Origin of the sequence: Streptococcus sp. 544 (assembly GCF_013277385.1) — a bacterium.
In the GTDB taxonomy this organism is placed as follows: domain Bacteria; phylum Bacillota; class Bacilli; order Lactobacillales; family Streptococcaceae; genus Streptococcus; species Streptococcus mitis_BA.
The window spans coordinates 58,268-115,938 of record NZ_VMMU01000003.1; the positions used below are offsets into that span (position 1 = coordinate 58,268).

The 57,671-nt window shown below is 41.5% G+C and carries 51 protein-coding genes, 2 pseudogenes and 1 riboswitch (1 of these 54 cut by a window edge); of the genes and pseudogenes, 40 read left to right on the forward strand and 13 right to left on the reverse strand.

The window, feature by feature from the left end; all coding sequences use genetic code 11:
• Nucleotides 1-92 precede the first annotated feature (92 nt).
• The 13 genes from HT728_RS01890 (at nt 93) to HT728_RS01950 (ending at nt 10,653) form a co-directional block, all read left to right on the forward strand.
• On the forward strand, nt 93-878 hold the full coding sequence (locus HT728_RS01890; RefSeq protein ID WP_164227001.1) for an enoyl-CoA hydratase: 786 nt from the start codon (nt 93-95) through the stop codon (nt 876-878).
• Between the two features lie 93 nt (nt 879-971).
• Nucleotides 972-1,406: a MarR family transcriptional regulator gene (locus HT728_RS01895; protein ID WP_164227000.1), complete on the forward strand. Its 435-nt coding sequence runs from the start codon at nt 972-974 to the stop codon at nt 1,404-1,406.
• A complete protein-coding gene (locus tag HT728_RS01900; protein WP_164226999.1) occupies nt 1,406-2,380 on the forward strand; it encodes a beta-ketoacyl-ACP synthase III in 975 nt (324 codons plus the stop codon). Before HT728_RS01895 ends, HT728_RS01900 begins: the two co-directional genes overlap by 1 nt.
• 58 nt (nt 2,381-2,438) lie before the next feature.
• On the forward strand, nt 2,439-2,663 hold the full coding sequence (locus HT728_RS01905) for an acyl carrier protein (RefSeq protein WP_000257838.1): 225 nt from the start codon (nt 2,439-2,441) through the stop codon (nt 2,661-2,663).
• A gap of 117 nt (nt 2,664-2,780) precedes the next feature.
• Nucleotides 2,781-3,755: an enoyl-[acyl-carrier-protein] reductase FabK gene (gene fabK / locus HT728_RS01910; protein ID WP_112444397.1), complete on the forward strand. Its 975-nt coding sequence runs from the start codon at nt 2,781-2,783 to the stop codon at nt 3,753-3,755.
• Nucleotides 3,748-4,671, forward strand: a complete 924-nt coding sequence (fabD, locus tag HT728_RS01915; RefSeq protein WP_173233481.1) for an ACP S-malonyltransferase — start codon at nt 3,748-3,750, stop codon at nt 4,669-4,671. The genes fabK and fabD overlap by 8 nt, the downstream gene beginning before the upstream one ends.
• A 40-nt stretch (nt 4,672-4,711) precedes the next feature.
• On the forward strand, nt 4,712-5,443 hold the full coding sequence (gene fabG, locus HT728_RS01920) for a 3-oxoacyl-[acyl-carrier-protein] reductase (RefSeq protein ID WP_173233483.1): 732 nt from the start codon (nt 4,712-4,714) through the stop codon (nt 5,441-5,443).
• 21 nt (nt 5,444-5,464) lie between these two features.
• Nucleotides 5,465-6,700: a beta-ketoacyl-ACP synthase II gene (fabF, locus tag HT728_RS01925; protein WP_173233485.1), complete on the forward strand. Its 1,236-nt coding sequence runs from the start codon at nt 5,465-5,467 to the stop codon at nt 6,698-6,700.
• 2 nt (nt 6,701-6,702) lie between these two features.
• Nucleotides 6,703-7,188: an acetyl-CoA carboxylase biotin carboxyl carrier protein gene (gene accB / locus HT728_RS01930; protein WP_173233486.1), complete on the forward strand. Its 486-nt coding sequence runs from the start codon at nt 6,703-6,705 to the stop codon at nt 7,186-7,188.
• Nucleotides 7,185-7,607: a 3-hydroxyacyl-ACP dehydratase FabZ gene (fabZ, locus tag HT728_RS01935; RefSeq protein ID WP_173233487.1), complete on the forward strand. Its 423-nt coding sequence runs from the start codon at nt 7,185-7,187 to the stop codon at nt 7,605-7,607. Before accB ends, fabZ begins: the two co-directional genes overlap by 4 nt.
• An 11-nt stretch (nt 7,608-7,618) precedes the next feature.
• The gene (gene accC / locus HT728_RS01940) at nt 7,619-8,986 is read left to right on the forward strand and encodes an acetyl-CoA carboxylase biotin carboxylase subunit (protein ID WP_173233488.1); all 1,368 of its coding nucleotides are present in this window, start codon (nt 7,619-7,621) and stop codon (nt 8,984-8,986) included.
• Between the two features lie 36 nt (nt 8,987-9,022).
• Nucleotides 9,023-9,889 carry an acetyl-CoA carboxylase, carboxyltransferase subunit beta gene (accD, locus tag HT728_RS01945; RefSeq protein ID WP_173217937.1) on the forward strand — a complete coding sequence of 289 codons (867 nt, stop codon included), beginning with the start codon at nt 9,023-9,025 and terminating at the stop codon, nt 9,887-9,889.
• Nucleotides 9,886-10,653, forward strand: a complete 768-nt coding sequence (locus HT728_RS01950) for an acetyl-CoA carboxylase carboxyl transferase subunit alpha (protein WP_173217935.1) — start codon at nt 9,886-9,888, stop codon at nt 10,651-10,653. The genes accD and HT728_RS01950 overlap by 4 nt, the downstream gene beginning before the upstream one ends.
• Nucleotides 10,654-10,873: 220 nt before the next feature.
• Here HT728_RS01950 and nusB read toward each other — a convergent pair whose 3' ends face one another.
• The 6 genes from nusB to gatC form a co-directional block, all read right to left on the reverse strand.
• On the reverse strand, nt 10,874-11,299 hold the full coding sequence (nusB, locus tag HT728_RS01955) for a transcription antitermination factor NusB (protein WP_173217933.1): 426 nt from the start codon (nt 11,297-11,299) through the stop codon (nt 10,874-10,876).
• Nucleotides 11,292-11,681, reverse strand: a complete 390-nt coding sequence (locus tag HT728_RS01960) for an Asp23/Gls24 family envelope stress response protein (protein ID WP_000510575.1) — start codon at nt 11,679-11,681, stop codon at nt 11,292-11,294. Before HT728_RS01960 ends, nusB begins: the two co-directional genes overlap by 8 nt.
• Nucleotides 11,682-11,702: 21 nt before the next feature.
• Nucleotides 11,703-12,263: an elongation factor P gene (gene efp / locus HT728_RS01965; protein WP_000568643.1), complete on the reverse strand. Its 561-nt coding sequence runs from the start codon at nt 12,261-12,263 to the stop codon at nt 11,703-11,705.
• Nucleotides 12,264-12,394: 131 nt separating this feature from the next.
• Nucleotides 12,395-13,837 carry an Asp-tRNA(Asn)/Glu-tRNA(Gln) amidotransferase subunit GatB gene (gene gatB / locus HT728_RS01970; protein WP_173217931.1) on the reverse strand — a complete coding sequence of 481 codons (1,443 nt, stop codon included), beginning with the start codon at nt 13,835-13,837 and terminating at the stop codon, nt 12,395-12,397.
• A complete protein-coding gene (gene gatA, locus HT728_RS01975) occupies nt 13,837-15,303 on the reverse strand; it encodes an Asp-tRNA(Asn)/Glu-tRNA(Gln) amidotransferase subunit GatA (protein WP_173217929.1) in 1,467 nt (488 codons plus the stop codon). Before gatA ends, gatB begins: the two co-directional genes overlap by 1 nt.
• Nucleotides 15,303-15,605 (reverse strand): Asp-tRNA(Asn)/Glu-tRNA(Gln) amidotransferase subunit GatC, encoded by a 303-nt coding sequence (gene gatC / locus HT728_RS01980; RefSeq protein WP_173233489.1) that lies wholly within the window; start codon nt 15,603-15,605, stop codon nt 15,303-15,305. The genes gatA and gatC overlap by 1 nt, the downstream gene beginning before the upstream one ends.
• Nucleotides 15,606-15,817: 212 nt before the next feature.
• Here gatC and HT728_RS01985 point away from each other — a divergent pair, with 212 nt between their 5' ends.
• Nucleotides 15,818-17,362, forward strand: coding sequence for a peptide chain release factor 3 (locus HT728_RS01985; protein WP_173218060.1), 1,545 nt, complete (start codon nt 15,818-15,820; stop codon nt 17,360-17,362).
• A gap of 420 nt (nt 17,363-17,782) precedes the next feature.
• The gene (locus tag HT728_RS01990) at nt 17,783-18,208 is read left to right on the forward strand and encodes a glycosyltransferase (protein ID WP_225904793.1); all 426 of its coding nucleotides are present in this window, start codon (nt 17,783-17,785) and stop codon (nt 18,206-18,208) included.
• Between the two features lie 38 nt (nt 18,209-18,246).
• Here HT728_RS01990 and HT728_RS01995 read toward each other — a convergent pair.
• Nucleotides 18,247-18,408, reverse strand: a pseudogene (locus HT728_RS01995) (ISNCY family transposase); the annotation flags it as partial.
• A gap of 204 nt (nt 18,409-18,612) precedes the next feature.
• Between HT728_RS01995 and rpmB the strand changes: the two are divergent.
• The 9 genes and pseudogenes from rpmB to HT728_RS02035 all read left to right on the forward strand — a co-directional run bounded on the left by rpmB (nt 18,613) and on the right by HT728_RS02035 (nt 26,891).
• On the forward strand, nt 18,613-18,801 hold the full coding sequence (gene rpmB, locus HT728_RS02000) for a 50S ribosomal protein L28 (RefSeq protein ID WP_001140948.1): 189 nt from the start codon (nt 18,613-18,615) through the stop codon (nt 18,799-18,801).
• Between the two features lie 154 nt (nt 18,802-18,955).
• The gene (locus HT728_RS02005) at nt 18,956-19,321 is read left to right on the forward strand and encodes an Asp23/Gls24 family envelope stress response protein (protein ID WP_050089938.1); all 366 of its coding nucleotides are present in this window, start codon (nt 18,956-18,958) and stop codon (nt 19,319-19,321) included.
• Nucleotides 19,322-19,323: 2 nt separating this feature from the next.
• On the forward strand, nt 19,324-20,991 hold the full coding sequence (locus HT728_RS02010; RefSeq protein ID WP_173233490.1) for a DAK2 domain-containing protein: 1,668 nt from the start codon (nt 19,324-19,326) through the stop codon (nt 20,989-20,991).
• Nucleotides 20,992-21,192: 201 nt separating this feature from the next.
• The gene (locus HT728_RS02015) at nt 21,193-22,893 is read left to right on the forward strand and encodes an acetolactate synthase large subunit (RefSeq protein ID WP_173233491.1); all 1,701 of its coding nucleotides are present in this window, start codon (nt 21,193-21,195) and stop codon (nt 22,891-22,893) included.
• On the forward strand, nt 22,886-23,362 hold the full coding sequence (gene ilvN, locus HT728_RS02020; RefSeq protein ID WP_001253803.1) for an acetolactate synthase small subunit: 477 nt from the start codon (nt 22,886-22,888) through the stop codon (nt 23,360-23,362). The genes HT728_RS02015 and ilvN overlap by 8 nt, the downstream gene beginning before the upstream one ends.
• 169 nt (nt 23,363-23,531) lie before the next feature.
• Nucleotides 23,532-24,554: a ketol-acid reductoisomerase gene (gene ilvC / locus HT728_RS02025; protein ID WP_173233493.1), complete on the forward strand. Its 1,023-nt coding sequence runs from the start codon at nt 23,532-23,534 to the stop codon at nt 24,552-24,554.
• 114 nt (nt 24,555-24,668) lie between these two features.
• Nucleotides 24,669-25,919, forward strand: a complete 1,251-nt coding sequence (gene ilvA / locus HT728_RS02030; protein ID WP_000952975.1) for a threonine ammonia-lyase IlvA — start codon at nt 24,669-24,671, stop codon at nt 25,917-25,919.
• A 537-nt stretch (nt 25,920-26,456) separates the two neighbouring features.
• Nucleotides 26,457-26,570: pseudogene (locus HT728_RS10565) on the forward strand (SPFH domain-containing protein); the annotation flags it as partial.
• Between the two features lie 105 nt (nt 26,571-26,675).
• Nucleotides 26,676-26,891 carry a hypothetical protein gene (locus tag HT728_RS02035; RefSeq protein WP_001130036.1) on the forward strand — a complete coding sequence of 72 codons (216 nt, stop codon included), beginning with the start codon at nt 26,676-26,678 and terminating at the stop codon, nt 26,889-26,891.
• A gap of 106 nt (nt 26,892-26,997) precedes the next feature.
• On the opposite strand, the gene HT728_RS02040 is transcribed toward HT728_RS02035, so the two are convergent.
• Together HT728_RS02040 and HT728_RS02045 are read right to left on the reverse strand one after the other, a co-directional pair.
• Nucleotides 26,998-27,738 carry an amino acid ABC transporter ATP-binding protein gene (locus tag HT728_RS02040; protein ID WP_000189477.1) on the reverse strand — a complete coding sequence of 247 codons (741 nt, stop codon included), beginning with the start codon at nt 27,736-27,738 and terminating at the stop codon, nt 26,998-27,000.
• Complete coding sequence (locus tag HT728_RS02045) at nt 27,738-29,303, reverse strand: ABC transporter substrate-binding protein/permease (RefSeq protein ID WP_173233494.1); 1,566 nt, start codon at nt 29,301-29,303, stop codon at nt 27,738-27,740. Before HT728_RS02045 ends, HT728_RS02040 begins: the two co-directional genes overlap by 1 nt.
• Before the next feature lie 137 nt (nt 29,304-29,440).
• On the opposite strand from HT728_RS02045, the gene HT728_RS02050 reads away from it, so the two are divergent.
• Together HT728_RS02050 and HT728_RS02055 are read left to right on the forward strand one after the other, a co-directional pair.
• Nucleotides 29,441-31,330, forward strand: a complete 1,890-nt coding sequence (locus tag HT728_RS02050) for a DUF2207 domain-containing protein (protein ID WP_173233496.1) — start codon at nt 29,441-29,443, stop codon at nt 31,328-31,330.
• 61 nt (nt 31,331-31,391) lie between these two features.
• Nucleotides 31,392-32,237 (forward strand): undecaprenyl-diphosphate phosphatase, encoded by an 846-nt coding sequence (locus HT728_RS02055; RefSeq protein ID WP_173233498.1) that lies wholly within the window; start codon nt 31,392-31,394, stop codon nt 32,235-32,237.
• A 116-nt stretch (nt 32,238-32,353) separates the two neighbouring features.
• On the opposite strand, the gene dinB is transcribed toward HT728_RS02055, so the two are convergent.
• Nucleotides 32,354-33,415, reverse strand: coding sequence for a DNA polymerase IV (gene dinB / locus HT728_RS02060; RefSeq protein WP_173233500.1), 1,062 nt, complete (start codon nt 33,413-33,415; stop codon nt 32,354-32,356).
• Nucleotides 33,416-33,652: 237 nt separating this feature from the next.
• Here dinB and pflB point away from each other — a divergent pair, with 237 nt between their 5' ends.
• Nucleotides 33,653-35,977, forward strand: coding sequence for a formate C-acetyltransferase (pflB, locus tag HT728_RS02065; protein WP_000260631.1), 2,325 nt, complete (start codon nt 33,653-33,655; stop codon nt 35,975-35,977).
• Nucleotides 35,978-36,307: 330 nt separating this feature from the next.
• Here pflB and HT728_RS02070 read toward each other — a convergent pair whose 3' ends face one another.
• Nucleotides 36,308-37,747 carry a TrkH family potassium uptake protein gene (locus tag HT728_RS02070; protein WP_173233502.1) on the reverse strand — a complete coding sequence of 480 codons (1,440 nt, stop codon included), beginning with the start codon at nt 37,745-37,747 and terminating at the stop codon, nt 36,308-36,310.
• A gap of 3 nt (nt 37,748-37,750) precedes the next feature.
• Nucleotides 37,751-39,100, reverse strand: a complete 1,350-nt coding sequence (trkA, locus tag HT728_RS02075) for a Trk system potassium transporter TrkA (RefSeq protein ID WP_173233504.1) — start codon at nt 39,098-39,100, stop codon at nt 37,751-37,753.
• Between the two features lie 187 nt (nt 39,101-39,287).
• Between trkA and HT728_RS02080 the strand changes: the two genes are divergently transcribed.
• The 11 genes from HT728_RS02080 (at nt 39,288) to HT728_RS02130 (ending at nt 49,336) form a co-directional block, all read left to right on the forward strand.
• Complete coding sequence (locus HT728_RS02080) at nt 39,288-40,136, forward strand: S-adenosyl-l-methionine hydroxide adenosyltransferase family protein (protein WP_112444429.1); 849 nt, start codon at nt 39,288-39,290, stop codon at nt 40,134-40,136.
• An 18-nt stretch (nt 40,137-40,154) separates the two neighbouring features.
• Entirely contained in the window at nt 40,155-40,703 is a 549-nt protein-coding gene (locus HT728_RS02085) for an ECF-type riboflavin transporter substrate-binding protein (RefSeq protein ID WP_000403160.1), read from the forward strand.
• Between the two features lie 246 nt (nt 40,704-40,949).
• Entirely contained in the window at nt 40,950-42,632 is a 1,683-nt protein-coding gene (locus HT728_RS02090) for an ABC transporter ATP-binding protein (RefSeq protein ID WP_173233506.1), read from the forward strand.
• Nucleotides 42,617-43,447: an energy-coupling factor transporter transmembrane component T gene (locus tag HT728_RS02095; RefSeq protein ID WP_084923254.1), complete on the forward strand. Its 831-nt coding sequence runs from the start codon at nt 42,617-42,619 to the stop codon at nt 43,445-43,447. Before HT728_RS02090 ends, HT728_RS02095 begins: the two co-directional genes overlap by 16 nt.
• A gap of 192 nt (nt 43,448-43,639) precedes the next feature.
• Nucleotides 43,640-44,143 (forward strand): tRNA (cytidine(34)-2'-O)-methyltransferase, encoded by a 504-nt coding sequence (locus HT728_RS02100; RefSeq protein ID WP_000181388.1) that lies wholly within the window; start codon nt 43,640-43,642, stop codon nt 44,141-44,143.
• 59 nt (nt 44,144-44,202) lie between these two features.
• Nucleotides 44,203-44,421, forward strand: a riboswitch (FMN riboswitch).
• Between the two features lie 163 nt (nt 44,422-44,584).
• A complete protein-coding gene (locus HT728_RS02105) occupies nt 44,585-45,148 on the forward strand; it encodes an ECF transporter S component (RefSeq protein ID WP_156012675.1) in 564 nt (187 codons plus the stop codon).
• Nucleotides 45,138-45,788: a phosphatase PAP2 family protein gene (locus HT728_RS02110; RefSeq protein WP_112444438.1), complete on the forward strand. Its 651-nt coding sequence runs from the start codon at nt 45,138-45,140 to the stop codon at nt 45,786-45,788. Before HT728_RS02105 ends, HT728_RS02110 begins: the two co-directional genes overlap by 11 nt.
• Before the next feature lie 27 nt (nt 45,789-45,815).
• The gene (locus tag HT728_RS02115) at nt 45,816-46,235 is read left to right on the forward strand and encodes a chromosome partitioning protein ParB (RefSeq protein WP_173217898.1); all 420 of its coding nucleotides are present in this window, start codon (nt 45,816-45,818) and stop codon (nt 46,233-46,235) included.
• Nucleotides 46,236-46,239: 4 nt separating this feature from the next.
• Complete coding sequence (locus HT728_RS02120; protein WP_173233514.1) at nt 46,240-46,689, forward strand: GNAT family N-acetyltransferase; 450 nt, start codon at nt 46,240-46,242, stop codon at nt 46,687-46,689.
• Between the two features lie 127 nt (nt 46,690-46,816).
• Complete coding sequence (gene rpoE, locus HT728_RS02125; RefSeq protein ID WP_173233508.1) at nt 46,817-47,404, forward strand: DNA-directed RNA polymerase subunit delta; 588 nt, start codon at nt 46,817-46,819, stop codon at nt 47,402-47,404.
• A 324-nt stretch (nt 47,405-47,728) separates the two neighbouring features.
• A complete protein-coding gene (locus HT728_RS02130; protein ID WP_173233510.1) occupies nt 47,729-49,336 on the forward strand; it encodes a CTP synthase in 1,608 nt (535 codons plus the stop codon).
• A 474-nt stretch (nt 49,337-49,810) separates the two neighbouring features.
• On the opposite strand, the gene HT728_RS02135 is transcribed toward HT728_RS02130, so the two are convergent.
• Entirely contained in the window at nt 49,811-51,442 is a 1,632-nt protein-coding gene (locus HT728_RS02135) for a Na/Pi cotransporter family protein (protein ID WP_173233512.1), read from the reverse strand.
• Between the two features lie 303 nt (nt 51,443-51,745).
• On the opposite strand from HT728_RS02135, the gene HT728_RS02140 reads away from it, so the two are divergent.
• Nucleotides 51,746-56,755 carry a bacterial Ig-like domain-containing protein gene (locus tag HT728_RS02140; RefSeq protein WP_112444450.1) on the forward strand — a complete coding sequence of 1,670 codons (5,010 nt, stop codon included), beginning with the start codon at nt 51,746-51,748 and terminating at the stop codon, nt 56,753-56,755.
• 85 nt (nt 56,756-56,840) lie between these two features.
• Nucleotides 56,841-57,671: part of a G5 domain-containing protein coding region (locus HT728_RS02145; RefSeq protein ID WP_173233516.1), annotated on the forward strand (this coding region is incomplete at its 3' end). 81 nt of the annotated region lie beyond the right edge of the window; the window shows 831 of its 912 annotated nt.

Sequence of the window (57,671 nt, forward strand, 5' to 3'; positions counted from 1 at the left end):
TCAGTAACCATACCTACGGCAAGGCGAAGCTGACGTGGTTTGAAGAGATTTTCGAAGAGTATAAACTGCTTATAAAATAAAAAGGAGTCCAGATGGAACACATTATTTATCAGCTTGAAGAGGATTTGGCAATCCTTACCTTGAACCGTCCTGAGGTCGCAAATGGTTTTCATATTCCCATGTGTGAGGAGATTTTAGAAGCGCTGACTTTAGCAGAAGAGGATCCAGCTGTGCATTTTATCTTAATCAATGCCAATGGCAAAGTCTTCTCAGTTGGGGGAGATTTGGTAGAGATGAAGCGGGCAGTGGATGAGGATGATATTCCATCATTGACGAAAATCGCAGAATTGGTCAATACTATTTCCTATAAAATCAAGCAAATAGCTAAACCTGTTTTAATGGAAGTTGACGGTGCTGTTGCAGGTGCCGCAGCGAATATGGCTGTTGCGGCAGATTTCTGTTTGGCGACGGATAAGGCTAAGTTTATCCAAGCCTTTGTTGGCGTCGGCTTGGCTCCAGATGCAGGTGGGATTCATCTCTTGAGCCGCAGTATCGGTGTGACGCGTGCTGCTCAATTAGCTATGACAGGAGAGGCTTTGACCGCAGAAAAAGCTCTGGAGTGGGGGCTAGTTTACCGTGTTTCCGAAGCTGATAAACTTGAAAAGACGAGAGAACAGCTTCTTAAAAAATTAAGACGTGGTTCAAGTAATTCCTATGCTGCCATTAAGAAGTTGGTTTGGGAGAGCCAATTTAAAGACTGGCAGGATTACGCTACTTTAGAACTGAATCTACAGGAATCCTTAGCTCAAACAGAGGATTTCAAAGAGGGAGTTCGGGCTCATTCGGAGAGAAGACGGCCTAAATTTACAGGAAAATAAAAAAATACTTGCATCATTCTTTGAACTTTGATATAATTCTCTTGTCAAATGTTTTGATTGTAAAAGTTTTTTTGAGAAGGAGGGATATGAAAAATGGACTACCAACGAATTAATGAATATTTAACATCTATATTTAACAATGTCCTTGTCATTGAGGAAGTGAGCTTGAGAGGTAGTCGTTTCAAGGATATCTCCATCAAAGAAATGCATACGATTGATGTGATTGGGAAATTCCCAGACGTGACACCAAGTCAAGTGTCAAAAGAGTTGATGGTGACTCTTGGGACCGTTACGACTAGTTTGAATAATCTCGAACGCAAGGGTTACATTGAACGCATTCGCTCAGAGCAGGATCGTCGTGTGGTTCATCTACATTTGACAAAGAAGGGTCGCTTGGTTCATAGGCTGCATAGACGCTTCCACAAGGCCATGGTTGAAAAAATCATTGATGGTATGAGTAAGGAAGAAATTGATGTTATGAGCAAAGGTTTGACCAATCTTTATCAATTTTTGGAGGATTTGAAATAATGGCTTTTGCAAAAATAAGCCAGGTTGCTCATTATGTGCCAGAGCAAGTGGTTACAAATCACGACTTGGCTCAGATTATGGATACCAATGATGAGTGGATTTCAAGTCGGACGGGAATACGACAAAGGCATATTTCAAGAACAGAATCTACCAGTGATTTGGCTACGGAAGTTGCTAAGAAACTGATGGCAAAAGCTGGAATAATAGGAGAGGAACTGGATTTTATCATCCTAGCTACCATTACTCCAGATTCGATGATGCCCTCTACAGCTGCTCGTGTTCAAGCTAATATTAGTGCAAAAAAAGCCTTTGCTTTTGACCTAACCGCGGCCTGCAGTGGATTTGTATTTGCTCTTTCAACTGCTGAAAAGTTTATCGCTTCCGGTCGCTTTCAAAAAGGCTTGGTGATTGGTAGTGAAACCCTCTCTAAGGCAGTCGATTGGTCAGACCGATCAACAGCTGTGTTGTTTGGAGATGGTGCTGGTGGCGTCTTGTTAGAAGCTAGCGATAAGCAACATTTCCTAGCGGAGAGTCTCAATAGCGATGGAAGTCGTAGCGAGTGTCTGACTTACGGACATTCAGGTCTGCATTCTCCATTTTCAGATCAAGAAAATGCAGATTCATTTTTGAAGATGGATGGACGCGCAGTTTTTGATTTTGCCATTCGGGATGTAGCCAAGTCTATCAAGCAGACTATTGATGAATCTCCTATAGAGGCGACAAACTTGGATTATCTGCTACTGCATCAAGCCAATGACCGTATTTTGGATAAGATGGCTAGAAAAATCGGTGTCGACCGAGCTAAACTTCCAGCCAATATGATGGAATATGGCAATACCAGTGCAGCCAGTATCCCGATTTTACTTTCAGAGTGTGTAGAACATGGTCTTATCCATTTAGATGGTAGCCAGACTGTTCTGCTATCAGGCTTCGGTGGAGGCTTGACCTGGGGCACGCTCATTCTTACAATTTAGGTAATCATGTGGTGAACACATTGTTATAAAAAACTATTTATTTTAAAGGAGTCCTATCATGGCAGTATTTGAAAAAGTACAAGAAATTATCGTTGAAGAACTTGGAAAAGACGCATCAGAAGTAACACTTGAATCAACTTTTGATGATTTGGACGCAGATTCATTGGACTTGTTCCAAGTAATCTCAGAAATCGAAGATGCTTTTGATATCCAAATCGAAGCAGAAGATGACTTGAAAACAGTTGGTGACTTGGTTGCCTATGTTGAAGAGCAAACAAAATAAGAAGAATATAAGATAGAAGGAGTAGGGAAACCCGCTCCCTCTTGTTTAGGCAATAGTTTGATTTTCAAATTATGACAGTATCGAACTATTACGTAAGCAAGAAACGATGGAGGCACTATGAAAACGCGTATTACAGAATTATTGAATATTGAGTATCCTATTTTCCAAGGAGGAATGGCTTGGGTTGCTGATGGTGATCTGGCAGGGGCTGTTTCCAAGGCTGGGGGACTAGGCATTATCGGTGGGGGAAATGCCCCGAAAGAAGTTGTCAAGGCTAATATTGATAAGATTAAATCATTGACGGATAAACCCTTTGGTGTCAACATCATGCTCTTGTCTCCCTTTGTGGAAGATATTGTAGATCTCGTTATCGAGGAAGGCGTCAAAGTGGTTACAACAGGGGCAGGAAATCCTGGTAAATACATGGAACGCTTTCACGAAGCAGGGATTACAGTTATTCCTGTTGTACCAAGCGTTGCCCTAGCTAAACGCATGGAAAAAATTGGTGCGGACGCTGTTATCGCAGAAGGAATGGAAGCTGGGGGGCATATCGGTAAATTAACAACCATGACCTTGGTGCGTCAAGTGGCGGCAGCTGTATCTATCCCTGTTATTGCGGCAGGAGGGATTGCGGATGGTGAAGGTGCTGCGGCTGGCTTTATGCTAGGTGCAGAGGCTGTTCAGGTTGGAACTCGTTTTGTCGTTGCAAAAGAGTCTAATGCCCATCCAAATTACAAGGCCAAGATTTTAAAAGCTAGAGATATTGATACTACGATTTCAGCTCAACACTTTGGACATGCTGTTCGTGCAATTAAAAATCAGTTGACTCGTGATTTTGAAAAAGCTGAAAAAGATGCCTTTAAACAAGAAAATCCTGATTTGGAAATTTTTGAACAAATGGGAGCAGGTGCCCTAGCCAAAGCAGTTGTTCACGGTGATGTGGATGGTGGCTCTGTTATGGCAGGTCAAATCGCAGGCCTTGTTTCCAAAGAAGAAACCGTTGAAGAAATCCTAAAAGATTTGTACTATGGAGCAGCTAAGAAAATACAAGAAGAAGCCTCTCGTTGGGCAGGAGTTGTAAGAAATGACTAAAACAGCCTTTTTATTTGCTGGTCAAGGTGCCCAGTATCTAGGGATGGGACGGGATCTCTATGATCAGTATCCGATTGTCAAAGAAACGATTGATCAAGCCAGTCAGGTTCTTGGTTATGATTTGCGTCATCTCATCGATACAGAAGAAGAAAAACTCAATCAGACCCGCTATACGCAACCAGCTATTCTAGCGACTTCGGTTGCTATCTACCGTTTATTGCAAGAAAAGGGCTATCAGCCTGATATGGTTGCTGGTTTGTCCCTTGGAGAATATTCTGCCTTGGTGGCCAGTGGCGCCTTGGATTTTGAAGATGCGGTAGCCTTAATCGCTAAGCGTGGCGCCTATATGGAAGAAGCAGTTCCTGCTGGTTCTGGAAAGATGGTAGCAGTTCTCAATACGCCAGTAGAGGTCATTGAAGAAGCCTGTCAAAAAGCTTCTGAACTTGGAGTGGTTACTCCAGCCAACTATAATACACCTGCACAAATTGTGATTGGTGGAGAAGTGGTTGCAGTTGACCGAGCTGTTGAACTCTTGCAGGAAGCAGGAGCTAAACGCTTGATTCCTCTCAAGGTTTCAGGTCCCTTTCATACCGCTCTCCTTGAGCCTGCTAGTCAGAAACTAGCTGAAACTCTAGCTCAGGTAAGTTTTTCAGATTTCACTTGTCCCCTAGTCGGCAATACAGAAGCTACAGTTATGAAAAAAGAAGACATTGCTCAACTCTTGACGCGTCAGGTCAAGGAACCAGTTCGTTTTTATGAAAGTATTGCAGTTATGCAAGAAGCAGGAGTAACCAACTTTATCGAGATTGGACCGGGGAAAGTCTTGTCAGGCTTTGTCAAAAAAATTGATAAAACGGCTAAACTAGCTAATGTTGAAGATCAGGCGAGTTTGGAAGCCTTGCTAGAAAACGAGTAATCCCTTCTTCCACAAATATAAGAGGAAACAGGAGAAAAGAATGCAACTAAAAAATAAAAATATCTTTATTACAGGTTCGAGTCGTGGTATTGGTCTTGCCATTGCCCACAAGTTTGCTCAAGCAGGAGCCAACATTGTTTTAAACAGTCGTGGTGCCATTTCAGAAGAATTGCTCGCTGAGTTTGCAGACTATGGTGTCAAGGTGGTTCCTATATCAGGAGACGTGTCAGATTTTGCAGACGCTAAGCGTATGGTTGATCAAGCTATTGTAGAGCTGGGTTCAGTAGATGTTTTGGTCAACAATGCAGGGATTACCCAAGATACCCTGATGCTCAAGATGACAGAAGCAGATTTTGAAAAAGTGCTTAAAGTGAATCTGACTGGTGCCTTTAACATGACACAATCAGTCTTGAAACCGATGATAAAAGCCAGAGAAGGTGCTATCATTAATATGTCTAGTGTTGTTGGTTTGATGGGAAATATCGGTCAAGCTAACTATGCTGCTTCTAAGGCTGGCTTGATTGGTTTTACCAAGTCTGTGGCGCGTGAAGTGGCCAATCGCAATATCAGGGTTAATGCTATTGCACCTGGAATGATTGAGTCCGATATGACAGCTGTTCTATCAGACAAGGTAAAAGATGCCATGCTAGCGCAAATTCCTATGAAAGCATTTGGGCAGGCAGAACAGGTTGCAGATTTGACAGTATTTTTAGCAGGCCAAGATTATCTAACTGGTCAAGTGGTTGCCATTGATGGTGGCCTCAGTATGTAGCAGAAGCTAGAGGTAAAAAAGATGAAACTAAATCGTGTAGTAGTAACAGGTTATGGAGTGACATCTCCAATCGGAAATACACCAGAAGAATTTTGGAATAGTTTGACAACTGGAAAAATCGGAATTGGTCAAATTACAAAATTTGATCATAGTGACTTTGATGTGCATAATGCAGCAGAAATCCAAGATTTTCCTTTTGATAAATACTTTGTGAAGAAAGATACCAATCGTTTCGATAACTATTCTTTATATGCCTTGTATGCAGCCCAAGAAGCTGTCAACCATGCTAATTTGGATGTAGAGGCTCTTGACAAGGATCGTTTTGGTGTTATCGTTGCCTCTGGTATTGGTGGAATCAAGGAAATTGAAGATCAAGTGCTTCGTCTCAACGAAAAAGGGCCAAAACGTGTGAAACCATTGACTCTTCCAAAAGCCTTGCCAAATATGGCTTCAGGAAATGTTGCTATGCGTTTTGGAGCAAACGGTGTTTGTAAATCTATCAATACTGCCTGCGCTTCATCAAATGACGCGATTGGGGATGCCTTCCGCTCGATTAAATTTGGTTTCCAAGATGTTATGTTGGTAGGTGGTTCAGAAGCTTCTATTACCCCTTTTGCTATTGCAGGTTTCCAAGCCTTGACAGCTCTCTCTACTACAGAGGATCCAGCTCGTGCTTCTATCCCATTTGATAAGGACAGAAATGGTTTTGTCATGGGAGAAGGTTCAGGGATGTTGGTTCTTGAAAGTCTTGAACATGCTGAAAAACGTGGGGCTACTATCCTTGCTGAAGTGGTTGGTTACGGAAATACCTGTGATGCCTACCATATGACTTCACCACATCCAGAAGGTCAGGGAGCTATCAAGGCCATCAAACTAGCCTTGGAAGAAGCTGAGATTTCTCCAGAACAAGTAGCCTATGTCAATGCTCACGGAACGTCAACTCCTGCTAATGAAAAAGGAGAAAGTGGTGCTATCGTAGCTGTTCTTGGTAAGGAAGTACCTGTATCATCAACCAAGTCTTTCACAGGACATTTGCTGGGGGCTGCGGGTGCAGTAGAAGCTATCGTCACCATCGAGGCTATGCGTCATAACTTTGTACCAATGACAGCTGGAACAAGTGAAGTATCAGATTATATCGAAGCCAATGTTGTTTATGGACAAGGCTTGGAGCAAGAAATTCCATACGCTATTTCAAATACTTTTGGCTTTGGTGGCCACAATGCAGTTCTTGCTTTCAAACGTTGGGAGAATAAATAAGTATGAATTTAAACGATATTAAAGACTTGATGGCTCAATTTGACCAATCAAGTTTGAGAGAATTTTCTTATAAGAATGGGACGGATGAGTTGGAGTTTAGCAAGAATGAAGCGAGACTGGTGTCTGAAGCTGTACCTCAAGTCGTTCCAGCACCCGTTCTAGCAACACCGGGTCCAGTAGCTCCTACATCTGCTCCAGCAGAAACTGTAGTGGAAGAAACTTCGGTGCCAGCTGAAGCAAGTGTAGTTGCTGAGGGAGATCTTGTAGAGAGCCCACTTGTTGGGGTGGCTTACTTGGCTGCTGGTCCAGATAAACCTGCCTTTGTAACAGTTGGTGATAGTGTTAAAAAAGGTCAAACATTGCTCATTATCGAAGCCATGAAAGTCATGAATGAAATCCCAGCTCCTAAGGATGGTGTGGTAACGGAAATTCTCGTTTCTAACGAAGAAATGGTTGAGTTTGGTAAAGGATTGGTACGTATCAAATGATCGATATTCAAGGAATCAAAGAAGCCCTTCCCCACCGTTATCCTATGCTCCTAGTAGACCGTGTCTTGGAAGTGAGCGAGGACACTATTGTTGCCATCAAAAATGTGACCATCAATGAGCTTTTCTTTAACGGCCACTTTCCTCAATACCCAGTTATGCCAGGTGTTCTGATTATGGAAGCCTTGGCGCAAACAGCTGGTGTCTTGGAGTTATCAAAACCTGAAAATAAAGGTAAACTGGTCTTTTATGCTGGTATGGACAAGGTTAAATTTAAGAAGCAAGTTGTGCCAGGCGATCAATTGGTTATGACAGCGACTTTTGTAAAACGTCGCGGTAGCATTGCCGTGGTTGAAGCAAAGGCTGAAGTGGATGGCAAGCTTGCGGCCAGTGGTACTCTTACCTTTGCAATTGGGAACTAAGGAGGTTCTCCATGTTTCGAAAAATTTTAATTGCCAATCGTGGTGAAATTGCAGTTCGTATTATCCGTGCTGCGCGTGAATTGGGGATTGTGACGGTGGCGGTTTATTCAACTGCTGATAAGGAAGCCCTTCATACGCTTTTGGCAGATGAAGCAGTTTGTATCGGTCCGGGCAAGGCAACAGAGTCTTATCTTAATATCAATGCGGTTCTATCAGCTGCAGTCTTGACTGAGGCAGAAGCCATTCACCCAGGTTTCGGATTTCTCAGTGAAAATTCCAAATTTGCAACCATGTGTGAAGAGGTGGGGATTAAGTTTATCGGCCCATCTGGTCATGTCATGGATATGATGGGAGACAAAATCAATGCGCGTGCTCAGATGATAAAAGCAGGTGTGCCTGTCATTCCAGGTTCAGATGGAGAAGTGCATAACTCTGAGGAAGCTTTGATTGTTGCTGAAAAAATCGGCTACCCTGTCATGCTCAAGGCTTCAGCAGGTGGAGGTGGTAAAGGGATTCGTAAGGTTGAAAAACCAGAGGACCTCGTTTCAGCCTTTGAAACTGCCTCTAGTGAGGCCAAGGCCAACTATGGCAATGGTGCCATGTATATAGAACGGGTCATCTATCCAGCTCGTCACATCGAGGTTCAAATCCTAGGAGATGAGCATGGACATGTAATTCACTTGGGGGAACGGGATTGCTCTCTTCAACGGAATAACCAAAAGGTTTTAGAAGAAAGCCCTTCGATTGCAATCGGAAAAACGTTGCGCCATGAAATCGGTGCTGCAGCTGTTCGAGCTGCAGAGTCTGTTGGCTATGAAAATGCAGGGACCATTGAGTTTCTTCTTGATGAAGCCAGTGGCAATTTCTATTTCATGGAAATGAATACACGTGTTCAGGTAGAGCATCCAGTAACAGAGTTTGTTTCAGGTGTTGACATCGTTAAGGAACAGATTCGCATTGCAGCAGGTCAGCCCCTGTCTGTTAAGCAAGAAGATATTGTCCTACGCGGTCATGCCATCGAGTGTCGTATCAATGCAGAAAATCCAGCCTTTAACTTTGCTCCAAGTCCAGGTAAGATCACCAATCTCTATCTTCCAAGTGGAGGAGTTGGCTTGCGCGTGGATTCAGCAGTTTATCCAGGTTATACCATTCCGCCTTATTATGATAGTATGATTGCCAAAATCATCGTTCACGGTGAAAATCGTTTTGATGCCTTGATGAAAATGCAACGTGCCCTCTATGAATTAGAGATTGAAGGGGTGCAGACCAATGCAGATTTCCAGCTTGACCTCATTTCAGATCGCAATGTCATTGCTGGAGATTACGATACTTCCTTCTTGATGGAAACCTTCTTACCCAAATATCAAGAAAAAGAATAAAATGACTTCAAGAGTTTAAACCGAAAAGGGGAATTAATGGCTCTATTTAGTAAAAAAGATAAGTATATTCGAATCAATCCCAATCGTTCGGTTAGGGAAAAACCTCAAGCTAAGCCAGAGGTTCCAGATGAATTATTCTCCCAGTGTCCAGGCTGTAAGTATACCATTTATCAGAAGGATCTGGGAAGTGAGCGTATCTGTCCGCACTGTAGCTACACTTTTCGTATTTCTGCTCAAGAACGCTTGGCTTTGACGATTGATATGGGAACCTTCAAGGAATTGTTTACAGGGATTGAAAGCAAGGATCCCTTGCATTTCCCTGGTTATCAAAAGAAACTAGCAACTATGCGTGAAAAAACAGGGCTGGATGAAGCCGTTGTGACAGGAACTGCTCTTATTAAGGGTCAGACTGTGGCTCTTGGGATTATGGATTCCAACTTTATCATGGCTTCTATGGGTACGGTTGTAGGGGAAAAAATCACTCGCTTGTTTGAGTATGCGACTGTTGAAAAATTGCCAGTTATCCTCTTCACAGCCTCTGGTGGAGCCCGTATGCAGGAAGGAATCATGAGTCTCATGCAGATGGCTAAGATTTCTGCAGCAGTTAAACGCCATTCAAATGCAGGTCTCTTTTACCTGACCATTTTGACAGATCCAACGACAGGTGGTGTGACAGCTTCTTTCGCTATGGAAGGCGATATTATTCTGGCTGAACCACAGAGCTTGGTCGGTTTTGCTGGGCGTCGTGTCATTGAAAATACGGTTCGTGAAAGCTTGCCTGAGGATTTCCAAAAGGCAGAATTCCTATTGGAACATGGCTTTGTGGATGCTATTGTCAAAAGAAGAGACTTGCCAGATACCATTGCTAGCCTAGTCAGATTGCACGGAGGGGGTCCTAGATGAATATTGCAAAAATAGTCAGAGAAGCGCGTGAGCAGAGTCGCTTGACAACCTTGGACTTTGCGACAGGCATTTTTGATGACTTTATCCAATTACACGGTGACCGTTCTTTTCGTGATGATGGTGCAGTTGTTGGTGGTATTGGCTGGCTTGGTGATCAAGCTGTAACAGTGGTTGGTATCCAAAAAGGCAAGAGTTTACAAGATAACCTCAAGCGGAATTTTGGTCAACCGCATCCAGAAGGCTACCGCAAGGCACTACGTTTGATGAAACAGGCTGAAAAGTTTGGTCGTCCAGTTGTGACCTTTATCAATACAGCAGGTGCCTATCCTGGTGTCGGCGCGGAAGAACGTGGACAGGGAGAAGCTATTGCTCGCAATCTCATGGAAATGAGTGACCTGAAAGTTCCTATTATTGCTATCATTATCGGTGAAGGTGGTTCAGGTGGTGCTCTGGCTTTGGCAGTCGCAGACCGTGTCTGGATGCTGGAAAATTCTATCTATGCCATTCTCAGTCCAGAAGGCTTTGCTTCCATTCTATGGAAGGACGGCAGTCGTGCCATGGAAGCGGCAGAACTGATGAAAATCACTTCGCATGAACTGTTAGAAATGGACGTGGTGGACAAGGTGATTTCTGAAGCAGGACTTTCTAGTAAAGAACTGATTAAGAATGTTAAAAAAGAACTCCAAGCTGAGCTAGCTCTACTTTCACAAAAACCGCTAGAAGAGTTGTTGGAAGAGCGCTATCAACGGTTTAGAAAATACTAATACTCTTCGAAAATCAAATTCAAACCACGTCAGCTTCGCCTTGCCGTACTCAAGTACTGCCTACGGCTAGCTTCCTAGTTTGCTCTTTGATTTTCATTGAGTATAATTCTTTAGAATACGCAAAAACTAGAACTGACTGCCAGTTCTAGTTTTTATGTGGTTCTTACTCTGTGCAGAGGGGAAAGTAAAAAAGTGCTTGGAAGACCAAACACCTTTTCGATTATTCATTTTCTTCAGTTACGAATTGACTGAGCAGTCCGTTGATAAAGCGGGCTGATTTTTGATCTGAAAAATTCTTAGCGAGTTCAATGGCTTCATTGACTGCTACTAGCTGAGGTGTATCAAATGATGTGATTTCAAAGATACCTAAGCGTAGTAAGTTTTTTTCGACCAAGGTCAAGCGTTCAACTGTCCAGCCTGACTTGAGGTGCTGGTTGATTTGTTTATCCAACTCGTCTTTCTGAGCTTGAACACCAGAAACCAAGTTTAGAAGAAAGGCAGGGATTTGCACATCTGCATCTTCACGGTCATGCGTGTAGGCAAAGAGACAAGCTGTTTCCATATCTGTACCGAATTCAAGGCTCATAAGAGCTTGAAAAGCACATTTACGAAGTTCACGTCTAGATTCTAATAATGGACTAGTCATTGAGGAAGTCCTCGTTAAATAAATCTTTCAACTCAGGTTTTGGTGTTTTATCTGGAACGATTCCTGCAACATGGATGTTGACAGCAGCAAGTTCCACATCAGCCATATCTCGGACAGCATCTTTGACTGCTTTTTGAATAGCAAGAGCCACTTTTGGTACTTTCACACCGTACTCAAGGTAGAGGTAGATGTCAGCAGTTAGCTCTTCATTGCTTTCTTTTAAGTAGACGCCGCGACCAAGAGAGAGTTTTGATAGGGTATCAGATACGGATTTATTTGAAAATGAGTGGACACCATCAACTTTAGCAGTTGCGATGGCAATGATTTTTTCAAGTACACGTGGAGCGATAACGATTTCGCCAAATTGTTCTTCAATTCCCATAGAATGACCTCTTTCTAGAGATTAGGCACGAGAAACGTAAGTTCCTTCTGCAGTGTTGATGATCAATTTTTGTCCAGCTTCGATGAAGTCAGGAACGTTGACAACAAGTCCAGTTTCCATAGTTGCTGGTTTACCAGAACCTGTAACAGTAGCACCTTTGATAGATGGTTGTGTTTCAGCGACTGTCAATTCAACAGTAGTTGGTACAGTTACACCGATTACTTCAGTTCCGTAGAATTGGATTTTCACATCAGAGTTTTCAAGGATGTAAAGCAATTCATTTTCAACGTTTACGACTGGGATTTCGTATTGGTCGTAAGTTTCAGTGTTCATGAAGTAGGCAGTTTCATCCATTTTATACAAGTATTGAGCTGGAACAGTTTCGATAATAGCTTGTTCGAATTTTTCTTCTGGACGGTAGCTTGTATCAAATGTAGAACCAGTACGGACATCACGCAATTTCATACGCATGATCGTGTTTCCTTTACCTGGTTTGTGGTGGCTAGCTTCCAAAACGCGGATCAATTTTCCGTCTGCAGTTTCAAATGTCATACCAGCTTTCAATTTGCTTGCTTCAATCATGTTTTTACCTCTTTAATAAATATTATTACTCTTCATTTTACCATAAAATCTTCTGGAAATAAAGCCAAAATAGTTATTGGGAGATGGTAGGGGAGAAAAAAACCAACCTCAGGGCTGGTTTCTTTTACATATTAATCTTCTTTCAACTTCGCTAATTCCTGTGCAAGTAGTTTAAGGGCAACTTGTGGGTTGGCTTGGCCTTTGGTTGCTTTCATAAGGAATCCTGTGAAGGCCTTGTCTGCGTTACGTTTGCCTGACTTGAAGTCGGCAACAGCAGCTTCGTTATCGGCAAAGACTTGGTGGATGATTGGGATCAGGATTTCAGAATCTGAGATTTGAACCATGCCTGCTTTTTCCACGTATTCACGCGCGCCACCGCCATTTTTAGCTAGGTGGACAAAGACTTTTTTGGCAATCTTAGATGAGATAGTTCCGTCTTCGATGATGGCAATCATTTCAACCAAGTTTTCTGGTGTCAACTCGATTTGTTCCAGTGTCTTGCCTTCAGCATTCAAGAATTGAGCGACTTCTCCTTGAAGCCAGTTAGAAACTTGTTTAGCATCGCCACCGAGAGCCACAGCTTTTTCAAAGAAATCAGAAGTGACTTTGTTTGCAGTCAACTGGCTAGCATCGTAGTCTGATAAACCAAGGTCAGATACATAACGCGCACGGCGTTCTTTTGGAAACTCTGGCAACTCTGTCCGCATTTCCTCGATCCACTCGTCTGAAATTTCAAAGAGAGGTAGGTCTGGTTCTGGGAAGTAGCGGTAGTCTGCAGCCCCTTCCTTGACACGCATGAGGATGGTTGCTTTGTTAGCTTCATCGTAACGGCGTGTTTCTTGGCGAATTTGACCACCTGAGCGAAGAATTTCAGCCTGGCGTTGAACTTCGTATTCAAGACCTTTACGAACGTTTGAGAAGGAGTTGAGGTTTTTCAACTCTGTCTTGGTACCGAATTTCTCTTGACCATAAGGGCGAAGAGAGATATTGGCATCCACACGCATCGAACCTTCTTCCATCTTAACATCAGAAATACCAGCGTACTGGATAACTTCCTTGAGGGCTGTTAGATAAGCATAGGCTTCTTCAGGAGAACGCATGTCAGCTTCAGATACAATCTCAATCAATGGCACCCCTTGGCGGTTGAGGTCAACGTAAGAGTAGCCGTCTGTACCGTGGGTGTTTTTACCAGCGTCTTCTTCTAGGTGGGCACGTTCGATACCGATTTTCTTAGTCGTACCGTCTTCTAGCTTGACTTCAATCCAGCCGTTATAACCGATTGGCTCATCAAACTGAGAAATTTGGTAGGCTTTAGGATTATCAGGGTAGAAGTAGTTCTTGCGGTCAAAGTGCATCTTTTTATGGATGTCCATGTTGAGGGCAAGAGCAGCCTTGATACCGGCATCGACAACACCTTTATTGAGAACTGGCAGAACTCCTGGGAAAGACCAGTCAATCACATTTGTATTGGCATTTTGGTCATTTCCAAAGTGGGCAGAAGTGGGTGAGAAGATTTTTGAATTGGTGTTGAGCTCTACGTGGACTTCAAGTCCAATGACTGTTTCAAAGTTCATTAGTTATCACCTCCAAAAATCACGGGTTGTTGTTTGTGGTAGTCTGTTGTCGCCTCAAAAGCAGCAGCAGCTTGGTAAATAGTTTCCTCAGAATACTTAGGACCAATCAATTGCAGACCGACAGGTAGACCTTGAGAGAATCCAGCAGGAATCGAAATCCCTGGAAGTCCTGCCAAGTTGACTGGGATGGTCAAGAGGTCAGCCAAGTACATGGCAACTGGGTCGTGGTTGAGTGAATCCAAGTCATAGGCAACACTTGGAGCAGTTGGACCCAAAATCAAGTCGTAATCCGCGAAGACTTTTTCGAAATCTTGAATGATGAGGGTACGGACCTGTCCAGCCTTCTTATAGTAGGCATCGTAGTAACCTGATGAAAGGCTGAAAGTACCTAGCATGATACGGCGTTTCACTTCTTCACCGAAACCTTGGCTACGGCTGTTTACATAGATTTCATCAAGATTAGTCGCATCTTCTGCGCGGTAGCCGTAACGGATACCATCAAAACGTTGCAAGTTTGATGAAGCTTCTGATGAAGCGATGATGTAGTATACGGCAACTCCGTATTTAGAGTGAGGAAGGCTGACTTCTTCGACGATAGCACCCAATTTTTCAAAGTGTTTGGCTGCATTCAGAATGGTTTCCTTAACCTCTGGGTCAATCCCTTCGCCTAGATATTCCTTAGGTAAAGCAATTTTCATGCCCTTGATGTCTTGACCGATTTTTGAAGTAAAGTCGGCGATTCGGACAGGAGCAGAAGTAGAGTCTTTAGCGTCTTCGCTGGCAATAGCGTTGAGCAAGAGGGCATTTTCCTTAACAGTTGGTGCGAAAGGTCCGATTTGGTCTAATGAGCTACCAAAGGCAATGAGACCGAAACGTGAAACTGTTCCGTAGGTTGGTTTGAGACCAACGATTCCGTTGAAGGCAGCAGGTTGGCGGATAGAACCACCAGTATCAGAACCTAGTGACAAGCGGACTTGTCCTGAGGCTACGGCTGAAGCAGAACCACTTGATGAACCACCAGGAACCTTGGTCTGGTCCCAAGCATTTTTAGTGGCACCATAGTGAGAAGTTTCGCCTGAACCACCCATGGCAAATTCGTCCATGTTGGTTTTCCCAACAACAATCATGCCTTTAGCTTTTGCATTGGCAACGGCTGTTGCGTCAAAGATTGGCTCATAGTTGTAGAGCATTTTTGAGGCTGCAGTTGTGAGAATACCGTCTGTAGAGATGTTATCCTTAACAGCCAATGGAATCCCTGAGAGGACATTATCAGCATCAATTCCAGCTTCATCAATAGCCTTAGCTTGCGCAAGGGCTTGCTCCTCAGCGATGGTGACAAAAGCGTTGATAGCTGTCTCTCGAGACTTGATATCTTCAAGCGTTGCTTGGGTTAATTCTGTTGCAGAAATTTCCTTAGAGACAAGGAGATTGTGCAAGTCTTCAATGGTTTTATTGTTGAAAGTCATTAGGCATCTCCTCCATCGTCTAGGATAGCTGGTACCTTGATATAGTAGTTGTCTTTTTCAGGTACGTTTTTAAACAAGCGATCGCGGTCTGTTCCTTCTTCGGCCACATCAGGGCGGAGTACAGTCTTGCGGTTAGCCATGGTTGTAGTAGGTGCAACACCAGTTGTGTCAACTTCGGCCAGTAACTCAACCATGTCAACAATTTTAGACAAGGTAGTCGCAAAGGCAGCAGTTTCTTCTTCGGAGAATCTTAATTTTGAAAGATTGGCAACGTGTGTTACCTCTTCTTGCGTAATTTTCATCTTGCATCCTTTCGTGAAATGATGATTTTTAGTCTGTTCTATTTTACCATATTTTCCTATAAATAAGGGAGGGGGAAGTGAAAAGAAATAGAAATTGAAAAAAATGCTAAAATCCGATATAATGGAGTGTTGAAAGGAATGGTAAAATCCAATGTAAAAATCATTCTTAGCTATCGAAACAAGAAAAATAGAGAATCAAAGAAAGAGAAATTATGAATATTCAAGAAGAAATTAAGAAACGTCGTACCTTTGCCATCATCTCCCACCCAGACGCAGGGAAAACAACCATCACTGAGCAGTTGCTTTACTTTGGGGGTGAGATTCGTGAAGCTGGTACCGTAAAAGGAAAGAAAACAGGGACTTTTGCCAAGTCTGACTGGATGGATATCGAGAAACAACGTGGGATTTCGGTTACTTCATCTGTGATGCAATTTGACTACGATGGCAAGCGTGTGAATATCCTCGACACGCCAGGGCATGAGGACTTTTCAGAAGATACTTATCGTACCTTGATGGCGGTGGATGCTGCGGTCATGGTCGTGGACTCTGCCAAGGGTATCGAGGCCCAAACTAAGAAGTTGTTTGAGGTTGTCAAACACCGTGGTATTCCAGTCTTTACCTTTATGAACAAGCTAGACCGTGACGGTCGTGAGCCACTAGACCTCTTGCAAGAGTTGGAAGAAGTCTTGGGCATTGCTAGCTACCCTATGAATTGGCCGATCGGGATGGGGAAAGCTTTTGAAGGCTTGTATGACCTCTATAACCAACGCTTGGAGCTCTATAAAGGGGATGAACGTTTTGCTAGTCTTGAAGATGGGGACAAGCTTTTTGGTAGCAATCCTTTCTACGAGCAAGTCAAGGATGATATTGAGCTTTTAAATGAAGCTGGAAATGAGTTTTCAGAGGAAGCTATCCTTGCTGGAGAATTGACACCTGTCTTCTTCGGTTCAGCTTTGACAAACTTTGGTGTTCAGACCTTCCTTGAGACTTTCCTTAAGTTTGCTCCAGAACCACATGGACACAAGAAAACAGACGGTGAAGTTGTGGATCCGTACGACAAGGATTTCTCAGGATTTGTCTTTAAAATCCAAGCCAACATGGACCCTCGTCACCGTGACCGTATTGCCTTTGTCCGTATCGTATCAGGTGAATTTGAGCGTGGCATGAGTGTCAACCTGCCTCGTACTGGTAAGGGGGCTAAACTTTCGAATGTCACTCAGTTCATGGCTGAAAGTCGTGAGAATGTAACCAACGCTGTAGCAGGTGATATTATCGGTGTTTACGATACAGGTACTTATCAAGTTGGAGATACCTTGACAGTTGGCAAAAACAAATTTGAATTTGAACCCCTACCAACCTTTACACCTGAAATTTTCATGAAAGTATCTGCTAAGAATGTCATGAAGCAAAAATCTTTCCACAAGGGAATCGAGCAATTGGTGCAAGAAGGTGCCATTCAGCTTTATAAGAATTACCAAACAGGTGAGTATATGCTGGGAGCTGTTGGTCAGCTCCAGTTTGAAGTCTTTAAACACCGCATGGAAGGCGAGTACAATGCAGAAGTTGTCATGAGCCCAATGGGTAAAAAGACCGTTCGTTGGATCAAGCCTGAGGACTTGGATGAACGCATGTCGTCAAGCCGAAATATCTTGGCCAAAGACCGTTTCGACCAACCAGTCTTTCTCTTTGAAAATGACTTTGCCCTCCGTTGGTTTGCAGACAAGTATCCAGATGTAGAGTTGGAAGAGAAAATGTGACTCAGTACCAACAATTGGAACTAAAGTTCCAAATTGTTGGACGCTAGTCGCTATTTGGCGAACTAGCTAACTGCCTCACTAACTGAGTTTTACAAATGGAATCGATTTGTAAAACTCAGTGTCGTAGTGTAAAAGATAGCCTTACCAAAACGCTTTGCCGTCATAATGGGAAGGAAGCTGCCTAGCTAATTGCCTTACTAACTCATCGGCGAAAAAAGATTGTTTTCATCTCTTCGTGTCGTAATGTGAAAATCGTAAACCGTAATGGGACTTCAATTAAAATTTCCACTGGTATGGTTTTACGAACGAATGGGCGAAAATAATGGTTACGTAGAAACATATGATGGGAATAAAAAGAAATGAGATAAAGAGTGAAAGAAGAGAAAAAAGCGATTATCTTAGGCGCAGGTAATGCTCAGTATGAATAAAGTTGAGACTACGATAAAATCTCTTTGTGTTCATCATGATAATCGGAAGTTTTATATTTTTAATGATGATCTTCCACGAGAATGGTTCCAAGTGATGGAGAAAAGACTAGAAACTTTGAACAGTGAGATTGTGAACGTTCAGATTAACAGTAGGATTCTGAAAGGTTATCGTCTCCCTTTTGAGGGACTTTCTTACGCTCCCTTATTTAGGTATTTTATCCCTAAGTATGTAAGTGAGGTTCGTGTACTGTATTTAGACTCGGATATTATCGTAAGAAAACAGATAGATGAGCTGTGGGACTTGGACTTGACAGGCATCTCCTTAGTAGCAGTTAGAGATGATTTTTATACACCTATTTTCAATGCTGGTTTTTTGTTAATTAACAATGACATGTGGAGAGCAGAAAATGTCACGTAAGATCTGATTTAAGACACAAATAAAAAATCTTCCAATTCTCTGTTTCCGTGTCTGAAGGATTCTTTTCCTTTCGGTTGATAGGCCAGTAGCAGACGATTGATTTGTCTTTCAGAAAGATTGAGTTCGACACAGGCTCGTTTCTTTGTTTTTTTTCATTGGGCAATAGCTGTTATCACAAGATATTTTTTCGTTTCATTCATATTTAGTTGGATCCTTTTCATATGACTATTCTATCAAATGAGACATTTTCACGTTCGATTTACTAAAGACATTATCACATTCGAATCACAATAAATAAAAAAATCTTCCAATTCCCTTGCAAAAATGAAGAAAGTGTGATAACATAGTACGGTATGTGGTGCTAGCACATCCGCTATATTAGATCTAATAGGAGGAAAACACAAATGGCTAAAGTATGTTACTTTACAGGTCGTAAGACTGTATCAGGAAACAACCGTTCACACGCGATGAACCAAACAAAACGTGCCGTAAAACCAAACCTTCAAAAAGTTACTGTTCTTATCGATGGTAAACCTAAAAAAGTTTGGGCTTCAGCTCGTGCTTTGAAATCAGGTAAAGTTGAACGCGTTTAATAATAAAAGTAAGGAGACCTCAGGGTCTTTTTCTTTTGTCAGAGTGAAAAAATCATTTTAAAAGCAGAGTAAATATCCGCTGATACACTATTCTGCTTTTACACTCGGGCTGAAATATGATAAAATAGAGTATCAACTAGTTGAGGTAAAAAGGATGACTGTAAAAATCAATACAAAAGATGGTCAAATCGAACTAACAGATGAAGTGATTGCAACTGTCGTAGGCGGTGCAACAACTGAGATTTTTGGTGTGGTCGGTATGGCTAGTAAAAATGCCCTCAAAGATAATTTTCAAGCCCTTCTAGGTAAGGAAAATTATTCCAAAGGTGTCGTCGTAAAGGCAGCCGAAGATGGCAGCATTGCAGTTGATGTGTATACCGTGTTGAGCTACGGAACAAAGATTAGTGAAGTGTCAAAAAACATTCAAGAGCGTGTTGCCTTTAGCTTGGAAAACCAGCTTGGAATTACTGCTCAGACTGTAAATGTCTACATTCAAAATATCAAAGTTGTAGGAGAATAACCGTGTCAAAAATTACTACTAGCTTATTTCAAGAAATGGTGCAGGCTGCATCAACTCGCTTGAATAAGCAAGCTGAATATGTCAATTCATTAAACGTCTTTCCAGTTCCAGATGGAGATACTGGGACAAATATGGGGATGACCATTGAAAATGGAGCCAAAGAAGTTGCAGACAAGCCAGCTTCTACAGTTGGCGAGGTAGCGAGCATTCTTGCCAAAGGTCTTTTGATGGGTGCGCGTGGGAACTCAGGAGTTATTACATCTCAGCTTTTCCGTGGATTTTCACAAGCTATCAAGGATAAAGACGAGTTAACAGGTCAAGACTTGGCCCTTGCCTTCCAATCAGGTGTGGAAGTTGCCTATAAGGCAGTGATGAAGCCAGTTGAAGGAACGATTTTGACAGTTTCTCGTGGTGCTGCTATCGGTGCTAAGAAAAAAGCTGAGCAAACAGATGACGCTGTTGAAGTCATGCGTGCAGCTTTAGAAGGTGCTAAAACAGCTCTAGCTAAAACGCCAGACATGCTTCCAGTCTTGAAGGAAGTTGGCGTTGTGGACTCAGGTGGTCAAGGGTTGGTCTTCATCTACGAAGGTTTCCTTTCAGCCCTTACTGGCGAATATATTGCATCTGAGGACTTTGTAGCGACTCCTGCCAACATGAGTGAGATGATCAATGCAGAGCATCATAAGTCTGTGGCTGGTCATGTAGCGACTGAGGACATCACATTTGGTTATTGTACTGAAATCATGGTAGCTCTTAAACAAGGTCCAACCTATGCTAAAGATTTTGACTACGACGAATTCCGTAACTACTTGAATGAGCTTGGAGACTCTCTCCTCGTTGTCAATGATGATGAAATCGTCAAAGTCCATGTTCATACAGAAGATCCAGGACTTGTTATGCAAGAAGGACTCAAATATGGTAGCTTGGTCAAGGTAAAAGTTGACAATATGCGCAACCAACACGAAGCACAGGTTGAGAAAGAAGCTACTCAAGTTAGCAAGCCTGCTGAAGAAAAAGAGTATGCTTTGATTGCTGTAGTGGCTGGTAAAGGTCTAGCAGATATCTTCCGTTCTCAAGGTGTGGATTATGTTATCGAAGGTGGTCAAACTATGAACCCTTCAACTGAAGACTTTATCAAGGCTGTTGAACAGGTCAACGCTCGTAACATCATCTTCCTGCCAAACAACAAAAATATCTTCATGGCAGCTCAATCTGCAGCAGAAGTTTTGGAGCAACCAGCAGTAGTGGTAGAAGCTCGTACTCTTCCTCAAGGTTTGACAAGTCTTCTTGCTTTTGATCCAAGCAAGTCCATCGAAGAAAACCAAGAGCGTATGACAGCTGCTCTTAGCGATGTCGTTAGCGGAAGCGTCACAACAGCTGTACGTGATACAACCATTGATGGTTTGGAAATCCATGAAAACGATAATCTTGGTATGGTGGATGGGAAAATTCTCGTGTCAAACCCTGACATGCACCAAACCTTGACAGAAACCTTGAAACATATGTTGGATGAAGATAGTGAAATCGTAACCTTCTATGTCGGTGAAGACGGAAGCGAAGAACTTGCCAATGAAATTGCTCAAGAAATCGCAGAAGAATTCGAAGACCTTGAAGTCGAGATTCACCAAGGCCAACAACCTGTTTATCCATACCTATTTAGTGTGGAATAAGATTAATGAAGGACTGAGAAATCGGTTCTTTTTTCTTTTTTAGTAAATGAAATCGGTATCTTTTTTAATAAAAACAAAAATAACATTCATAAATAAACATTAAAATAGAAAATTCAGAAAATTTCTTCTTTTCTCTTGAAAAATCTTGAAAAAATGGTATGATAGTAACAAGTTATTTTTAAGAGGAAAGAAAGGGGAACAATGGAGAAAATCAGTTTAGAATCTCCTAAGACGGGGTCGGATCTAGTTTTGGAAACACTTCGTGATTTAGGAATTGATACCATCTTTGGTTATCCTGGTGGTGCAGTCTTGCCTTTTTATGATGCGATATATAATTTTAAAGGCATTCGCCACATTCTAGGACGTCATGAGCAAGGTTGTTTGCATGAAGCTGAAGGTTATGCCAAATCAACTGGAAAGTTGGGTGTTGCCGTCGTCACTAGCGGACCTGGAGCAACAAATGCCATTACAGGGATTGCGGATGCCATGAGCGATAGTGTTCCTCTTTTGGTCTTTACAGGTCAGGTGGCGCGAGCAGGGATTGGGAAGGATGCCTTTCAGGAGGCAGACATTGTGGGAATTACCATGCCAATCACTAAGTACAATTACCAAGTTCGTGAGACAGCTGATATCCCTCGAATCATTACGGAAGCTGTCCATATCGCAACGACAGGTCGACCAGGGCCAGTTGTTATTGACCTACCTAAAGACGTATCTGCTTTGGAAACAGATTTCATTTATTCACCAGAAGTAAACCTACCAAGCTATCAGCCGACTCTTGAGCCAAATGATATGCAAATCAAGAAAATCTTGAAGCAATTATCCAAGGCTAAAAAGCCAGTCTTGCTAGCTGGTGGTGGAATTAGTTATGCTGAAGCAGCTGCAGAATTAAATGAATTTGCAGAACGCTATCAAATTCCAGTCGTAACAACGCTCTTAGGTCAAGGAACGATTGCAACAAGTCATCCACTCTTCCTTGGAATGGGAGGCATGCACGGATCATTCGCAGCGAATATTGCCATGACAGAGACGGACTTTATGATTAGTATTGGCTCTCGTTTTGATGACCGTTTGACGGGAAATCCTAAGACTTTCGCTAAGAATGCTAAGGTTGCCCACATTGATATTGACCCAGCCGAGATTGGTAAGATTATCAGTGCAGATATTCCTGTGGTTGGAGATGCTAAGAAAGCCTTGCAAATGTTGCTGGCGGAACCAACCGTTCATAACAATACTGAGAAATGGATTGAGAAAGTCACGAAAGACAAGAACCGTGTTCGTTCTTATGACAAGAAAGAGCGTGTGGTTCAGCCACAAGCTGTTATTGAACGAATTGGTGAATTGACAAATGGAGATGCCATCGTGGTAACAGACGTTGGTCAACACCAAATGTGGACAGCCCAGTATTATCCCTACCAAAATGAACGTCAGTTAGTGACTTCAGGTGGTTTAGGAACCATGGGATTTGGAATTCCAGCAGCAATTGGTGCCAAAATTGCCAACCCAGATAAGGAAGTAGTCTTGTTTGTTGGGGATGGCGGTTTCCAAATGACTAACCAGGAATTGGCGATTTTGAACATTTACAAGGTGCCAATCAAGGTGGTTATGTTGAACAACCACTCGCTTGGAATGGTCCGCCAGTGGCAGGAATCCTTCTATGAAGGTAGAACATCAGAGTCAGTCTTCGATACTCTTCCTGATTTTCAACTGATGGCACAAGCTTACGGTATTAAAAACTATAAGTTTGACAATCCTGAGACCTTGGCTCAAGACCTTGAAGTCATTACTGAGAATGTTCCTATGCTAATCGAGGTAGATATTTCTCGTAAGGAACAGGTGTTGCCAATGGTGCCAGCTGGTAAGAGTAATCATGAGATGTTGGGGGTGAAGTTCCATGCGTAGAATGTTAACAGCAAAACTACAAAATCGTTCAGGAGTTCTCAATCGCTTTACCGGCGTTCTGTCTCGTCGTCAGGTTAATATCGAAAGCATCTCTGTTGGAGCAACAGAAGATCCGAATGTATCGCGTATTACCATTATTATTGATGTAGCTTCACATGATGAAGTGGAGCAAATCATCAAGCAACTTAATCGTCAGATTGATGTGATTCGCATTCGAGATATTACAGACAAGCCTCATTTGGAGCGCGAGGTGATTTTGGTTAAGATGTCAGCGCCAGCTGAGAAGCGAGCTGAGATTCTAGCCATTATTCAACCTTTCCGTGCAACAGTGGTAGACGTAGCGCCAAGCTCGATTACCATTCAAATGACAGGAAATGCCGAAAAGAGTGAAGCTCTATTGCGAGTCATTCGACCATACGGTATTCGCAATATCGCTCGTACGGGTGCAACTGGATTTACCCGCGATTAATACTCTTCGAAAATCAAATTCAAATCACGTCAGCTTTGCCTTGCCGTACTCAAGTACAGCCTGTGGCTAGCTTCCTAATTTGCTCTTTGATTTTCATTGAGTATAAAAATATTTTAAATTTGTTAAACCAGCCTAAAAGGCAATAAATAATAGAAAAGAGAGAAAAACTATGGCAGTTCAAATGGAATACGAAAAAGATGTTAAAGTAGCAGCACTTGACGGTAAAAAAATCGCCGTTATCGGTTATGGTTCACAAGGACATGCGCATGCTCAAAACTTGCGTGATTCAGGTCGCGATGTCATCATCGGTGTACGTCCAGGTAAATCTTTTGACAAAGCAAAAGAAGACGGATTTGACACTTATACAGTAGCAGAAGCTACTAAATTGGCTGATGTTATCATGATTTTGGCACCAGACGAAATCCAACAAGAACTTTACGAAGCAGAAATCGCTCCAAACTTGGAAGCTGGAAATGCAGTTGGATTTGCTCATGGTTTCAACATTCACTTCGAATTTATCAAAGTTCCTGCAGATGTAGATGTCTTTATGTGTGCACCTAAAGGACCAGGACACTTGGTACGTCGTACTTATGAAGAAGGATTTGGTGTTCCAGTTCTTTACGCAGTATACCAAGATGCAACAGGAAATGCTAAAAACATTGCTATGGACTGGTGTAAAGGTGTTGGAGCAGCTCGTGTAGGTCTTCTTGAAACAACTTACAAAGAAGAAACTGAAGAAGATTTGTTTGGTGAACAAGCTGTACTTTGTGGTGGTTTGACTGCCCTTATCGAAGCAGGTTTCGAAGTCTTGACAGAAGCAGGTTACGCTCCAGAATTGGCTTACTTTGAAGTTCTTCACGAAATGAAATTGATCGTTGATTTGATCTACGAAGGTGGATTCAAGAAAATGCGTCAATCTATTTCAAACACTGCTGAATATGGTGACTATGTATCAGGTCCACGTGTAATCACTGAGCAAGTTAAAGAAAATATGAAAGCTGTCTTGGCAGACATCCAAAATGGTAAATTTGCAAATGACTTTGTCAATGACTACAAAGCTGGACGTCCAAAATTGACTGCTTACCGTGAACAAGCAGCTAACCTTGAAATTGAAAAAGTTGGTGCAGAATTGCGTAAAGCAATGCCTTTCGTTGGTAAAAACGACGATGATGCATTCAAAATCTATAACTAATTGATAGAAATTAAGGTGAAGGCGAGTTGGGGGACTAACTCGCTTTTATAATCAATTCATCTCACTTTTAAGGGGATGGATTGCGATAAGTATGAAATAGTCTAGGAGAAAAAGATGTTAAGTTCAAAAGATATTATCAAGGCTCACAAGGTCTTGAACGGTGTGGTTGTGAATACACCGCTTGATTATGACCATTATTTATCGGAGAAGTATGGTGCTAAGATTTATTTGAAAAAGGAAAATGCCCAACGTGTTCGTTCCTTTAAAATTCGTGGTGCCTATTATGCTATTTCTCAGCTCAGCAAGGAAGAGCGTGAGCGTGGAGTAGTCTGCGCTTCTGCGGGAAATCATGCGCAGGGAGTTGCCTATACTTGTAATGAGATGAAAATTCCTGCTACTATTTTTATGCCCATTACTACTCCGCAACAAAAAATTGGGCAGGTTCGCTTTTTTGGTGGGGATTTCGTGACCATTAAACTAGTTGGAGATACCTTTGATGCCTCAGCTAAAGCAGCTCAAGAATTTACAGTCTCTGAAAATCGTACCTTTATTGATCCCTTTGATGATGCTCATGTCCAAGCAGGTCAAGGGACTGTTGCTTATGAGATTTTAGAAGAAGCTCGAAAAGAATCGATTGATTTTGATGCTGTCTTAGTTCCTGTTGGAGGTGGTGGTCTCATTGCTGGGGTTTCTACTTATATTAAGGAAACAAGTCCAGAGATTGAAGTCATTGGGGTAGAGGCTAATGGAGCGCGTTCTATGAAGGCTGCTTTTGAAGCTGGTGGTCCAGTCAAACTCAAAGAAATTGACAAATTTGCGGATGGGATTGCTGTGCAAAAGGTAGGACAGTTGACCTATGAGGCAACTCGTCAACATGTTCAAACTTTGGTAGGTGTCGATGAGGGATTGATTTCTGAAACCTTGATTGACCTCTACTCTAAGCAAGGGATTGTTGCAGAACCTGCTGGAGCGGCTAGTATCGCCTCTTTAGAGGTTTTAGCTGAATATATCAAGGGGAAAACCATTTGTTGTATCATTTCTGGAGGAAATAATGATATCAACCGTATGCCAGAAATGGAAGAACGTGCCTTGATTTATGATGGGATCAAGCATTACTTTGTGGTCAATTTTCCACAGCGTCCAGGGGCTTTACGTGAGTTTGTAAATGATATCCTGGGGCCAAATGATGATATCACACGTTTTGAGTATATCAAACGAGCTAGTAAGGGGACAGGGCCAGTCTTAATTGGGATCGCTTTAGCAGATAAGCATGATTATGCAGGTTTGATCCGTAGAATGGAAGGTTTTGATCCGGCTTATATTAACTTAAATGGGAATGAAACGCTTTATAATATGCTTGTCTGAGGACTAATAAAAAAATATCATATTATTTGCACAACTGATGTATAGGTGCTATAATGAAGATGAAGAAAGGGGGCGATTCCTATGGTTTTAGGAAGCTTATCGTGCAATTCTTACTTCTGTTCATTATAGCACTTATGATGTTTGGCTCAGATTTCCATCCTTCATTTTGATTTCCCATCTATTTTGAAAAGTAAACTCACACGGTCTTTAAGATGTGATTTGATTTCTTTTTATTGACAAACATACCATATTAAAAGGATATATAAGTAATTGACTGAGCTTATCCATCTTGTCATCTTTATTAAGGATGGTTTAGAGAATCGGGTGTTTGGTTTTAGGTTAGCACTTCAATATCCAAATGAGTGATGAATTTGAAGAATATAAGGAATAACTATCTCTCAGATGATTTCTTGAGGAAGAAAGATAGGAGTTTTGAGCTAGTGAATGCTTGGATTTCTAAAGGTTAGGACTGTCATCTTCAGTTCTTAAATTGAAGAAATAAGCTATCTTACGGGAATAGAGAAGCATTTTTTTAAGAGCTTGAATAATTTTGCACCTCAAGAGGGTAATAATACAATATTTTTATTAGCAAATATTTATGGTGTAGAGGCTAGTAAAACCTATATATTATCGGCTTTAAAAAGGAAGTAAGAATATTCTAGATCATTTATTTTATTGAATATATGTTTTTTTATTGACAAAAGTAGTAAAAACGTATACAATTAAATATTGTAAAGAAGAAAATAGGAGAAAAACATGGCTAAGTCAAACTTTGAAAAAGTAGAATCAGTTGTTGGCTGGGTTCGTGATAAGAAAATCACAGGCTACCGTATCTCTAAAGAAACGAATGCGCGTGAAATGTCTATCATTGCTCTGGCGCAGGGTCGTGCAAAAGTAAAAAATATTTCATTTGAAACAGCCCTAGGCCTAATTGATTTCTATGAAAAAAATCATGAAAAATTTGAAGATTAATCTTTGGATAACGGCGGATTCTTGACCCTCAAGTAGTAGAGATAGAGAATCTGCCTTTTCATTTTGGACAGCAAAAAGACTGCACGATTGATGCAGCCTTTTCTTTTTATTTGAGATAGCGTTGAAGGAATTCTTTTGTACGGTCTTCTTTAGGATTGGTGAAGAGGTCTTCTGGTTTGCCTTCTTCAGCGATTACACCCTTATCCATGAAGATAACACGGTGAGAGACATCACGGGCGAATTCCATTTCGTGAGTTACAACAATCATGGTCAAGCCTTCTTGAGCCAGGTCCTGCATGATTTTGAGGACTTCTCCAACCATTTCTGGATCGAGAGCTGATGTTGGTTCATCAAAGAGAATAGCGTCTGGATTCATTGAAAGGGCACGAGCGATGGCCACACGTTGTTTTTGACCACCTGAGAGTTGTTTTGGTTTCGCTTGCCAGTAGCGTTCTCCCATGCCGACCTTTTCTAGGTTTTCTTTGGCAATCTTTTCAGCTTCTGTACGTTCGCGTTTAAGGACAGTTGTCTGAGCGACGATTGTGTTTTCAAGCACGTTGAGATTTTCAAAGAGGTTAAAGGATTGGAAAACCATCCCCAACTTTTCACGGTATTGCGTGAGGTCATAGCCTTTTTCGAGGACGTTTTGTCCATGATAAAGGATTTGCCCATCAGTTGGCGTTTCAAGTAGGTTAATGGAGCGTAGGAAGGTCGATTTCCCGCTTCCAGAGCTTCCGATGATAGAGATGACCTCTCCCTTGTGGACGGTGAGAGAAATGTCTTTTAACACTTCGTTTTGTCCATAGGATTTTTTGAGGTGTTTAATTTCAAGGATTGCTTGGGTCATTATTTCAAATCCTCCGTTTGCATTTGGTTAGCACCGGTAGTATAGGTATCCATGTCCATGCGGCGTTCGATGAAGCGTAGGATACGTGTTACGGTGAAGGTGAGGACAAAGTAAATCACGGCGATGATTGTAAATGTCTGGAAGTATTGATAGGTTTGCGTCGCCACGGTGTTTCCTGAGAAATAAAGTTCGACAACAGAGATAACGTTCAATACAGATGTATCTTTGATATTGATGACAAATTCATTACCAGTTGCTGGTAGGATATTGCGGACAACCTGAGGGAGGACAATCTTACGCATGGTTTGGTTATGAGTCATACCAAGAGCAGTCGCAGCTTCAAATTGTCCCTTGTCAACTGCTAGGATACCACCACGGACGATTTCAGTCATGTAGGCACCGGTGTTGATTGAAACGATGAAGATAGCAGCTAGTGTACGGTCAAGGTTGATCCCGAAAGCTTGGGCAGTTCCATAGTAGATAACCATCGATTGAACGATCATTGGCGTACCACGGAAAATTTCAATGTAGACATTGAGGATCCAGCCGATTAGTTTTTGTAATCCATAAATGGCTTTATTCTCAGAGAGAGGAGCAGTACGGAAAACACCAATGGCAAGACCGATGATGAGACCGATGATGGTTCCGACGATAGAGATTAAAAGAGTGATACCAGCACCACGCAAGAGTTGTTGCCAGTTTTCAGAAAGAATTTTAGCAACTTGGCTAAAGAAACTACTGCTAGTCTCTTCAGTTGTTGTAGCTTCGGCAGGTTGTTCCTTGATCATACGATCCATCAAGGCAACTTGGTCGTCTTTTGAAATGGTTTCAATGCTGGCATTGATTTGGCTAATACGATTGTCATCTTTACGAAGTCCAATGGCGATAGCTGTATCTTCTTCCCCAGTTTTGAAACCTGGATCTACTTGGACCATCTTAAACTTAGAGTTCGCAGCTTCAGCAGTCAGAGCTTCTGGTCGTTCAGAAACATAGGCATCGATGACACCAGCCTCAAGAGCTTGGCGCATTTGAGCGAAGTCTCCCATGGCTGTTTCTTTTTTAGCACCTGGGATTTGTGCAATCAAGTCATAAAGGTAGACACCTTGTTGAGAAGTGATTTTCGCACCATTAAAGTCATCCAAAGATTTAGCATTTGCGTAGGCAGAATCTTTTTTGACTAGTAGAACTGGTTCGCTAGTATAGTAACTACTTGAAAAGGCAATTTCTTGTTTACGCTCGGCAGTAGGACTCATACCTGCGATAATCATGTCAATCTTACCGGAAGTAAGGGCAGGGACTAGACCTTCCCACTTGGTTTTAACAACTAAAGGTTCTTTGCCTAAGTCCTTAGCGATTTTCTTGGCGATTTGAACATCGTATCCGTTAGCATACTGGTTAGTCCCATCGATTTTGACAGCCCCATTGCTATCATCATCCTGAGTCCAGTTAAAGGGAGCATATGCTGCTTCCATCCCGATGCGTAAATATTCATCGGCTTGAGCAACATTGACAAGTCCCAGCATCAGCAAGAGACTTGTGAAAATAGATAAGTATATTTTTCTCATGATTTCTCCTATTCTAATCTATTAAAAAATAACTGTCTCCTATTTTATCGAAAAATGCGTAATTTTTCAACATAAGTAAGCCTTTACTTACGAAAAAATGCTATAATGATAAGAAAGATAAAAAGGGGGCTTAGTTGATGAAAAAAACTTTTTTCTTACTGATGTTTGGCTTGTTTTGCCTTCTGCCACTTTCTGTTTTTGCCATTGATTTCAAGATAAACTCTTATCAAGGTGATTTGTATATTCATGCAGATAATACGGCAGAATTTAGACAAAAGATAGTTTACCAGTTTGAGGAGGACTTTAAGGGCCAAATCGTGGGACTTGGACGTGCTGGCAAGATGCCTAGTGGATTTGACATTGATCCTCATCCAAAGGTTCAGGCTGCGAAAAATGGTGCTGAACTAGCAGACGTTACGAGTGAAGTGACAGAAGAAGCGAATGGTTATACTGTGAGAGTCTATAATCCAGGCCAGGAAGGCGACACAGTTGAAGTTGAGCTTACATGGAACTTAAAAAATTTGCTTTTCCTATATGATGACATCGCTGAATTAAATTGGCAGCCTTTAACAGATAGTTCAGGGGCTATTGGAAAGTTTGAATTTCATGTAAGGGGAGAGAAGGGGGCTGAAAAACTCTTTTTCCATACAGGCAAACTTTTTAGAGAGGGAACGATTGAAAAGAGTAGCCTTGATTATACTATTCGTTTGGACAATCTTCCGGCTAAGCGTGGAGTTGAATTGCATGCCTATTGGCCTCGAACTGATTTTGCTAGCGCTAGGGATCAGGGATTGAAAGGAAATCATTTAGAAGAGTTTAATAAGATAGAAGACTCGATTGTTAGAGAAAAAGATCAGAGTATGCAGCTCGTTACTTGGGTCTTTCCTTCCATACTTTCCATCTCCTTGTTATTGAGTATTTGCTTTTATTTTATTTATAGAAGAAAGACCACTCCTTCGGTCAAATATGCCAAAAATCATCGTCTCTATGAACCACCAATGGAATTAGAGCCTATGGTTTTATCAGAGGCTGTCTACTCTACCTCCTTGGAGGAAGTGAGTCCTCTAACAAAAGGAGCAGGTAAATTTACCTTTGACCAACTTATTCAAGCTACCTTGCTAGATGTGATAGACCGTGGGAATGTCTCTATCATTTCAGAAGGAGATGCAGTTGGTTTGAGGCTAGTAAAAGAAGATGGTTTGTCAAGCTTTGAGAAAGACTGTCTAAATCTGGCTTTTTCAGGCAAAAAAGAAGAAACTCTTTCCAATTTGTTTGCGGATTACAAGGTATCTGATAGTCTTTATCGTAGAGCAAAAGTCTCTGATGAAAAACGGATTCAAGCAAAGGGGCGTCAGCTCAAATCTTCTTTTGAAGAAGTATTGAACCAGATGCAAGAAGGAGTGAGAAATCGAGTTTCCTTCTGGGGGCTTCCGGATTACTATCGTCCCTTGACTGGTGGAGAAAAGGCCTTGCAAGTGGGGATGGGACTCTCTACTATCCTACCCCTATTTATCGGATTTGGTTTGTTCTTGTACAGTTTGGATGTTTATGGCTATCTTTTCCTCCCCTTGCCTATACTTGGTTTTCTAGGTTTGGTTTTGGCTGTTTTCTATTATTGGAAGCTTCGGCTAGATAATCGCGATGGTGTCCTAAATGAAGCAGGAGCAGAAGTATACTATCTCTGGACCAGTTTTGAAAATATGTTGCGTGAGATTGCACGATTGGATCAGGCTGAGTTGGAAAGTATTGTGGTCTGGAATCGCCTCTTGGTCTATGCTACCCTATTTGGCTATGCGGACAAGGTTAGTCATTTGATGAAGGTTCATCAGATTCAAGTGGAAAATCCAGATATCAATCTCTATGTAGCTTATGGCTGGCACAGTATGTTTTATCATTCAAGCGCGCAAATGAGCCATTATGCTAGTGTCGCAAATACAGCAAGTACCTACTCCGTATCTTCTGGAAGTGGAAGTTCTGGCGGAGGCTTCTCTGGAGGCGGAGGCGGTGGCAGTATCGGCGCCTTTTAAAGAGAACTGCCATAGACTGAAAAAGTATGCTATAATGGGAGATAGAAAAAAGGAGTAATCTATGTATCTTATTGAAATTTTAAAATCTATCTTCTTCGGAATTGTTGAAGGAATTACGGAATGGTTGCCGATTTCCAGTACAGGTCACTTGATTTTAGCAGAGGAATTTATCCAATACCAAAATCAAAATGAAGCCTTTATGTCCATGTTTAATGTCGTGATTCAACTTGGTGCTATTTTAGCAGTCATGGTGATTTACTTTAATAAACTAAATCCCTTTAAACCGACTAAGGACAAACAGGAAGTTCGTAAGACTTGGAGACTATGGTTGAAGGTCTTGATTGCGACCTTGCCTTTGCTTGGCGTCTTTAAATTTGATGATTGGTTTGATACCCACTTCCATAACATGATTTCTGTTGCTCTCATGTTGATTATCTACGGGATTGCCTTTATCTATTTGGAAAAGCGCAATAAAGCGCGTGCCATCGAGCCAAGTGTAACAGAGTTGGACAAGCTTCCTTATACGACAGCCTTCTATATCGGTCTCTTCCAAGTTCTTGCCCTTTTACCAGGGACTAGCCGTTCAGGTGCAACGATTGTCGGTGGTTTGTTAAATGGAACCAGTCGTTCTGTTGTGACAGAATTTACCTTCTATCTTGGGATTCCTGTTATGTTTGGAGCTAGCGCCTTAAAGATTTTCAAATTTGTGAAAGCAGGACAGCTCTTGAGCTTTGGACAATTGTTCTTGCTCTTGGTTGCGATGGGAGTCGCCTTTGCAGTCAGCATGGTGGCTATTCGTTTCTTGACAAGCTATGTGAAAAAACACGACTTTACCCTTTTCGGTAAATACCGTATCGTGCTTGGTAGTGTCTTGCTACTTTATAGCTTTGTCCGTTTATTTGTATAAGAAAAACCTTGAAGGGTCCAGGCTCTTCAAGGTTTTATATTTTTCGAAAATCTCTTCAGCTCTATCTGCAACCTNNCGGCTAGCTTCCTAGTTTACTCTTTGATTTTCATTGAGTTTCAAAATCCAGTCAGGGTAATCCCCAGCAGGCGGACACCTCTTTCTTTCTCGCTTAACTCTTCATAGAGTTGCAGGGCGATTTGGCTTATCTGACTAGCATCCTGTGTTTTTTGAGCCAGACTTTTTCGTTTAGTAAGAGTTGAAAAGTCCTCGTAGCGAATTTTCAGAATGACAATTTTTCCAGCTTTTTCTTGTTGACTGAGATTGAGAGCGACTCTTTCTGATAGAAGAGTCAGCTCTTTTTTAATGTCTTCCTCGGCACGGAGAATCTTCCCGTAGGTTTTCTCCTTGCCGATTGATTTACGGATGCGATTTGATTTAACTGGAGAGTTGTGAATGCCACGAGCCTTTCGATAAAGGTCATAGCCCAGTCTGCCAAATCGGTCTATTAGGGTCACTTCAGGAACTTCAAGTAGGTCAGCGCCAGTAAAAACACCCATGTGATGAAGACGTTCGACTGTCTTTTTTCCTACTCCATGAAATTTGGAAATATCCATTTGTTTGAGAAAATCCTCAGCTTGGTCAGGTAGAATCACTGTCAAACCATGAGGTTTTTGATAATCACTGGCCATTTTAGCCAAGAATTTGTTGTAAGAAACGCCAGCAGAAGCAGTTAGATGGATTTCTTGCCAGATATCCTCTTGAATGAGGCGAGCAATTTTGACCGCTGACTTGATCCCGAGTTTATTTTCTGTCACATCCAAATAGGCTTCGTCAATGCTCATGGGTTCTATTAAATCTGTATAGCGCTTAAAGATAGCTCGAATCTGGAGTCCCACAGACTTGTATTTCTCATAATTTCCTGAGATGAAGACGGCCTGGGGACAACGCTCATAGGCTTCCTTAGAGCTCATGGCTGAATGGACACCAAAAGCTCGTGCCTCATAGCTACAGGTAGAGACGACTCCCCGCCCACCTGTTTGCCGAGGGTCGCTTCCAATAATGACAGGTTTTCCTCTGAGTTTAGGATTATCCCTGATTTCTACCGCAGCAAAAAAGGCATCCATGTCAATATGGATAATTTTTCTTGACAAATCATTTAACAAAGGAAAAATCAACATACCTATCCCCTTTTTACCGCTTATTCTCTTTTATTATACTCTTTTTTCTGAAAAAAGGAAAAGAGGCTTTATTTTTTTCAAAAATATAATACAGTTTGGGATAAAAAACAGACTGTTTTAGAAAAGAAAGTGTAAAAATAGGGAATTTTCACTTGTTGAAATCGGTTACTGTGTGGTATACTTGTCTCATAAATGTAACAGATGGTTGTTACTAGAAAGAAAAAAGAGGACATTAACATGGTTGTTAAAACAGTTGTTGAAGCACAAGATATTTTTGACAAAGCTTGGGAAGGCTTCAAAGGCGTAGATTGGAAAGAAAAAGCAAGTGTATCACGCTTCGTACAAGCTAACTACACACCTTACGATGGAGACGAAAGCTTCCTTGCAGGACCAACAGAACGTTCACTTCATATCAAAAAAATTGTAGAAGAAACTAAGGCTCACTATGAAGAAACTCGTTTCCCAATGGACACTCGTCCAACATCTATTGCTGATATTCCTGCTGGATTTATCGACAAAGAAAACGAAGTTATCTTCGGTATCCAAAACGATGAACTCTTCAAATTGAACTTCATGCCAAAAGGTGGTATCCGTATGGCTGAAACTACTTTGAAAGAAAATGGATACGAACCAGATCCAGCTGTTCACGAAATCTTCACTAAATACGTAACAACAGTTAACGACGGTATCTTCCGCGCTTACACTTCAAACATCCGTCGCGCTCGTCACGCTCACACTGTAACTGGTCTTCCAGATGCATACTCACGCGGACGTATCATCGGTGTTTACGCACGTCTTGCTCTTTACGGTGCAGACTACTTGATGCAAGAAAAAGTAAACGATTGGAATGCAATCGAAGAAATCGATGAAGAAACAATCCGTCTTCGTGAAGAAATCAACCTTCAATACCAAGCATTGCAACAAGTTGTTCGCTTGGGTGATCTTTACGGAGTTGATGTTCGCAAACCAGCGATGAACGTTAAAGAAGCAATCCAATGGGTTAACATCGCCTTCATGTCTGTTTGCCGTGTTATCAACGGTGCTGCTACATCCCTAGGACGTGTACCAATCGTATTGGACATCTTTGCAGAGCGTGACCTTGCTCGTGGTACATTTACTGAATCGGAAATCCAAGAATTCGTTGATGATTTCGTTATGAAACTTCGTACAGTTAAATTTGCTCGTACAAAAGCTTACGACCAATTGTACTCAGGTGACCCAACTTTCATCACAACTTCTATGGCTGGTATGGGTAACGACGGTCGTCACCGTGTTACTAAGATGGACTACCGTTTCTTGAACACACTTGACAACATCGGTAACTCTCCAGAACCAAACTTGACAGTTCTTTGGACTGATAAATTGCCATACAACTTCCGTCGCTACTGTATGCACATGAGCCACAAACACTCTTCAATCCAATATGAAGGTGTAACAACAATGGCTAAAGACGGATATGGTGAAATGAGCTGCATCTCATGCTGTGTGTCTCCACTTGACCCAGAAAATGAAGAACAACGCCACAACATCCAGTACTTTGGTGCGCGTGTAAACGTATTGAAAGCCCTTCTTACTGGTTTGAACGGTGGTTACGACGATGTACACAAAGACTACAAAGTATTTGACATCGAACCAATCCGTGACGAAGTTCTTGAATTTGAATCAGTTAAAGCTAACTTTGAAAAATCTCTTGACTGGTTGACTGACACTTACGTAGATGCTTTGAATATCATCCACTATATGACTGATAAGTACAACTATGAAGCTGTTCAAATGGCCTTCTTGCCAACTAAACAACGTGCCAACATGGGATTCGGTATCTGTGGATTTGCCAACACTGTTGATACATTGTCAGCTATCAAATACGCTACAGTTAAACCAATCCGTGACGAAAATGGTTATATCTACGATTACGAAACAATCGGTGAATACCCACGTTGGGGTGAAGATGACCCACGCTCAAACGAATTGGCAGAATGGTTGATCGAAGCTTACACTACTCGTCTACGTAGCCACAAACTTTACAAAGACGCAGAAGCTACAGTATCACTTTTGACAATCACATCTAACGTTGCTTACTCTAAACAAACTGGTAACTCACCAGTCCACAAAGGTGTATACCTCAACGAAGATGGTTCTGTGAACTTGTCTAAACTTGAATTCTTCTCACCAGGTGCTAACCCATCTAACAAAGCTAAAGGTGGTTGGTTGCAAAACTTGAACTCACTTTCTAGCCTTGACTTTAGTTATGCAGCTGATGGTATCTCATTGACTACACAAGTATCACCTCGCGCTCTTGGTAAGACTCGTGACGAACAAGTTGATAACTTGGTAACAATCCTTGATGGTTACTTCGAAAACGGTGGACAACACGTTAACTTGAACGTTATGGACTTGAACGATGTTTACGAAAAGATCATGTCAGGTGAAGACGTTATCGTACGTATCTCTGGATACTGTGTAAACACTAAATACCTCACTCCAGAACAAAAAACTGAATTGACACAACGTGTCTTCCACGAAGTTCTTTCAATGGATGACGCCTTGGATGCATTGAGCTAATTAAGTTCTTGAATAATGAAATAAGGAACCCTCGGTCAGTCGACCGAGGGTTGTTTTTTGGGATCTTAAATTCCTTAAGTCAGGTACTGAAATGTCTGACCGGGATTCAAAGATACTTGTTGAGTTGCGGGAGGTATTTGATACTCAATGAAAATCAAAGAGCAAACTAGCCGCAGGTTGCTCAAAGCACCGCTTTGAGGTTGTAGATAAGACTGACAAAGTCAGTCACACATATACGGCAAGGCGAAGCTGACGTGGTTTGAATTTTATTTTCGAAGAGTATGAAAATAAAAACACCACACTTTGTAAGACACAAGGTGTGGTTGTATTTTATCTCTTAGACCAAGTTCTCTTCATAAAGAGAAGGAGGATTGGGTAAATCTCCAAACGACCTGCAATCATTGCAAAGGAGAGGAGAATTTTTGAGATGGGACTAAAGATTGAGAAACTAGAAGTGGTTCCTAGGATAGGCCCGATATTATTGAAGCAGCTAAAGACAGCACTGGTAACGACTAGGAAATCATTGCTATCTAGGCTGACAATAAAGATAAGTGCTAGCAAAATCATAGCATAGATGACAAAGTACTTGAGAATCTTATGCTGGGTATCTTTATCAATCACCGTTTTATTAACATGGAGGGTCAAAACACGGTGGGGCGATAGGATTGACAAAATCTGGTTTTTGGCAATTTTTGAAAGGATGAGGCCTCGAATAACCTTGAGTCCACCTGCGGTTGATCCAGCAGAGCCACCGATTGCCATGAGAAAGAGGAGGATAAACTGGGAGAAGAGGGGCCAGTTGGTAATATCTCCATATCCAAAACCAGTTGTTGTAATGATGTTGGAAACTTGGAAGAAGGCCATTTCAAAGCTCTTTGAAAATCCTGGGTAGAGATAGAGGGTATTAAGGCTAATCAAGCCTGTAGAAACCAGCACGATGACCAAGTAAGCCCTAAGCTCTTCATCTCTAAAGAAGGCCTTGATGCGACGGAGCATAAGGAAGTAGTAGAGATTGAAATTTACCCCAAAAACTAGAACTCCTATACTAACTAGATAGGTAATCAGTGAGCTACCATAGTGAGCAATTCCGTCGTTATAGACGGTAAATCCTCCTGTACCTGCTGTTCCCATGGCAATGACAAAACTATCAAATAGGGGCATACCAGCTAGATAATAGATGATGACAAAGAGGGAGAAGAGAGCTAGATAAAGGAGATAGAGAATCTGGGCAGTATTTTTGAGTTTGGATACAACCTTACCGAAGACGGGACCAGGAACCTCAGCCTTCATCACTTCTAGGTGGCTATTCTTGGTATTATCCATAATAGCCAGTGCGAAAACGAGCACTCCCATCCCTCCAATCAAGTGGGTAAAACTTCGCCAGAAGAGGAGGGAACGGCTGAGAACCGAAATGTCGTTCAAGATACTTGCTCCAGTAGTTGTAAACCCAGAACTGATTTCAAAAAAGGCATCGATAACGCTAGGGATTTGTCCAGCAAAAACAAAGGGGAGACCGCCAAAGAAAGACCAAAGGATCCAGCAGAGGGCAACAATTAAGATTCCCTCCTTGGCATAAATACGTTGATTTTTTGGCTTTTGTAAAATTCCTGAACCGCCTAGTAATACGAGAATCCCAATCGTTGTAAAGAGGGCTGTAAAGACTTGGCTCGATTCACGGTAATAGACAGCGACAGACACAGGAACCAAAAGAAGAACGGCTTCAATCAAAAGTAACTTTGAAAGGAGGTAGCGAATCATACTTTTATTCATTTCTTACCTCGCGATCAAGTCATAAATCTTGGTGATGTTTGGCAACAAAGTTGTTACTAGGAGCTTATCTCCAACTTCCAACATATCCTCCCCAGTTGGGAAAATAGTCTTGCCCTTTCGAATGATGGCTGCAATAAGAACCCCTTTTTTCAGTTTGAGTTGAGAAAGAGGTTTGGCAGTCATTTTATTGGCTTCCTTGATATGGAATTGTAGGGTTTCGATTTGGCCATTGGCTAGATGGTGCATGGCTTGAAGGTCTGAATACTGGGCATTAACCCGACCACGAATAAAGTGCATGATTGTATCTACAGCGATGCTTTTAGGTGTGATAATACTTGAAAAATCAGGCGCATTGATAATCTCGAGGAGACTGGTACGATTGACCTTGGTAATATTTTTCTGTACACCTACCCTGTCAAGGAACATAGAGGTAATCAGATTTTCCTCATCGACTCCTGTTAGAGTCGCAACGGCATCATAGTGTTGAGCACTTTCTTCCAGCAGGATATCTTTTGCGGTACCATCTCCTTGAACGATATGAAGATTTGGGAACTTCTCGCTAAAGAAACTAGCGATTTCAGAATTGATTTCAATGACCTTGGTATCGATACGACTGTCTTTGAGAATGCCTAGTAGATAATAGGCAATTCTACCTGCACCGACGATGAGAAGACTCTTCACAGCACGAGACTTGAAATAATTATGGAAGAGCATCATATCAACACGGTTACCAGTGACAAAGATTCTGTCTTTATCCTGTACAGTCATGTCACCGCTTGGGATGATAATTTGATGATCTCTTTCTATCGCACAGACAATGACATTGCCAAATTTTTTCCGAAAATCAGAAATGGGCATTTGGCAAAGACCACTGGAGGATTTAACAGTGAATTCCATCAAGCTGACCCGTCCACCAAAGAAACGTTCGACAGAGAGGGCGTTGGGGAAGTCAATGATATTCGCGATAGCGCGGGCAGCCAAGAGCTCAGGATTAACGATAAGAGAAAAACCGAGAATATTCTTTTCTTTGAAATAAGAGTTAGAATATTCAGGGTTCCGCACCCGAACGATGGTCTCTTTAGCTCCCATTTTTTTGGCTAGAACGGCTGCGATCATGTTCACTTCATCGTATTCAGTCAGGGCGATAAAGATATCACAATCCTGGACACTGGCTTGCTCAAGGATGGTAAAATCGGCCCCGTTACCAAGGATACCCATGATATCAAAGCGATTAACAATATGATTGAGGACAGCTTCGTCTTGCTCAATTAGCAAAACATCATGCTTTTCTGCAACCAAGGAGCGACAGAGGGCAAAACCAACTTTTCCCCCTCCGACAAGGATAATTTTCATATTAAAACCTACTTTTTCATGATGTAACTATCATACCTTTTTTCAAGAAAAAATGCACCTACTAGCTAATAACAAGAGCTTTTAGTGAAAATTTGCTATAAGATAAAACTATACCCTAACCAATTGAAATAGCTATTAGCGACTTTCTCTGAAATATGGTATGATAAAGGATATACAAGGAGATAAAATGAATAATAATTTACTGGTATTACAATCAGACTTTGGTCTGGTTGATGGTGCGGTATCGGCTATGATTGGAGTGGCTTTAGAAGAATCTCCAACCTTAAAAATTCATCACTTGACGCACGATATTACGCCTTATAATATTTTTGAGGGGAGCTACCGTCTTTTTCAGACGGTGGATTACTGGCCTGAGGGAACGACTTTTGTATCGGTTGTCGATCCAGGTGTCGGCTCGAAACGTAAGAGTGTGGTTGCCAAGACTGCAAAAAATCAATACATTGTCACGCCAGATAATGGAACGCTTTCTTTTATCAAGAAACACGTTGGCATTGTAGCTATTCGTGAAATTTCTGAAGTGGCCAATAGACGTCAAAACACAGAGCATTCTTATACCTTCCACGGTCGTGATGTTTATGCTTATACTGGTGCTAAACTGGCCAGCGGTCACATTACTTTTGAGGAAGTGGGGCCAGAGCTCAGTGTAGACCATATTGTAGAGCTTCCAGTCGTAGAGACCATCATTGAAGATCATTTGGTGAAGGGAGCTATTGATATTCTGGATGTGCGTTTTGGTTCGCTTTGGACCTCTATCACGCGAGAAGAATTTTACAAACTGGAACCAGACTTTGGTGACCGTTTTGAAGTGACTATCTATCACGCTGATATGCTGGTCTATCAAAATCAGGTTGTTTATGGCAAATCATTTGCGGATGTGAGAATTGGGCAACCCATCCTTTACATCAACTCTCTCTATCGTTTAGGTCTGGCTATCAACCAAGGTTCTTTTGCCAAGGCCTATAATGTGGGTGTCGGTTCATCTTGGACCATTGAAATAAAGAAAATAGAAGGATAAAATAGGAGAATAAATAGTATGGAAATCAAATTTACAATTAAACAAGTTGTTGCTGTCGGAATTGGCGCTGCCCTCTTTGTCGTCATCGGGATGATCAACATTCCGACCCCTGTTCCCAATACAAGCATCCAGCTTCAGTATGCGGTACAAGCGCTACTTTCTATTATTTTTGGACCGATTATCGGTTTGCTTGTCGGGTTGATTGGTCATGCAATCAAGGACTCTCTTGCTGGTTACGGTCTGTGGTGGACTTGGATTATCGCTAGTGGGCTCTTTGGTCTAGCTGTGGGGCTATTTAGAAAGTACGTTCGCGTGATCAATGGTGTCTTTGACTGGAAAGATATTCTTATTTTTAACCTCATTCAACTACTTGCAAATGCCCTTGTTTGGGGTGTCTTGGCACCGCTTGGAGATGTTGTGATTTATCAAGAAGCGGCAGAAAAAGTATTTGCACAAGGGATTGTTGCGGGAATTGCTAATGGTGTATCTGTAGCTATTGCAGGAACTCTTCTCTTGCTTGCCTACGCAGGAACTCAAACTCGTGCAGGAAGTTTGAAAAAGGACTAATACTCTTCGAAANNAAACAGTGTTTTGAGCAACTTGTGGCTAGCTTTCTGGTTTGCTCTTTGATTTTCATTGAGTATAAAATGATGGGGAAGGCTGGGCAACCAGTCTTTTTGCTGTTTATTGATTAGTTAGGCAAGTAAGCTAGGATAGGAATCTTTTTGGCGCTAAGATTTTAAGAGAAGAGACTGCAAGAAGGGGTAGATTTATGATAAAATAGAAGTCTAAGAAGCGAATGAAGAGAGTAAGATGAAAGAAGCTATAATTGAGTGGAAGGATTTCTCTTTCCGGTATAAAACACAACAAGAACCGACCTTGCAAGGGGTAGACTTGACCATTTACAAGGGAGAGAAAGTCTTAATTGTTGGGCCATCTGGGTCAGGTAAATCTACCTTGGGTCAGTGTTTGAATGGGATTATTCCCAATATTTACAAGGGTCAGATGTCTGGAGAATTTGTGATCAAGGGTCAAGCCGCTTTTGATATGAGTGTCTATGATAAATCTCATTTAGTCAGCACGGTTTTGCAGGATACAGATGGGCAGTTTATCGGCTTGTCCGTGGCAGAGGACTTGGCTTTTGCTCTGGAAAATGATGTAACAGGACTAGAAGAGATGAAAAATCGTGTTTATAAATGGGCTGAAAAGCTGGACCTTCTTTCTTTACTGGATCAGCGTCCTCAGGATTTGTCAGGTGGACAAAAGCAGCGAGTCAGTCTGGCTGGTGTCTTGATTGATGAGAGTCCGATTCTCTTGTTTGATGAGCCACTCGCCAATCTTGATCCCAAGTCAGGTCAGGATATTATCGAATTGATTGACCAGATTCATAAGGAAGAGGGGACGACGACCCTTATTATCGAGCACCGTTTAGAGGATGTTCTGCATCGCTCTGTGGATCGGATTGTCTTGATAAACGATGGCCGTATCCTCTTTAATGGGAGTCCTGATCAGTTATTGGCGACTGATTTGTTGACCCAAAATGGAATTCGCGAACCCCTTTATCTAACTACTCTCCGTCAATTAGGTGTGGATTTAGCTAAGGAAGAACAATTAGCAAATCTGGATAACTTGTCTATCTCAAAAGGTCAGGTTCAGTTGCAGAATGAACTGGTAAAAGAAAGCCCAGAATTGCAGTCACTCTTTAGATTAGAGGACGTGTCATTTTCTTATGATGATAGACCGATTTTAAAGTCCCTACATTTGGATATTAAAAAGGGTGAAAAGATTGCCATTGTCGGGAAAAATGGGGCTGGGAAATCAACCCTTGCCAAGGCCTTAAGTAGCTTTATCCAGACGGAAGGTTCTTATCTTTGGAAAGGTCAGGATATAAAAGGAGATTCTGTTGCAGAGCGGGCGGAACGAGTAGGCTATGTGCTGCAAAATCCCAATCAAATGATTTCAACTAATATGATTTTTGATGAGGTGGCTCTAGGACTCCGTTTGCGAGGTGTGGATGAGAAGGAAATTGAAACGAGAGTCTATGAAACCTTGAAAATCTGCGGTCTTTTTGAATTCCGTAATTGGCCCATTTCTGCCCTGTCATTTGGTCAGAAAAAACGTGTCACCATTGCTTCAATTTTGGTCTTAGGAGCTGAAATTATTCTCCTAGATGAACCGACTGCAGGCCAAGACCAGAAGAACTATACTGAGATTATGGAATTTCTTGAAGAACTGCATCAAAAAGGTCATACCATTGTCATGATTACCCATGATATGCAATTGATGCTGGATTATTCTGATCGTGCTCTTGTCATGGTTGATGGAGAATTGATTGCCGATACCGATCCAGCTAGTCTTTTGAGCAATCCTGAGCTGTTAGTAAAAGCCAACCTAAAAGAAACTTCAATCTTCAACTTGGCCAAGAAACTAGACGTGGATCCACTTGCTTTAACGGCATTTTACAAAGAAAGGAGAGAAGGATGCAAGCTAAATTAATTGGTTACCAGCATAGAGATACTGTGATTCATCGCTTGTCAGGAGCTGGTAAACTCCTCTTTTTCATTCTCGTGTCATTGGCTGCCATGATTAGCTATGATACCAGACTGCTTGTTCTGATTGCTATTTTTTCGGTCTTTCTCCTCTATTTGTCAGAAATCCGTTTTAAAGATGTTTCCTTTGTAGCAGTTTTTGCGACGGTATTTGCCGTTTTAAACGTCTTGATGGTCTATCTCTTTTCTCCTGAGTATGGGGTTGGACTTTACGGAGAGAGAAGTGTGATTTGGCAGGGAATCGGGTCCTACACTCTAACCAGCCAGGAGCTCTTTTATCTGCTAAATCTGGCCATTAAGTACCTTTGCACCATTCCTCTGGCTATTATCTTTTTGATGACAACCCACCCTAGTCAGTTTGCTTCCAGTTTAAATCAAATCGGTGTGCCTTATAAGATTGCCTATTCAGTCAGCCTGACCTTGCGCTATATTCCAGATTTGCAGGAAGAATTCTTTACCATCAAGATGTCTCAGGAAGCGCGTGGGATGGAATTATCCAAGAAAGCTTCTCTAATGCAACGAATCAAAGGCAATCTGCGCATTATCACTCCCTTGATTTTTAGCTCGCTAGAACGCATTGATACCATCGCGACCGCCATGGAGCTTCGTCGCTTTGGGAAAGAGAAAAAACGCACTTGGTATAGTTATCAGGCCTTGAAAAAAGGAGACTATCTTACCTTGTTCTTGGCAGCCTTGTTTTTAGTAGCTAGTTTACTACTTATCTTGCAGAATCAGGGACGATTTTACAACCCTTGGAAATAGCTTGAAAAAATTGAAAAAATCAAGTCGTTTCTATTGACAATGATTCTGAAAGTGTTATACTAAGAAAGTAGTTTCGCTGATTTACTTCAAACCTGTTGTGAGGTAAGTTAACGATGCCTTAACCACGCTGTTTGCTGAGCTTGACTCCGGGCAGTGTGGCTATTTTTTTGCAATGGTGAAAGGAAGCAAGTCATGACAAATCACATTGTATTATTTGAGCCACAAATTCCACAAAATACAGGCAATATCGCGCGTACTTGCGCTGCAACCAATTCTCCCCTCCACATCATCAAGCCCATGGGCTTTCCTATCGATGACCGCAAGATGAAGCGGGCTGGGTTGGATTATTGGGATAAGCTAGAGATTTATTTTTACGAGAGTTTGGAAGATTTCATGTCTCAGATGAAGGGAAAACTCTATCTAATTTCGAAATTCGCTGAAAAAGTCTATTCTGAGGTGGATTTATCGACTGACGAGGACCACTATTTCCTCTTTGGACGTGAAGACAAGGGCTTGCCTGAGGACTTTATGCGCGAACATCCTGAGAAGGCTCTCCGTATTCCTATGAATGATGAACATGTCCGCAGTCTCAATGTGTCGAATACCGTCTGCATGATTGTCTACGAAGCCCTCCGTCAACAGAACTTTGCAGGTCTTGAGCTTGTTCATACCTATGAAGTGGATAAATTGAAATAAAAAATGAAAATGAAAATGAACAAAATGCTTGCGCTTGCAAGCGTTTTTTGTTATGATAAAAGAGTCTTCAGGGCAGGGTGTGATTCCCGACCGGCGGTAAATTTGACTATCTATTTTAGCTTTCTCGTCGTTGTCTTGTCTCGATATACTTTAAGTATTATCTTCGACTGCGACGCCTAGATAAATCTAAAATATCTTAGCCAAATAAGTCCGCGAGCGCAAGCTGATGTGGTGAGATTCCACAACCGACAGTATAGTCTGGATGGGAGAAGACGAAAGAATAGCTTTGTCTGTTCTGATAGATTTATAGCTAAACTGTAACCGCTTACTTGAATTTCCTTAATAGAGTGAGAGGGAACTTTTGGGATATAAAAAGTGAGAATAGATAGAGGAATCCTTTCTAACTTCTTCTGATTTTATAGAAAATTGGAGGAACCTGTTATGACAAACACACGTCGACTTTCGACCATTGCAATCTTATCAGCCATCTCATTTGTGCTGATGTACTTTGACTTTCCGCTCTTACCAGCGGCATCCTTCCTCAAGATCGAATTTAGTATCTTGCCCGTCCTTGTGGGTCTGGTGGTCATGGATTTGCCTGCTGCTCTAGGAGTTCTCTTGCTTCGCTCACTCTTGAAATTGCTTCTTAACAGTCAGGGAGTGAATACTTACATTGGCTTGCCGATGAATATCGTGGCTTTGGGAATTTTTGTCATCGTATTTGCTTTGATTTGGAAAAAGGAACGGACAACCCTTCGTTTCCTACTAGGATCTCTAGCTGGAACTATTGGCTTGACCGTGGCTATGTTGGTTCTCAACTATGTTTATGCTGTTCCTTTGTACGCTAAGTTTGCTAACTTTGATATTGGAAAAATTTTGGGACTGTCCAACTACCTAATGACCATGGTATTACCTTTTAACTTGATTGAGGGTGTAATCTTTTCCGTTTCATTCTGGTTGTTGTACGTCCTTTTGAAACCAACCTTAAAACACTATGAAAGATAAACAAACATTTTTAATGAAGGGCAGTTTTGCCCTTTTACTTTTCGTTATTCTTGGCTACATGGTCAAATTTTACCCTGAAACGCTGGTCGGTTTTGACCAACCGATACAGACTGCCGTTCGAGGAGACTTACCAGATTATTTGACTATTCTTTTCCGAGCCATCACACGCTTGATTGATATTCCGGTGATTATCACTTGGGTTGTTATTACAGCTTTTGTCTTTTATCGTAAGCGGTGGAAGATAGAAAGTTTCTTCATGCTGGGAAATCTGGCTTTGGCAGGTCTTTTAATCGTGACCTTTAAAAATATTTACCAGCGCCCACGACCAGCTATTTTACACTTGGTAGATGAGAAGGGATTTTCCTTCCCAAGTGGCCATTCTCTGGCTGTAACCTTGATGGTCGGTTCTCTGATTGTTATTCTTAGTCAGCGGATTAAAGATTCGGTCGAGAGAAAAATCGTACAAATCGTCCTTGGCCTCTACCTAGTCAGTGTGTTGGTATCAAGGGTCTATCTGGGAGTTCATTATCCATCAGACGTTCTTGCCAGTCTCTGTGTGGGCTTGGGAGTCCTGTTTATAGAGTTTCCCTTCTATGACAAGCTCCGCTTCCAATGGCGATTTAAAGGCAAGCAGAAGTGAGTATCGAATTCCCTTGAGGAGAAAGAAATGAAAGTCAATATAAAAGATCTCCATCCGACTCAACTATACTTATCAGAAAAGAAACTAGCAGGCATCCAGACACTTTATCAGTCGGCAGAAATAATCAATGTTGCTCCAATCAGTATTCTTGCGTTCGGAGATTGCTTGTTGATTACAGATGGGCATCACAGGGCTTATCAGGCTTTATTGGCAGGTCGGGATACGATTTCTGCTGAGTGGGATAGAGACGGCGGTGATGAACTATATCATCTCTATGCGCAAGCTTGTGAGGAAAGAAAGATTTACTCTGTTCTGGATTTAAAAAATCATATCTTACCTCAAGGTGAGTATGAAGCAAAATGGTATAACTGGTGTGATGGTTTTAATCAAGCAGCAACTCTCTTATTGAAAAGGAAAGCAGATGAAAGAGATCTTACAAATAGATAATGCACTGCGTCTTGTTCCTTATTGTAAGGTCAATCATTGTGAGGAAGCTTTTGCTTGGTATCAGAATGTGGACTTGGTTTACCTCGTAGATGGGGTGAAGCTTCCTTATAGTCAAGAAACTTTGGAAGCCATGTATTCCTATTTGGATCAGCATGGTGAACTTTTTTGGATTGAAGTCAAGGAGAAGGGAGAATGGTTTCCAATTGGGGATGTTACACTATCTCAGGATAATCTCCCCATTGTGATTGGGAATTCCGCTTACCAACATCGAGGACTTGGAAAAAAGATTCTAAGTACTTTGATTGAATTGGCTCGAGTAAAAGGATGGAAAGAATTGAGAGTCAAGGAAATCTACACCTACAATCATGCTTCTAGGAGGTGTTTCAAGTCGCTTGGATTTGTGGAAAATGGAGCAACAGAAAAAGGAAGGAGTTTTGTACTGAAATTAGTCTAATCCTGCCACTTTCTCCCCCTTAACCTTTGACTATTCCGCAAAATTATCGTAAAATAAAGAGTAAATGATAAAATGAGGTCAGAGTCTGTTCGCTCTGGCGATAGTAGTATAAATGAGGAGAAACGCTTTGGAATTAGAAGTATTTACTGGGCAAGAAAAAAGTGAACTATCTATGATTGAGGTAGCGCGTGCTATCTTGGAACTTCGTGGTCGTGATCATGAGATGCATTTTAGCGATCTTGTAAACGAAATTCAAAACTACCTTGGAACATCAAACAGCGATATCCGTGAAGCCTTGCCTTTGTTCTACACAGAGTTGAACTTTGATGGTAGCTTCATCTCGCTTGGAGACAACAAATGGGGGCTTCGTTCATGGTATGGTGTGGACGAAATTGACGAAGAAATCATCGCTCTTGAAGAAAATGATGACGATGAAGTGGCACCAAAAGCTAAGAAAAAACGCGTCAATGCCTTTATGGACGGCGATTCAGATGCTATTGACTACAATGCAGATGATCCAGAAGACGAAGATGCATACGAAGCAGATCCAGCTCTTTCATATGATGATGAAAATCCAGATGATGAGAAAAATGAAGTGGAAGCTTATGATGCAGAAATCAACGAAATCGCCCCTGATGACTTGGGTGAAGACGTGGATCTCAACGAGGAGGATGACGAGTTCTCAGAAGATGATGCTGAAACCAGCGAGGAATAAAAGTTAGGTATTGACAATTATCCTATTTTTAGGTATCATATTGTTCGGGCACCTCTTTTAGAGGTCGGGGCTCCCTAGTTCTTAGGGAGCTATTTTTGTTTTTTCAAGAAGTTATCTTCTTGTATTTTATACTCAATGAANNACTGACAAAGTCAGGAACACATATCTACGGCAAGGCGACGTTGACGCGGTTTGAAGAGATTTTCGAAGAGTATTAGTTGTGAATCTGGTGCAGTTGTCCCAGATTATTCTTATTAGTAGGGTCTTGTTTTCTATGTCCCCACGTAGTTAGCAAGACCTTGAGCATTTTAGAAAGAGGAATCTATGTCTACGAAATATATTTTTGTAACTGGTGGTGTGGTGTCGTCTATTGGGAAAGGGATTGTCGCAGCGAGTCTGGGTCGTCTCTTGAAAAATCGTGGTCTCAAAGTAACCATTCAAAAGTTTGACCCTTATATCAATATTGATCCGGGAACTATGAGTCCTTACCAGCACGGGGAAGTTTTTGTGACAGATGACGGAGCTGAGACAGATTTGGACTTGGGTCACTATGAACGTTTCATCGATATCAATCTCAACAAATATTCCAACGTGACAACTGGTAAAATTTACAGTGAAGTGCTTCGTAAAGAACGCCGTGGAGAATACCTTGGGGCAACCGTTCAGGTCATTCCTCATATCACAGATGCTTTGAAAGAAAAAATCAAGCGTGCCGCTCTAACGACCGACTCTGATGTCATTATCACAGAGGTTGGTGGAACAGTAGGAGATATCGAGTCTTTGCCATTTCTAGAGGCCCTTCGTCAGATGAAGGCAGATGTGGGTGCGGATAATGTCATGTACATCCATACAACCTTGCTTCCTTACCTCAAGGCTGCTGGTGAAATGAAGACCAAACCAACCCAACACTCTGTCAAGGAATTACGCGGTTTGGGAATCCAACCAAATATGTTGGTTATTCGTACAGAAGAGCCAGCTGGTCAAGGAATTAAAAACAAACTGGCCCAGTTCTGTGATGTGGCACCAGAAGCCGTTATTGAATCGTTGGATGTCGAACACCTTTACCAAATTCCATTGAACTTGCAGGCGCAAGGTATGGACCAAATTGTCTGTGACCATTTGAAATTAGACGCACCAGTAGCAGATATGACAGAATGGTCAGCCATGGTGGACAAGGTCATGAACCTCAAGAAACAAGTTAAAATTTCCCTTGTCGGTAAGTATGTTGAATTGCAAGATGCCTACATTTCTGTGGTTGAAGCCTTGAAACACTCTGGTTATGCCAACGGTGCAGAAGTTAAAATCAATTGGATCAATGCCAATGATGTGACAGCAGAGAATGTGGCAGAGCTTTTGTCTGATGCAGACGGAATTATCGTACCAGGTGGTTTTGGTCAACGGGGTACGGAAGGGAAAATCCAAGCCATTCGCTATGCGCGTGAGAATGATGTTCCAATGTTGGGTGTCTGCTTGGGAATGCAGTTAACTTGTATTGAATTTGCTCGTCACGTTTTAGGTCTTGAAGGTGCCAATTCTGCAGAGCTTGCACCAGAAACAAAATACCCTATCATTGATATCATGCGTGATCAGATTGATGTTGAGGATATGGGCGGAACCCTTCGTTTGGGGCTTTATCCGTCTAAGTTGAAACGTGGCTCTAAGGCAGCGGCTGCTTATCACAATCAAGAAGTGGTGCAACGCCGTCACCGTCACCGCTATGAGTTTAACAATGCCTTCCGTGAGCAGTTTGAGGCAGCAGGCTTTGTCTTTTCAGGAGTGTCTCCAGACAATCGTCTGGTAGAAATCGTGGAAATTCCTGAAAATAAATTCTTTGTAGCGTGTCAGTATCACCCTGAACTGTCAAGTCGTCCAAATCGTCCAGAAGAACTCTACACTGCCTTTATTACTGCAGCGGTTGAGAACAGCAATTAGCAAAATCAGAACCTTTGAGAAGAATCTCAGAGGTTTTTTGCATACAATGATATTGCAGTATATCTGAGTTAGGAGTCCTCTGTATGTACCTGCTACCGTTGAAATCAATAGCGACTCCCTCTTGCCCTGTGCTAGTGAATGGATTTATCAGTATATTGAAGTGAAATAAAATCTGAACAAATTAATTCGGAAAGCCAAATCAATTTCTAGAAATATTTTAGCAGTCAAGGTGTACTGTTATAGATTCAATACACTATACTTTTTTAATTTATACTCTTCGAAAATCAAATTCAAACCACGTCAGCTTCACCTTGCCGTACTCAAGTACAGCCTGCGGCTAGCTTCCTAGTTTGCTCTTTGATTTTCATTGAGTATTAATCCACTATATCTGCAGAATACTCTCTCAGTTTCATTCAGCCTAGTCTTGCTTAGGAAAAGCAAAAAGCCATCCCATTCAGGATAGCTTCTTGGTTTTTAGATTTGTTCTGCAAAAACCTTTTCAGCAAGGTTCATAGCGTGGTCTGATACACGAGTGTAGTGTGAGATGATATCGATAAAGTTTACCCCAGCTTGTGTTGAACATTCGCCTTTATTGAGGCGTTTGATGTGGGTTTTTCTGAGAACACGTTCTATCTTATTGATTGCTTCATGATGTTCTACAAGACTGCGTGCTTTTTCAATATCATTGTTTTCCACACTATCCAGAGCATCTTTGATAAAGTCACTAGTTTGGCGGTAAACTTCCTCTAATTCTTTCAAGGCGGCATCAGAAAATTCAACATTTTTCCGTTGAAGATAGTCAGTCAGATTGAGTAGAGCCTCCGCGTGGTCTCCAATCCGTTCCAAATCACGGGAGGAATCAAGGATATTGGTGAGTACTTCGCTTTCTTTTTGACTGAGAGCTTCGCTTGAAAGGGCAATGAGATAACGTGTTAATTGCTCATCGATGGTGTTAATTGCTTCTTCGGTTTTATGCCCTTTTTCAGCAACTTTTTCATCCAAGTCAATGATATACTTATAGGAAAGGTCAAAGGCTTTAGCAGCGTAGTTTCCTAAGTGCAAGAGCTCTTTCTTAGCATTTCCGAGAGCGATAGATGGGGCTTGTTTGATGAAATGTTCATCAAGATATAAGGGTTCGTATTTGACAATCTCGTCCTCTCCAGGAATAATCTTGGTTACAAAGTAAGCCAGAGCTCCGATAAATGGAAATTGGACAATGGTATTGGTAATATTAAAGGTTCCATGAGCAAAGGCGATGGTCATTTCCGGTGCTAGATTTAGCGTAGATTCAAACCAATGAATCAAGCCAGTGAAAGGTACAAGGAAGACAATACAGATAACCGTACCAATCACGTTAAAGGCGACATGGGCACCTGCTACCCGTTTAGCTGCAATATTAGCACCTAAAGAGGCAATGATGGCTGTAATGGTTGTCCCGATATTGTCACCAAATAGAACTGGCAAAGCTCCTTGCAGGTCAATGAGGTTGCTGGCGTAGAGGTTTTGTAAAATCCCGATGGTAGCCGAGGAAGCTTGAATCAGTAAGGTCAAGCCGGTACCGACAAAGACACCCAAAACAGGATTCTTACTTAGCTCAATCATATAGTCTTTAAAGACCTGTAAATCTTTGAGTGGAGCCATTGCGCCACTCATGAGATTGAGGGCAAAAAAGATACCACCGACACCAAAGAGGATGCGTCCGATATTATTGACTGTCCGATTTTTTGTAAAGAAGAGGCAGACAGCACCGATAAAGAGCATAGGCAGGGCATAGTCACCTAGTTTAAACCCAATAAGAAAGGATGTGACTGTTGTCCCAATATTAGCCCCCATGACAATCCCGATAGCCTGACGTAAGGTTAGGAGACCGGCACTGACCAGACCGACTGTGATAACTGTTACACCAGAACTAGACTGAATTAGAGCAGTCATCCCAATACCAACCAGAACTCCAAAGAAAGGATTACTAGTATACTTGTCAATGTAAAAACGAAGGCGATCTCCAGCAGCTTGCTGCAAACCGTCTCCCATGGTCTTGATACTATATAAGAATAGTCCCAGACCACCTAAAAAGTGAAATAAAATTTCCTGCCAATTAATGGACATTTCTTTTTCCTCCGAAAAATAATAACGGAATTTCTCCTATTCTATTTTAAAGGATAAAAGTAAATCTAACAAGTGTTAAGCTAAGATTTTAGAAAGAAAATTCGTGAGAAAAGGCCTTAATTATATTAATTTTACCAATTTCTAACCTAGATATAGATATTTCCTTTTATATATTGACATTTAAAAGAAATATTTTAAAATTAGGGAGAAATTATCTTAATCCCTGTGATTGGGATAAAAATTTTACGAAGAAAGTTAAGCGCTTTCTTTAAAATAATAAAATCAATCTTTTAGGAGGAGAAAATGAAGAATTCATTTTTTGAAAGACGTTGTCGGTACAGTATTCGTAAGTTATCAGTAGGAGCCTGCTCGCTGATGATTGGGGCTGTTTTATTTGCTGGTCCAGCCTTGGCAGAAGAAACTGCAGTTCCTGAAAATAGCGGAGTCAATACAGAGCTTGTTTCAGGGGAGAGTGAGCATTCGGCCAATGAAGTTGATCAGCAGAATGAAGGAGAACATGCTAGAGAAAATAAGCCAGAAAAGGCAGAAGGAGTAGCGACAGCATCTGACACTGCTTCGCCAGCAAGCAATGAAGCTGCAACTACTGAAACTGCAGAGGCAGTAAGCGTAGCTAAATCAGAGGAAAAACCAAGTGAGGTGGCTGCAGAAACACCATCTGCAGAAGCAAAACCAAAGTCTGACAAGGAAACGGAAGCAAAGCCTGAAGCAACTAGCCAAGGAGATGAGTCTAAGCCAGCAGCAGAAGCTAATAAGACTGAAAAAGAAGTCCAGCCAGATGTCCCTAAAAATACGGACAAAACATTAAAACCAAAGGAAATCAAATTTAATTCTTGGGAAGAATTGTTAAAATGGGAACCAGGTGCTCGTGAAGATGATGCTATTAACCGCGGGTCTGTCGCCCTCGCTTCACGTCGGACAGGTCATTTGGTTAATGAAAAAGCTAGCAAGGAAGCAAAAGTTCAAGCCCTATCAAACACCAATTCTAAAGCAAAAGACCATGCTTCTGTTGGTGGAGAAGAGTTCAAGGCCTATGCTTTTGACTATTGGCAATATCTAGATTCAATGGTCTTCTGGGAAGGTCTCGTACCAACGCCTGACGTTATTGATGCAGGTCACCGTAACGGGGTTCCTGTATATGGTACACTCTTCTTCAACTGGTCTAATAGTATTGCAGATCAAGAAAAATTCGCTGAAGCTTTGAAGCAAGACTCAGATGGTAGCTTCCCAATTGCCCGTAAATTGGTGGATATGGCCAAGTATTATGGCTATGATGGCTATTTCATCAACCAAGAAACAACTGGGGATTTGGTTGAACCTCTTGGAGAAAAGATGCGCCAGTTTATGCTCTATACCAAGGAGTATGCTGCTAAGGTAAACCATCCAATCAAGTATTCTTGGTACGATGCTATGACCTATAACTATGGACGTTACCACCAAGATGGTTTGGGAGAATACAACTACCAATTCATGCAACCTGAGGGAGATAAGGTTCCAGCAGATAACTTCTTTGCTAACTTTAACTGGGATAAGGCTAAAAATGATTACACTATTGCAACTGCCAACTGGATTGGTCGTAATCCTTATGATGTATTTGCAGGTTTGGAATTGCAACAGGGTGGTTCCTACAAGACCAAGGTTAAGTGGAATGACATTTTAGATGAAAATGGGAAATTACGCCTTTCTCTTGGTTTGTTCGCCCCAGATACCATTACAAGTTTAGGAAAAACTGGTGAAGATTATCATAAGAATGAAGATATCTTCTTTACAGGTTACCAAGGTGATCCTACTGGCCAAAAACCAGGTGATAAAGATTGGTATGGGATTGCTAACCTAGTTGCGGACCGTACGCCAGCAGTAGGTAATACTTTTACTACTTCTTTTAATACAGGTCATGGTAGAAAATGGTTCGTAGATGGTAAGGTTTCTAAGGATTCTGAGTGGAATTACCGTTCAGTTTCAGGTGTTCTTCCAACATGGCGCTGGTGGCAAAAATCAACTGGCGATAAGTTGAAAGCAAGCTATGATTTTGAAGATGCTTATAATGGTGGAACTTCTCTCAAATTTGCAGGGGATCTTTCAGGTGCGACCAAGCAAGATGTGAATTTGTACTCTACTCGCTTGAAGGTGACAGATACCACCAAATTGCATGTTGCCCACAAAGGAGGCAAAGGGACCAAGGTTTATGTAGAATTTGCAACCAAGAAAGATTATACCTACGGTGATGAAGCTGCCCGTAAAGAATTGACAGTTTCAGATAACTGGACTACCGATGATTTTGATTTGAGTGCCTTGGCAGGTAAAACAATTTACGGTATTAAACTCTATTTTGAAAATGATAAAGACTTAAAAGGTTATCAATTTAACTTGGGGCAATTGACCATCAGCAATAATCAAGATGCTCCTCAGGCACCAACCACAGTAGCTGTAGCCAAACAAGTCCTAAAAAATGCCCAAGAAGCAGAAGCAGTCGTGCAATTTAAAGGCAACAAGGATGCAGATTTCTATGAAGTTTACGAAAAAGATGGAGACAGCTGGAAATTACTAACTGGCTCATCTTCTACAACTATTTATCTACCAAAAGTTAGCCGTTCAGCAAGTGCTCAAGGTACAACTCAAGAACTGAAAGTTGTAGCAGTCGGTAAAAATGGAGTTCGTTCAGAAGCTGCAACCACAACCTTTGATTGGGGCATGACTGTAAAAGATACCAGCCTACCAAAACCATTAGCTGAAAATATCGTACCAGGTGCAACAGTTATTGATAGTACCTTCCCTAAAACAGAAGGTGGGGAAGGCATAGAAGGCATGTTGAATGGTACCATTACCAGTCTGTCAGACAAGTGGTCTTCTGGACAATTAAGTGGTAGTGTGGATATTCGTTTGACCCAGCCACGTACAGTTGTTAGATGGGTGATGGACCATGCTGGAGCTGGTGGAGAATCTGTAAACGACGGTTTGATGAACACCAAAGATTTTGACCTCTATTATAAAGATGCGGATGGTCAATGGAAGTTGGCTAAGGAAGTCCGTGGCAATAAAGCCCATGTTACAGATATTACCCTTGATAAACCAATCACAGCTCAAGATTGGCGCTTGAATGTTGTCACTTCTGACAATGGAACTCCATGGAAGGCTATTCGTATCTATAACTGGAAAATGTATGAAAAGCTTGATACAGAAAGTGTCAATATTCCGATGGCCAAGACTGCAGCTCGTACTTTAGGCAATAACAAGGTACAAGTTGGCTTTGCAGATGTACCAGCTGGAGCTACCATTACCGTTTATGATAATCCAAATTCTCAAACTCCGCTTGCAACCTTGAAGAGCGAAGTTGGAGGAGACCTAGCAAGTGCACCATTGGATTTGACAAATCAATCTGGTCTTCTTTACTATCGTACCCAGTTGCCAGGCAAGGAAATTAGTAATGTCCTAGCAGTTTCTGTTCCAAAAGATGACAGAAGAATCAAGTCAGTCAGCCTAGAAACAGAACCTAAGAAAACAAGCTACGCCGAAGGGGAGGATTTGGACCTTAGAGGTGGTGTTCTTCGAGTTCAGTATGAAGGAGGAGCTGAGGACGAGCTCATTCGCCTAACTCACGCAGGTGTATCAGTATCAGGCTTTGATACGCATCATAAGGGAGAACAAAATCTTACTTTACAATATTTGGGACAACCAGTAAATGCGAAGTTGTCAGTGACTGTCACTAGCCAAGATGAAGCAAGTCCGAAAACTATTTTGGGAATTGAAGTGAGTCAGGAACCGAAAAAAGATTACCTAGTTGGTGATAGCTTAGACTTGTCTGAAGGACGCTTTGCAGTGGCTTATAGCAATGACACCATGGAAGAACATTCCTTTACTGATGAGGGAGTTGAAATTACTGGTTACCATGCTCAAAAGACTGGTCGTCAAACCTTGACTCTTCGTTACCAAGGTCATAAAGTCAACTTTGATGTTTTGGTATCTCCAAAAGCAGCATTGAACGATGAGTACCTTAAACAAAAATTAGCAGAAGTTGAAGCGGCTAAGAACAAGGTGGTCTATAACTTTGCTTTACCAGAAGTAAAAGAAGCCTTCTTGAAAGCAATTGAAGCGGCTGAACAAGTGTTGAAAGACCATGAAACTAGCACCCAAGATCAGGTTAATGACCGACTTAATAAATTGACAGAAGCTCATAAAGCTCTGAATGGTCAAGAGAAATTTACGGAAGAAAAGACAGAACTCGATCGCTTAACAGGTGAGGCTCAAGAACTCTTAACTTCAAAACCAAACCATCCTTCAGGTTCCGCCCTAGCTCCTCTTCTTGAGAAAAACAAGGCCTTGGTTGAAAAAGTAGATTTGAGTCCAGAAGAGCTTGCAACAGCGAAACAGAGTTTGAAAGATCTGGTTGCCTTATTGAAAGAAGACAAACCAGCAGTCTTTTCTGATAGTAAAACAGATGTTGAAGTACACTTCTCAAATAAAGAAAAGACTGTCATCAAGGGCTTGAAAGTAGAGCGTGTTCAAGCAAGTGATGAAGAGAAGAAATACTTTGCTGGAGAAGATGCTCATGTCTTTGAAATAGAAGGTCTAGATGAAAAAGGTCAAGACGTTGATCTCTCTTACGCTTCTATTGTGAAAATTCCAATTGAAAAAGATAAGAAAGTGAAGAAAGTCTTCTTCTTACCTGAAGGCAAAGAAGCAGTAGAATTGGCTTTTGAACAAACGGATAGTCATGTCATCTTTACAGCACCACACTTTACTCATTATGCCTTTGTTTATGAATCTGCTGAAAAACCACGAGTAGAATCTAATGGTGCAAATGACCTTGTTACTATCTCAACTAAACCAGAACAACAAAACACAGTCCTTTCAAAACCTACTAATCAACCTCCTTCTGATAAACAAAAGGCTCCTAAATTGGAAGTTCAAGAGGAAAAGGTTGCTTTTGACCGTCAAGAGCATGAAAATGCTGATATGCTAGTTGGGGAACAACGAGTCATCATACAGGGACGAGATGGTCTGTTGAGACATGTCTTTGAAGTTGATGGGAACGGTCAGCGTCGCCTTCGTTCAACAGAAGTCATCCAAGAAGCGATTCCAGAAATTGTTGAAATTGGAACAAAAGTAAAAATAGAACCAGCAGTAGTAGCTACACAGGAAAAATCAGCTCAAAATACAGCAGTTAAATCAGAAGAAGCAAGCAAACAATTGCCAAATACAGGGACAGTTGCTACAAATGAAGTCTTAATAGCAGGATTGGCCAGCCTTGGCTTTGCTAGTTTAGCCTTGACATTGAAACAGAAAAAAAGAAGATGAAGATTAAATAAAAGATTTTTTTTTTTTTTGGTATAATAACTTTAAAATTATTTTTTTGAAAGGTTTTGTATTTATGAAAAATAAGATGTTTAGTGGGTATACTTTGCGCAAAAAATATGCTTTAAGAAAATTGACAGTTGGACTTTTTAGTGTAGCTGTTGGTTTGTTGAGTATTGGTCTTGTCGATGGTGTCAATTTTATTATGAATGACGATTATGGGACTGTTTATGCGGCTGAAAATTTTCATAGTATTGAAGTTGTCAATTATTATGATTATGATACTATTTATGAAGGTGATTCAAATTTGACAAAAGGTGACCATGAAGATGGTAGACAAGGTGAGAGTGGTAAACAAATCTTTGATATCGAACATGGTCTTAGTTCATCACCAATCTATAGTTTAGGTGATAATCTTAACGAAATCGTCTATCGACCTTATGAAGTGATCAAAGATAATAGGTCTAAACTTAAAGAACATTATGGTGATGGGAGTACGGGAGGGTGGGACTCTAATTATCCAGCCACTTATGATGAAATCCTAGCTGAGACTCGCACCCATAAGAAAATCTTGATTGACGATAATATTGAAGAGCCTATTTATAAGGATGACGGGACTGTTATTTTACCTCGAACTATCATTTCCAAAGTTGGTGTTAATTATCGAGGTTCTTCGTCTGAATATCTTTTTACTGAATCTGTCGAAAAAGAAGCTATTTCAAAAATCATTAAAGTTGGTAATGTGGAGAGGGTTCCTATTTCCAAAATAGCTGTAGAGACCGAATATGTTGCTAATAACACTTTGAATTACGGTGTTAGAAATATTAAATCTAATGGTAAAGAAGGTTTGCGTGAAAATGTAACGACTTATGAAGTCAATAAGTTCACTGGTGATTTGAGTAATCCAACTACTGTTGAA

What these genes read in the sequence shown, in the direction of transcription:
- HT728_RS02110 (WP_112444438.1), top strand. Translation starts at nt 45,138, where the DNA reads ATGAAAGATAAACAAACATTTTTAATGAAGGGCAGTTTTGCCCTTTTA.
- HT728_RS02040 (WP_000189477.1), bottom strand. Translation starts at nt 27,738, where the DNA reads ATGACCCAAGCAATCCTTGAAATTAAACACCTCAAAAAATCCTATGGA.
- HT728_RS02005 (WP_050089938.1), top strand. Translation starts at nt 18,956, where the DNA reads ATGACTGTAAAAATCAATACAAAAGATGGTCAAATCGAACTAACAGAT.
- gatA (WP_173217929.1), bottom strand. Translation starts at nt 15,303, where the DNA reads ATGACTTTCAACAATAAAACCATTGAAGACTTGCACAATCTCCTTGTC.
- HT728_RS01990 (WP_225904793.1), top strand. Translation starts at nt 17,783, where the DNA reads ATGAATAAAGTTGAGACTACGATAAAATCTCTTTGTGTTCATCATGAT.
- HT728_RS02045 (WP_173233494.1), bottom strand. Translation starts at nt 29,303, where the DNA reads ATGAGAAAAATATACTTATCTATTTTCACAAGTCTCTTGCTGATGCTG.
- fabF (WP_173233485.1), top strand. Translation starts at nt 5,465, where the DNA reads ATGAAACTAAATCGTGTAGTAGTAACAGGTTATGGAGTGACATCTCCA.
- fabG (WP_173233483.1), top strand. Translation starts at nt 4,712, where the DNA reads ATGCAACTAAAAAATAAAAATATCTTTATTACAGGTTCGAGTCGTGGT.
- HT728_RS01900 (WP_164226999.1), top strand. Translation starts at nt 1,406, where the DNA reads ATGGCTTTTGCAAAAATAAGCCAGGTTGCTCATTATGTGCCAGAGCAA.
- HT728_RS02090 (WP_173233506.1), top strand. Translation starts at nt 40,950, where the DNA reads ATGAAAGAAGCTATAATTGAGTGGAAGGATTTCTCTTTCCGGTATAAA.
- ilvA (WP_000952975.1), top strand. Translation starts at nt 24,669, where the DNA reads ATGTTAAGTTCAAAAGATATTATCAAGGCTCACAAGGTCTTGAACGGT.
- HT728_RS01890 (WP_164227001.1), top strand. Translation starts at nt 93, where the DNA reads ATGGAACACATTATTTATCAGCTTGAAGAGGATTTGGCAATCCTTACC.
- nusB (WP_173217933.1), bottom strand. Translation starts at nt 11,299, where the DNA reads ATGACTAGTCCATTATTAGAATCTAGACGTGAACTTCGTAAATGTGCT.
- HT728_RS02015 (WP_173233491.1), top strand. Translation starts at nt 21,193, where the DNA reads ATGGAGAAAATCAGTTTAGAATCTCCTAAGACGGGGTCGGATCTAGTT.
- HT728_RS02130 (WP_173233510.1), top strand. Translation starts at nt 47,729, where the DNA reads ATGTCTACGAAATATATTTTTGTAACTGGTGGTGTGGTGTCGTCTATT.
- HT728_RS02140 (WP_112444450.1), top strand. Translation starts at nt 51,746, where the DNA reads ATGAAGAATTCATTTTTTGAAAGACGTTGTCGGTACAGTATTCGTAAG.
- fabK (WP_112444397.1), top strand. Translation starts at nt 2,781, where the DNA reads ATGAAAACGCGTATTACAGAATTATTGAATATTGAGTATCCTATTTTC.
- HT728_RS02135 (WP_173233512.1), bottom strand. Translation starts at nt 51,442, where the DNA reads ATGTCCATTAATTGGCAGGAAATTTTATTTCACTTTTTAGGTGGTCTG.
- HT728_RS02115 (WP_173217898.1), top strand. Translation starts at nt 45,816, where the DNA reads ATGAAAGTCAATATAAAAGATCTCCATCCGACTCAACTATACTTATCA.
- ilvC (WP_173233493.1), top strand. Translation starts at nt 23,532, where the DNA reads ATGGCAGTTCAAATGGAATACGAAAAAGATGTTAAAGTAGCAGCACTT.
- ilvN (WP_001253803.1), top strand. Translation starts at nt 22,886, where the DNA reads ATGCGTAGAATGTTAACAGCAAAACTACAAAATCGTTCAGGAGTTCTC.
- accC (WP_173233488.1), top strand. Translation starts at nt 7,619, where the DNA reads ATGTTTCGAAAAATTTTAATTGCCAATCGTGGTGAAATTGCAGTTCGT.
- HT728_RS02070 (WP_173233502.1), bottom strand. Translation starts at nt 37,747, where the DNA reads ATGAATAAAAGTATGATTCGCTACCTCCTTTCAAAGTTACTTTTGATT.
- HT728_RS02055 (WP_173233498.1), top strand. Translation starts at nt 31,392, where the DNA reads ATGTATCTTATTGAAATTTTAAAATCTATCTTCTTCGGAATTGTTGAA.
- HT728_RS02035 (WP_001130036.1), top strand. Translation starts at nt 26,676, where the DNA reads ATGGCTAAGTCAAACTTTGAAAAAGTAGAATCAGTTGTTGGCTGGGTT.
- HT728_RS01985 (WP_173218060.1), top strand. Translation starts at nt 15,818, where the DNA reads ATGAATATTCAAGAAGAAATTAAGAAACGTCGTACCTTTGCCATCATC.
- gatC (WP_173233489.1), bottom strand. Translation starts at nt 15,605, where the DNA reads ATGAAAATTACGCAAGAAGAGGTAACACACGTTGCCAATCTTTCAAAA.
- fabZ (WP_173233487.1), top strand. Translation starts at nt 7,185, where the DNA reads ATGATCGATATTCAAGGAATCAAAGAAGCCCTTCCCCACCGTTATCCT.
- accD (WP_173217937.1), top strand. Translation starts at nt 9,023, where the DNA reads ATGGCTCTATTTAGTAAAAAAGATAAGTATATTCGAATCAATCCCAAT.
- HT728_RS02050 (WP_173233496.1), top strand. Translation starts at nt 29,441, where the DNA reads ATGAAAAAAACTTTTTTCTTACTGATGTTTGGCTTGTTTTGCCTTCTG.
- fabD (WP_173233481.1), top strand. Translation starts at nt 3,748, where the DNA reads ATGACTAAAACAGCCTTTTTATTTGCTGGTCAAGGTGCCCAGTATCTA.
- pflB (WP_000260631.1), top strand. Translation starts at nt 33,653, where the DNA reads ATGGTTGTTAAAACAGTTGTTGAAGCACAAGATATTTTTGACAAAGCT.
- efp (WP_000568643.1), bottom strand. Translation starts at nt 12,263, where the DNA reads ATGATTGAAGCAAGCAAATTGAAAGCTGGTATGACATTTGAAACTGCA.
- HT728_RS02105 (WP_156012675.1), top strand. Translation starts at nt 44,585, where the DNA reads ATGACAAACACACGTCGACTTTCGACCATTGCAATCTTATCAGCCATC.
- HT728_RS01960 (WP_000510575.1), bottom strand. Translation starts at nt 11,681, where the DNA reads ATGGGAATTGAAGAACAATTTGGCGAAATCGTTATCGCTCCACGTGTA.
- accB (WP_173233486.1), top strand. Translation starts at nt 6,703, where the DNA reads ATGAATTTAAACGATATTAAAGACTTGATGGCTCAATTTGACCAATCA.
- HT728_RS02080 (WP_112444429.1), top strand. Translation starts at nt 39,288, where the DNA reads ATGAATAATAATTTACTGGTATTACAATCAGACTTTGGTCTGGTTGAT.
- HT728_RS01950 (WP_173217935.1), top strand. Translation starts at nt 9,886, where the DNA reads ATGAATATTGCAAAAATAGTCAGAGAAGCGCGTGAGCAGAGTCGCTTG.
- HT728_RS02085 (WP_000403160.1), top strand. Translation starts at nt 40,155, where the DNA reads ATGGAAATCAAATTTACAATTAAACAAGTTGTTGCTGTCGGAATTGGC.
- HT728_RS02095 (WP_084923254.1), top strand. Translation starts at nt 42,617, where the DNA reads ATGCAAGCTAAATTAATTGGTTACCAGCATAGAGATACTGTGATTCAT.
- HT728_RS02100 (WP_000181388.1), top strand. Translation starts at nt 43,640, where the DNA reads ATGACAAATCACATTGTATTATTTGAGCCACAAATTCCACAAAATACA.
- gatB (WP_173217931.1), bottom strand. Translation starts at nt 13,837, where the DNA reads ATGAACTTTGAAACAGTCATTGGACTTGAAGTCCACGTAGAGCTCAAC.
- HT728_RS01905 (WP_000257838.1), top strand. Translation starts at nt 2,439, where the DNA reads ATGGCAGTATTTGAAAAAGTACAAGAAATTATCGTTGAAGAACTTGGA.
- dinB (WP_173233500.1), bottom strand. Translation starts at nt 33,415, where the DNA reads ATGTTGATTTTTCCTTTGTTAAATGATTTGTCAAGAAAAATTATCCAT.
- trkA (WP_173233504.1), bottom strand. Translation starts at nt 39,100, where the DNA reads ATGAAAATTATCCTTGTCGGAGGGGGAAAAGTTGGTTTTGCCCTCTGT.
- rpmB (WP_001140948.1), top strand. Translation starts at nt 18,613, where the DNA reads ATGGCTAAAGTATGTTACTTTACAGGTCGTAAGACTGTATCAGGAAAC.
- HT728_RS01895 (WP_164227000.1), top strand. Translation starts at nt 972, where the DNA reads ATGGACTACCAACGAATTAATGAATATTTAACATCTATATTTAACAAT.